Genomic DNA, 57,268 nt, shown 5'->3' with positions numbered 1-57,268 from the left:
GCCGAAGTTGCCGGTCTGGCCACTGACCGAACTGATGTTGATGACCCGGCCGAAGCCACGCGCCTGCATGCCGTCGATGGCGTGGCGCGACAGATTGAATACGCTGCCCAGGTTGACGTCGATCACCGCTTCCCATTGCGACTCGTCCATCTTGCGCAGGGTGGCGTCGCGGGTGATGCCGGCGTTGTTGACCAGGATGTCCAGGGCGCCGTGCGCGTCCTGCACGTTGCGCACGAACGCGCCGCAGGCGGAGAAGTCGCTGACATCCAGCGGCATGAAATGCGCGTCCAGGCCCTGCGTGGCCTGGGCGAAGGCGGCCCGGCGCGTCTCGTCGGCGGGCAGATCGGCCGCGATCACGGTGTGGCCGGCGCCGGCCAGATGCTTGCAGATGGCGGTGCCCAGACCGCCGATGCCGCCGGTGACGACCGCGACGCGCTTGCTCATGGGATATTCCTGGAAAAAGGGGATGACATGAAAAAGCCCGCGCCATGGAGCGCGGGCTTCATCTCGGAAACAAGGATCAGCGGGCGCGGGTCTTCGGCGTCTCGCGGGGCGGATCCTTCGGCTTCGCGGTGGCCGGACGGCCCAGGCCGCCGCCGCTGAGATTGCGCTGGAATTCCTGCCAAAGTTCCAGGTTGCGCTCGGTCAGCTGGTTCATCATGGTCCAGGGCGTCTGCCCCAGCAGATTGCCCATCTGGCTGCGGAACTGCTGCTGCTGCTCCATGAAGATCTGCATGCTGCGCTCCAGGTAGTTGCCCATGAAGCCCTGCAGCGAATCGCCGTAGAAACGGATGATCTGGCTCAGCAACTGGGTGGAGAGCACCGGCTCGCCGTCCTGCTCCTGCTCGCTGATGATCTGCAGCAGGACGGTACGGGTCAGGTCATCGCCGGTCTTGGCGTCGCGGACCTCGAAGTCCTCGCCGTCGACAATCAGCTGGCGGACGTCCTCGATGGTGATGTAACTGGAAATCTCGGTGTCGTAGAGACGGCGGTTCGGGTACTTCTTGATGATGCGGATCGCAGCCATGAAGCAATCACTCTAAAACGCAGTGTGGCGCAGCATGACGCAGCGCAGCAGCCCTTGCAACAGGCCGCAGGTCAGGGGTGCCCTGTTCAGGAACGCGGGCCGGACAAAAAAATGCTGCGGGGCGAACCCGCAGCATTTTTCCATCCGCACCGGTGTGGAACGGACTACCAGCCCATGTGGTGGCCGCCGTTGATGTCCAGGTTGGAACCGGTGATCCAGCCCGCCTCGTCGGCCACCAGGAAGGCCACCGCGTAGGCGATTTCGTCCGGGTTGCCCAGGCGGCCGGTCGGGATGTCGGCGGCGATCTTGGCGCGCACTTCCTCCGGCACCGCCATCACCATGTCGGTGGCGACGTAGCCGGGCGACACCGTGTTGACGGTGATGCCGAGCTTGGCGTTCTCGCGCGCCAGCGAAATGGTGAAGCCGTGCATGCCGGCCTTGGCGGCGGCGTAGTTGGCCTGGCCGTACTGGCCCTTGAGGCCGTTGATCGAACTGATCTGGATGATGCGGCCCCATTTGCGGTCGCGCATGCCCTCGATCACCGGGCGGGTCATGTTGAACACCGAATTGAGGTTGGTGTTGATGACCTCGTTCCACTGCAACGCGCTCATGCGATGGAAGGTGGTGTCGCGGGTGATGCCGGCGTTGTTGATCAGGATCTCGATCGGGCCGAGTTCGGCCTCGACCTTGCGCACGAGGATTTCGGCTTCCTCGGCGGAAGTGACGTCGCCGGGGAAGATGGCGATGTCGTAGCCGGCGGCCTTCATCTGTTCCTGCCAGGCCCTGGCTTTTTCCTCGTTGCGGTAATTGGTGGCTACGCGATGGCCCATGTCGGCCAACTTCTTGCAGATGGCGGTTCCGATGCCGCCGGTGCCGCCGGTGACCAGCGCGACGCGAGAACTCATGTGGGGCTTCTCCTGTGGGGACCGCCCGCAAAAGGCGGTTCCCCCGGATTCTAGACAGCGTCCGCGGCGGGCGTGTTGTGCGCCGCAGCGAACGTCATCCGCGCCAGCCGGGGCAGCCGTTCCGGCGCGAAGCCCGCGGCCGCGGCGCGCAGCAATGCCGGCACCCCGCCAGCGTCCGGAAGACGGTCCGCGGACTGCCCGAGCGCTGCCCAGGCCGCTCGCAGCGGCGGCAGCGGATCATCGGCATCGACCGGCAGCGCAGCCATCGACTTGGACAGCTTGTGGCCTTCGGCGTCCACGATCAGGGGCAGATGCAGGTAGCGGGGCGTGGGCAGGCCCAGCGCGTGCTGCAGATGGATCTGCCGGGGCGTGGAATCCAGCAGGTCCGCGCCGCGGACGATGTCGGTGAAGCCCTGGGCGGCATCGTCGACCACCACCGCCAGCTGATAGGCCCAGTAACCGTCGGCCCGGCGCAGCACCACGTCGCCGGCCTCGGCGTGGACATCCTGCACGAACCGGCCCTGCAGGCCATCCTCGAAACCGATCACCGTGCCGGGGGCCACCCGCAGCCGGACCGCCGGATGCGCGCGCCTTTCGCTGGCGACGCAGCGGTGGTGGATGCCACCGGTGGCGGCGAGTTCGCTGCGGCTGCAATGGCAGAAGAATGCCTGGCCTCGTGCCAGCAGGTCGTCCAGCGCGGCCTGGTAGTGCCCGCCGCGTTCGCTCTGTCGCACCACGGGTCCGTCGGAGACCAGTCCGAACGCGGCCAGCGTGGCCAGTTGCCGGTCGGCGGCGCCGGCGATCTCGCGCGGCGGATCCAGATCTTCCACCCGGATCCACCATTCGCCGCCGGCGTGGCGCGCCAGCAGCCAGCTGCCGAACGCCGCCAGCAGCGATCCGAAATGCAGCGGACCGGTGGGCGAGGGCGCGAAGCGTCCCCGGTAGGCGGGTGCGGCGGCAGCGGTGGCGGAATCGGGGGCGGTGGACATGCGGAGGGAGGCGCCTGCAAAGCTGAATCGTCGGTCAGTTACGCGCTTGAATTCAACCCGGCACGACCGCAGATTCGCTCAACATTTCACATTGAATCCTTGCGGAGTTTCCCGTGTTCAGCCGTATCGCCCTGTTCCTCGCCACCAACCTGGCCGTGCTCGTCCTGGCGGGCATTGTCATGTCGATACTCGGGGTCAATCCGAACCAGATGTCCGGTCTGCTGGTGATGGCGGCCATCTTCGGTTTCGGTGGTTCGCTGATCTCGCTGCTGCTGTCCAAGACCATGGCATTGCGCGCGACCGGCGCGCAGGTGATCGAACAGCCGCGCAATGAAGCCGAGCGGTGGCTGCTGGCGACCGTCCAGCGCCAGGCGCAGGGCGCCGGCATCGGCATGCCGCAGGTGGCGATCTACGACGCGCCGGAAATCAACGCCTTCGCGACCGGCGCCAATCGCAACAACGCGCTGGTGGCGGTATCCACCGGCCTGTTGCGGGCGATGAACCGCGACGAGGCCGAAGCCGTGCTGGGCCACGAGGTCAGCCACGTCGCCAACGGCGACATGGTGACGATGGCGCTGCTGCAGGGTGTGCTGAACACCTTCGTGATCGTGCTGGCGCGCGTGGTCGGGGGCATCGTCGACAGCTTCCTGTCGGGCAATCGCGAAGGCGAGGGCCGCGGTTTTGGTTACTACATCATCGTGATGGTGCTGGAAGTGGTGTTCGGCCTGTTCGCCACGATGATCGCGATGTGGTTCTCGCGCCGCCGCGAGTTCCGCGCCGACGCGGGTGGCGCGAACCTGGTAGGCCGCAACAAGATGATCGCGGCGCTGGAGCGGCTGAACGCGCAGCATGCGCCGAGCACGCTGCCGGCGCAGGTGGAGGCGTTCGGTATCGCCGGTGGCATCGGTCAGGGCATGAAGCGGTTGTTCCTGAGCCATCCGCCGCTGGAGGAGCGGATTGCCGCGCTGCGGGCGGCGCAGGGGACGTTTGCCTGAAGCCCGCTCTGTCGATTTTGAGTCTGGAAACCCGCCGCGAGGCGGGTTTCTTTTTGGAGACACGCGTTGTGTCGGGGGCGGGACTCGCTCTTCTCTGCTTTGGGCGCTGGCGCGGTGGGTTGTTGTCGGTGCCCATCGATGGCGCGTTCGTCGCGGGGCCCTACTTGACCAGCCTCCGGCTGTTGAGGAGCGCCTCTTTGCTTGTGCAAAGAAAGAATCAAAGAAGCACACCCCGGTCCTCGCACCCCAACAGCTGTGCCGTTGGGGTTCGTGTCGCCGATGGGGATTTGGGGACGGCACATCCGTGTGCCGGCCCAAAACGCTGCACATCCCTGTGCAGCGCCCTTCGGGTTTGCCCACCGGCGACACCGCTGTGGGTGGAGGCTGGAAGCAAGAGCAAAGGCCATCGCCTTTTTCTGGCGCTGACGCGCGCTATTACTATCGGTTGTCGCTGATGGTGCGCTTGCCGCGGGGCGTCACTTTTCTTTGCTTGTGCAAAGAAAAGTAACCAAAAGAAACACACCCCGGTCCTCGCGCCCCAGCCGCGTTGCGGCTGGGGTCCGTGTCGCCGGCGGAAATTTTGGGACGGCACATCCGTGTGCCGACCCAAAACGCTGCACATCCCTGTGCAGCGCCCTTCGGGTTTGCCCACCGGCGCCACCGCTGCGGATGGGGCCCCAAGAGCAGAAGCCGACCTCCCGATTGCTGCCTTGGCCTTTGTTGTTGCTCTGGCTTCTCGGGCCCCCGTTAAGGCGTGGCAAGCGGGTCGGGTAAACCCGCAGGGCGGCGCACATGGACGTGCGCCGTTTTCGGCAGGGGCAGGATGCCCCTTCCGAAAATTCCCGGCTCGATTGCGGACCCGGAGCGAAGCGCAGGGCACGCCGCCAGGGGTGTGTTTCTTTGCCTATTTTCTTTGCACAAGCAAAGAAAGTAGGGCCCCGCGGCGAGCGCACCATCAGCGAGAACCGATAACAAACCCACGCGCTAGCGCCCAAGCAGAAACGCCACGGCGGCGGTAGAGTCACTCCCTTCGGCGCCGGCGGACCAGGCTGTCCCGTCCAGTTCAGAAGAAGGAAGAGTTCAGGCCCTTGGCTTCCCAGCCCTCGCTGGTCAGCTTGAGCGCGTGCCGGGATTCGTCTTTCCCGGCACCGTCCAGCGCGCGCTTGATCTGCGGGAAGGCGGCCTGGATTCCCGGAGCCTTGGCCCAGTCGGCGACGTCATTGATCTTGTACGTGTAGGTGACGCCGACTTCCTGGTAGTCGCCCAGTTTCATGGGACCTTCCCATTTGACCACCTTGTCCAACGCCTTCCTGCCCCAGCAAAGGTCAATCTTGGACGGGGACGCCGCCGTATCCGGAGAACTTGGCTTTTCAAACGGTTTGGCGCGCTCGGTGAGCATGTATTGCCTGCGGGCAGCCTTGCCGGCCGTTGGCTTGCCCATGATGTCGGCTTCGGCATGCTTGCTGGTTGCGAGCCCCGCGGCCTCCAGCGCCGCCATCTGCGGCGCGATGCCGTACGCAAGGCTTTCGCCGAGTTTGATGTCCATGTCCGATACCTCCACCGGCCAGCGCCGGGCACCGATACAGAGATCGCCCTTGGCGGCGAGATACTGATTCATCGCGGCGGCGAAATTGCGCCGGCTCGGATCGGTCTTGCCGCCGCAGGCAGTCAGGGAAAGTACGCCCAGCGAGGCGAGCAAGATCGCGGATTTGCGGATGGCCATGTCTGTTTCCAATGGTTGATGGCATCCGGTGGAGAAATCGGGATGTGTGATGTCGGATGCCGCTCGATTCTGGCGCGGCTCATCGACGTGATCGACTAACTTTGACAATCGCCCACGTGGGTGAGCGGAGTCATGGACGGATCAGCGCGTGATGGACGTGCATCGAGGACGGCAGCGCGGATCCAGGAAGGATCCGAATCGCGATGGGAGGAAGTGATGGGCCGATATGGAAACGGCAGATGGTCCGCGATGGGGACCGCGCGCGTGGGATGACAAGAGCAGCAAATGGCAGGGGGCCGTCGCCGCCTCGGCGGACTTCAATGAGCCGGCATGGCGAGGGAGCGAAGCTGCCTCGCCGGACTACGAGAAGTCGTAATTCATCTGCGGCCCCGGCGGCGCCAGGAACTCGCCCTCGACGTAATTCACCATCGCCGTGAACAGGAAACTCATCGTCGCCGCGTCGGCCACGTGATCGGCGATGGTCAGGATGCCCTGCGACTGCGCGCGCTCGGCAATCTCCCGGATCTTCAGCTGGTGCTCCGGTGTCTTCGCCAGGTCCTGGCTGAAGACGCGGTCGATCTTCAGGAATGCCGGCTGGAAATGGGCCAGCAGCTGGAACGAATCCAGGCCGGCGCCGAAATGTTCCAGGCCGACCTTGCAGCCCAGCTTCGACGCCCCGGCCTGGAAGGCCTGGGCCTGGCGCAGATGGGTGAAGACTTTGGCCTCGGAGGCTTCCAGCCACAGGCAGTCGCCCGGCACGTCGTGCGCGGCCAGTTGTTTGGCGATGAGCTGGAGCAGGCGTTCGTCGCCGAACGAGCTGGGGCTGACCTTGACCAGCAGCCGGGTCAGGTAGCCGTTGCGACGGCGTTCGCCCAGCACCTCGATGGCCCGGTTGACCACCCAGCGGTCGATGGCGTCGAGCAGGCCGTGTTCCTCGGCGATGCCCATGAAGGCCGGCGGCAGCACCGTTTCACCGTTGGAATCCAGCCGCAACAGGGCCTCGTAGACTTCGCCGGCCTCGCCTTGCAGGCTGACCACCGGCTGGTAATGCAGCAGGAAGTGATCGTTGGCCAGCGCATCCCGCAGGCGCGCGATCCAGTTCTGCACGCGCTCTTCCTCGGCGCGATCGACCGCGCCCGGATCGAAGATCTCGATGCGGTTGCCGCCCAGGCTGGTGGCGGTCTGCAGACTGTCGGTGGCGCGGGTGAGGACCAGGCCGATGCTGGCGATCTTCTCGCCGATCTGAACGCCGCCGACGCTGGCGGTGACCGAGGTGGAGCGCTCGCCGGCGTTGAACACGTGCGAGGCGAACGCCGCGCGCAGGGTTTCGGCCACGGCCGAGGTGCGCGCGTGGTTGCCCTTGAGCAGCACCGCGAAGGTGCGCTCGCCGAAGCGGGCGGCGGTGGCGCTGCTGTCCAGTTGTTCGGCCAGGCGCTTGGCCATCGCGGCGATCAGCGCGTCGGCGGAATCGATACCGATGTCCTGCAGCAGGCGCTGGTAGTGATCCGGTTCCAGCAGCAACAGCGAGTAATGCTCGCCGCGCGCGACCTGGCTGACCGCCTCCTCCAGCGCCTGCAGGAAGGTCGGGCGGTTGAGCAGGCTGGTGACCACGTCGCGCTGGCGCAGATCCTCGACCTCTCGCGCCAGTTCGGGATCGAACTCCTCGCGGCGGCGGAACACCACCTGCACGCAGGGCTCGCCCTCGTAGGTGGCGGTGGCGAATTCGAGCGTGGCCGGGAACTGATCACCGTCCAGGCTGCGCGCTTCCAGTTCGAAACGCGGCGGCGGCGCCTCGCCCTTGCTGAGGCTCTTGAGCAGTTGCTTGAAATCGTTGACGTACTGGGGCGCGACCAGATCCAGCAGCGACAGGCCTTCGACCTCGTCGAAGGATTCGAAGCCCAGCATCTCCAGGTACGCCTCGTTGGCGCGGATGTGCATGCCTTCGTGGATGTAGGCGATCGGATCGCGCGAGGACGAAATCAGCGCGTCGCAGCGGCGCTCGAACTCGCGCAGCTGCACGTCCAGGCGGCGGACCGCGCGGCGCGTCTCCAGATCCGACCATTCGCTGCGCAGGACGTGGAGCAGGTGTTCGGCGCGTCCGCGCAGGACCACGCCGCGCGCGCCGCTGGCCTGATCGCTCAGCCAGTCGGCCTCGGTGATGGCGTCGGCCAGCACGATGACCGGAATGTCCTTGCCGCTGGCGTCGACCGTGGACAGGACGCCCGACAGCGGAATGCCGCGCGCCGAGCGGGCGGCCAGGACCAAATCCATCGGCTGCGAGGCGACCATCTGCGCCAGTTCGTCGGCGTCCAGCGGCCGCAGCGGCCGCACGGCGATGCCTCCGTTCCGCAGCGTACTGACGATCGCCTCGGCGTCCTCGCCGCTGTCATCGACGATCATCAAACGAAGGGTGGAGTCTTTGCCGATCTGCATGCAGCGGTTCCGCCTTGGGAGGGCGTTTAATACACGAAGGGGCCGGAAGCGTCCAATGCGGGCGTCGCAAAAAGGCGCGCCGAGGCCGCGGCGGCGATGGATTTCAGAGGGGCCGCTTGCCGGTGTCGCCCGGGACCTCGCGGACCAGCCGGGGCACCAGGTAGCCGGACAGCCGCGCGCGCAGTTGGGCGTGCAGGGCCAGCGCCTGCTCGTCGGGCACCTCGAAATGGGCCACGCCGGCCACCCGGTCCAACTGGTGCAGGTAGTACGGCAGCACCCCGGCGGCGAAGCTGCGCTCGCCCAGCGCGGCCAGCGCCTCCACGCTGTCGTTGACGCCCCGCAGCAGCACCGCCTGGTTGAGCAGTTGCGCGCCGGCGCCGCGCAGGCGGCCCAGCGCGGCATCGACCTCGGCGTCGAACTCGTTGGCGTGGTTGGCGTGGATGACGAAGGCCACCGGCCAGGGCAGGCCGGCCAACCAGCGCACCAGTCCATCGTCGACCCGTTCCGGCAGGACCACCGGCAGGCGGCTGTGGATGCGCAGGCGCCGGACATGCGGAATGCCGGCGAGCGCGGCGGTCAGTTCGGCCAGCTTGGGCGTGGCCAGCGACAGCGGGTCGCCGCCGGAAAGCAGGACCTCCTCGACCCCGGCATCGGCCCGGATGGCCTCCAGCGCTTCCCGCCAGCCATCGCGGGCGGCGGTTTCCTCGGCGTAGGGAAAATGCCGGCGGAAGCAGTAGCGGCAGTGCACCGCGCAACTGCCGGTGGCCACCAGCAGGGCGCGGCCACGGTACTTCTGCAGCACGCCGGTGGCGGTGCGGGCGGCCGCGTCGCCGACCGCGTCCAGGCCGAAGCCCGGCACCGGCCGCATTTCATCGTCCAGCGGCAGCACCTGCCGCAGCAGGGGGTCGTCCGCATCGCCCGGGACCATGCGGGCGACGAAGCCGCGCGGGACCCGCAGCGGGAACTGCTCCGCCGCCGCGTCCGAAATCCGCGCCGCGAGGGTTTCCAGCCCGAGCATCGCCAGCAGCTCGCGCGGGTCGCGCACGGCGTCGCGCCAGGCCTCCTGCCAGCGCGGGCGGGCGAGGGGGGCGGGCTGCATGGGGGAGGGGGCTGCGGTTATCATAGGCGGGTCTGAAAACAAAACGCCCGCCGGTCCCGGCGGGTTCCCCATTCTATCCGGCCAGCCGTATCCAGCGGCGGGTTTGTCTTACCCCAAGGAGTACTCCATGGCCAGTTACGGCATGAACGACGTCAAGAACGGGATGAAGATCCTGGTCAACAACGAGCCTTCCATCATCACCGATACCGAGTACGTCAAGCCGGGCAAGGGCCAGGCGTTCACCCGCGTGAAGTACCGCCAGATCCGCACCGGCCGCGTGCAGGAAATCACCATGAAGAGCACCGACTCGGTCGAGGCCGCCGACGTGGTGGATACCGACATGCAGTACCTGTACTCGGATGGCGAGTACTGGCACTTCATGCAGCAGGAAACCTTCGAGCAGGTCCAGGCCGACAAGGCCGGCATGGCCGGCGCGGAGAAGTGGCTGAAGGGCGAGGAAGAGTGCGTGGTGACCCTGTTCAACGGCACCCCGATCCAGGTCACCCCGCCGAACTTCGTCGAACTGAAGATCGTCGAGACCGATCCGGGCGTCCGCGGCGACACCTCGGGCGGCGGCGGCAAGCCGGCCACCCTGGAAACCGGCGCGGTCGTACGCGTGCCGCTGTTCGTCGGCCAGGACGAAACCATCAAGGTCGACACCCGCACCGGCGACTACGTCAGCCGCGTGAAGTGACGCGACGGCGCGCCCGCGCGCGGGCGCCCCTGCCGTTGCATCATCCCGGCGAAGGCCGGGATCCATTTTGCTTTTGCGGTCGTGCCTGCTGTTGAAGCCCGGACCACCCGCAACGTCAAAACGGGTCCTGGCCTGGGCCAGGACGACGAGATACCCCGGCGGCGGCGAGGTGAGCGCACCACGCGAACCGAACCGCCTCCGACCGGAAACCCGAAGCCGGAACGTCCGGTCGGATTCCGGCTCCCAGCGGAATGACGGATACGAGGACGCATGACCCACGACACCCAGCCCGAAGCCTGCGATCTCCTCATCGAAGCCGGTTTCGTCATTCCGGTGGTGCCGCACGGCGTGGTGCTGGAAGACCATGCGGTCGCGGTGAAGGGCGGCGTGATTCTCGCGATCCTGCCGGTTGCCGAGGCCCGCCGGCGTTTCGCTCCCGCCAGGACGGTCGCCCGGCCCGACGCGGCGCTGCTGCCGGGCCTGGTCAACGCGCATACCCACAATCCGATGACGCTGCTGCGCGGCATCGCCGACGATCTGCCGCTGATGGAATGGCTGCAGAACCATATCTGGCCGGTGGAAGCGGCGGTGATCGGTCCGGAGTTCGTGGCCGACGGCACCACCCTGGCGATCGCCGAGATGCTGCGCGGCGGCACCACCTGCGCCAACGAGAACTATTTCTTCCCCGACGTGCAGGCCGCGGTGTACAAGCGCCACGGCTTCCGCGCGCGGGTGGGCCTGCCGGTGATCGACTTCCCGACCGCCTGGGCGAAAACCAGCGATGAGTACTTCGAGCGCGCCGGCGAGGTCCATGACCAGTGGCGCGGCGATCCGCTGGTGGACACCGCGTTCGCGCCGCATGCGCCGTATACGGTGAGCGACGCCAACTTCGAGCGGGTGCGCATGCTGTCGGATCAGCTCGACGTGCCGGTTCACCTGCACACCCACGAGACCGCGCAGGAAATCGCCGACTCGCTGAAGCAGTACGGGCAGCGTCCGCTGGCGCGCCTGGATCGCCTGGGCCTGGTCAACGATCGCCTGATCGCGGTGCACATGACCCAGCTGACCGAGGCGGAAATCCACCTGTGCGCCGAGCGCGGCGTGTCGGTGGTGCATTGCCCGGAATCCAATCTCAAGCTGGCGTCCGGATTCTGTCCGGCCTGCGCACTGCAGCGCGCCGGGGTAAACCTCGCCATCGGCACCGACGGCTGCGCCAGCAACAACGATCTGGACATGTTCAGCGAGACCCGCACCGCCGCGCAGCTGGCCAAGGCGGTGGCGAACGACGCGACCGCGCTGGATGCGGCGACCGCGCTGCATGCCGCCACCCTGGGCGGCGCGCGCGCGCTGGGTTATGGCGATCGCATCGGTTCGATCGAACCGGGCAAGCAGGCCGATCTGATCTGCGTGGACCTGGGCGCGCTGGAAACCCAGCCGCTGCACCACGTGGTCTCCCAGCTCATCTACGCCACCGGCCGCCACCAGGTCAGCGACGTCTGGATCGCCGGCCAGCCGCGGCTGGCGCAGCGTGAACTGGTCGACATGGACACGGCCGCCCTGATCGCCAACGCGCGCCAATGGCGCGAGCGCATCCGCACGCTGCATGGCGGATGATGATTGTTCTCCCGCCGGCGTCCGCATCCGATGCGGCCAACGGCACCTGCCGAGGTGACCCCATGACCTCCACCGCTTCCTCCGCGCCTTCCGGCGACAACTTCGATCAGGCCGAACTCGACAAGTTCGGCGCGCTCGCCAACCGCTGGTGGGACGAGCAGGGACCGCAGAAGGCGCTGCATGCGCTCAATCCGGTCCGCTTGGACTACGTGCGCCAGCGCGTATCGCTGGCCGGCGTGCAGGCGCTGGACGTCGGCTGCGGCGGCGGCCTGCTCAGCGAGGCGCTGGCGAAGGCCGGCGCGCAGGTCACCGCGATCGATCTGGCGCCGGAACTGATCAAGGTGGCGCGCCTGCACAGGCTCGAATCCGGGGCGCAGGTCGATTACCAGCTGCGTTCGGTCGAGTCGCTGGCCGAGGAACGTCCCGGCGGTTTCGATGTGATCACCTGCATGGAAATGCTGGAGCATGTGCCGGATCCCGCTGCGATCATCGAGGCCTGCGCGCGCCTGCTGAAACCCGGCGGCCGGCTGTTCCTGTCCACGCTCAACCGCACCCCGGCCGCGTTCGCGCTGGCGATCGTCGGCGCCGAGTACGTCGCCCGCCTGCTGCCCACCGGCACTCACCACTACCAGGACTTCATCAAGCCGTCCGAACTGGCCGCCTGGCTGCGCCAATCCCATCTCCAACTGGAGGACGTCAGCGGCCTGGCCTATGAGCCCTGGCGGCAGCGCGCCCGGCTGGCGCGCCGCACCGACGTCAACTACCTGGCCTGCGCGGTGAAGGCGGCATGAGCCTCATGAACCCGGATCTCCCCGCGACCGGAGGCGGCTTTCCGCGGGTGGCGCTGTTCGATCTCGACGGCACGCTGCTGGACAGCGCGCCGGATTTCGTCGCCACCGCCAATCGCATGCTCGCCGCGCGCGGGCGCGCGCCGGTGACCCTGGCCGATCTGCGTCCCCATGTGTCCAAGGGATCGCGGGCTATGGTGGGCGCGGCGTTTCCCGATCTGGATGTCGCCGCGCGCGACGCGCTGGTGCCGGAGTTCCTGGTGATCTACCAGGAGGAGCTGGGTCGCCACAGCCGTCCCTTCGACGGCGTGGAGGCGATGCTGGCCGCGCTGGAAGCCGCCGGCACGCGCTGGGGCATCGTCACCAACAAGCCCGAGTACCTGGCCCGCGATGTGCTGCCGGCCGAAGGCTGGCAGACGCGCTGCGCGGTGTTGATCGGGGGCGACACCCTGGCCGAACGCAAGCCGCATCCGCTGCCGTTGCAAGTGGCCGCCGAGCGCCTGGGCGTGAGCTGTGCCGAGTGCGTCTACGTCGGCGACGACGAACGCGACATCGTCGCCGCGCGCGCGGCCGGCATGCCGTCGATCGCCGCGCTGTGGGGCTATCGCCTCGACGGCGACGATCCGGAGAGCTGGCAGGCCGAGCGCATGTGCGACGAGCCCGGGGAACTGGCGACGCCCGACGCCTGGCCGCTGGCCGTCGACGCGGCCTGACCTGATCCGTCTCATCTGAACCGCCTTCCTGATTTCCGGTAGCCGCCCGCCGTGTCCGATTCCTCCGCGCTCGACAGTTTCCTGGACAAATGGCGCCAACGCTGGCCGGAATGGCAGGTGGCCGAGATCTTCGTCGCGCCGGAGCGGCGCGCGCTGGCCGAGGCCTGGTTCTCGCTGCTGCAGGAATTCGACGACATCCTCAACATCGCCGGCGATCCGTTGCCGGCCGACGCCAAGCTGGCGTGGTGGGGCGAGGAACTGCGCGGCTGGTCCCAACGCCGCTCGCGTCATCCGCTCGGTCGTCGATTGGAGCCGTTGCCGGCGCCGTGGGCCGCGCTGGCCGATGCCTTGCCGGAATTGAGCGCGGCCCGCGATGCGTCCGCCGACGGCGAGGCCGCGTTCGCCGGCCTGCGCGCTTACGGCGAGGCGGTCGCGGCGGTGGAAGCGGTCGTCCTGGGACGCGCGCCGGATGCGACGGCGGTGGTCGCGCAGACCCTGGCGACGCGGCTGGCCGAATCCGCGAGCGCGGCCGTGCCGCGCGACGTCCGTGGCGAGGACGACCGCAACCGCCTGCGCGGCTGGGCGCGGACGCTGGCACGGCGTTGGCCGCCGATGTCCGGCGCGGCGCGCGAGCGCCGCATCGTCGACGCGTTCGCCCGCGCGCGCCTGCGCCGGTTCGCCGGGGCGGGCGAGGCCACCGCGCTGCCGTCGCGGCTGCGCCTGCTGTTGACCGCCTGGAGCGCCGCGCGCGGCGGCTGAGCCAGGCCCGGGCGGAGGCGCCGATGGACATGCTCCATCGCTTCGATAGACGCTTCGATCCGCCGTAACGGACTGTTTCATCTGGCGATTCGGGGCAGGGGGTACAATGCCCGCCCGTTGTTTCCCCGTCTCGACTCCCCCGCATCGACATGGCTTCCGTCCCCCCCGTGGCGCCGCGCGCCGATCTCCCCGATGTCGCCCACCAGAGCGTGCCGCTGGCGCGCCCACTGGATTGGGTGGGCATGGAAGGCATCGCCCTGCCGGTGCGCATCACCGATGGCGAGGGCGGGCAACTGCAGGTGCCGGCCACCATCGACGTGTTCGTCAACCTGACCAACCCGGATGCGCGCGGCATCCACATGTCGCGCCTGTACCTGCACCTGCAGGATGGCCTGTCGCGCGAAGCCATCACCCCGGCCGGCCTGCGCCACCTGTTGCAGGAAGGCGTGGCGTCCCAGCAGGGACTGGCGGACCGCGCACGCATCCGCCTGCGCTATGACGCGTTGCTGCGCCGGCGCGCGCTGGAAAGCGAACATGCCGGCTGGAAGCGTTACCCGGTCGAAATCGACGCCACCCTGGTGGACGGTCATCTGCAACTGGCGCTGTCCTTCTCGGTGGAATATTCCAGTACCTGTCCGGCGTCGGCGGCGCTGTCGCGCCAGGCCAACGCGGAACGCTTCGCCGACGATTTCGCCGCCGCGCATCCGCTGTCGGTCGGCGTGGTCCGCGACTGGTTGGCTTCCGAACGCGGGCTGGCGGCCACGCCGCACGCCCAGCGCAGCCGGGCCAGCGTGCGGGTGGAACTGCGTCCGCAGTTCGACGAGCTGCCGCTGGTGGCGTTGATCGATGCGATCGAGGCGGCCCTGGGCACGCCGGTGCAGACCGCGGTCAAGCGCGTCGACGAACAGGCCTTCGCCCGCCTGAACGCGGAAAACCTGATGTTCTGCGAGGACGCCGCGCGCCGGGTCGCCGCCGCGCTGTCCCGGGACGCGCACGTGGCCCGTTTCGACGCCACCGTCGCCCATTTCGAGAGCCTGCATCCGCACGACGCGGTTGCGCGGGTCAGCGGCAGCAACGGCTGAACTCCCTCGGCTTCATCGCCGATTCCCGGGAAAAGCCCGCGACTCGCGTCGCTCTGCAGGTATCCGTCCCTGTCTTGTAGGAACGACGTCAGTCGCGACCGTGCGCCGCGTGGCAACCGTTCACTTCGCCCCGGCCGCCTGCGCGCGCTCCAGCACCAGCAGCGGATCGATGCGCACATCGAACCAGTTCATGCCCCAGTGCAGGTGCGGTCCGGTCGCGCGGCCGGTCGCGCCGACCGCGCCGACGACCTGGCCTTGTTCGACCCGGTCGCCGACCTTCACGTCGATTCGCGACAGGTGCAGGAAATTGGAGCTGACGCCGTAACCGTGATCCAGCAGCAGGGTGCCGCCGGTCAGGTACAGATCCGGCGCGGCGAAGGTCACCACGCCCGCCGCCGGCGCTTTCACCGGCGTGCCGTCGGGCGCGGCGATGTCCATGCCCGAATGGCCGGCGCCGGGCTGGCCGTTGTACACGCGCGCGTTGCCGAAGCGGCCGCTGATGCGGCCCTGCACCGGCCAGATGAACGCCTGCGCGAAGTCGGTGCGATCGTCGTCGCGCACGCGCGCGGCGGTCACCTGCGCCTGCTCGCGCCGGATCCGTTCGGCGATGGCCGGCGGTGGATTGACCGTCTTCGGCGGCACGCCGTTGATCCGTTCCAGCGGCCAGTCGCGCGGAGTCACGAGGATGCGCGCGGTTTCACTGCGTCCGGACGGCGTCGTCACCTCGACCGCCAGCGGCCCGGTCTCGTCGCGGCCCACGCCGAACACGACCGTGCCGTAGCCGCTGGTGCGCAGGACGCGGCCCGCGTAACGCACCTGGCTGCCGGCCGGCACCTTGCCGAACACCAGCGCGCCCTGCGGGACCTGCGCCGGAAACACCACGCGTTCGTCCGTGGTGACCGCGGGCGCGGGGGCGGGAGTGCCATAGGTCCCCTCGGCCAGCACTTGCTGCGCCGACAGCGACCGGGCGGTGGAGAGCAGCGCGAGCAGACCCAACGTGCCGGCCAGGCCGGCCCGCCGCATCACCGATCGAACTCCAGCCGCTGCCCGTTGGGCGTGCCGACCAGGTGTTCGCCGTTCCAGACCAGGCGGCCGTTGACCCAGGTCGCGCCGATGCGCGAACGGAAGGTGGTGCCCTCGAAGGGCGACCAGCCGCATTTGGACAGCACGTCCTCGCGGCGGACGGTGAATTCGGCGTCGTCCACCAACACCAGATCCGCCCAGTAACCCTCGCGCAGGAAGCCGCGTTCGCGCACGTCGAACAACTGCGCCGGCGCATGCGACACCTTCTGCACGATCTCGGTGATCGTGGCGCGGCCTTCGTGGACCAGTTCCAGCGCCGCGACCAGCGCGTACTGCACCAGCGGCAGGCCGGACGGCGCCTGCGCGTAGGGCTTGGACTTCTCTTCCAGCGTATGCGGGGCGTGATCGGTCGCCAGCACGTCGATGACGTCGTCGGCCAGCGCCTTGATCAGGGCCTCGCGATCGCTGGCGTCCTTGATCGACGGGTTGCACTTGATGAAATTGCCCAGGCGCGCGTAGTCGGCGCGATCGAAGCGCAGGAAGTGGATGCAGGTCTCGGCGGTGATGCGCTTGCGCTTGCCGGATGCGTCGATCAGCGGCCCCGGGGTGAACAGGGCCAGCTCGTCGGCGGTGGAGATGTGCAGCACGTGCAGGCGGGTATCGTGCCGGCGCGCCAGTTCCAGCGCCAGCCGGGTCGACTTGATGCACGCCTCGCGGCTGCGGATGTCCGGATGGTGTTCGGGGCCGAGCGCATCGCCGTAACGGGCCTGGAACGCTGCCATGTTCGCATCGATGGTCGGCGTGTCCTCGCAGTGGGTGATGATCGGCGTCGGTGCCTCGCGGAAGATCGCGTCCAGCGTTTCCGGATTGTCCACCAGCATGTTGCCGGTGGACGCGCCCATGAACACCTTGATGCCGGGCGCGGTCTTCGGATCCAGGGCGCGGATGGCTTCCAGGTTGTCGTTGCTGGCGCCCAGATAGAACCCGTAGTTGCCCCAGGCGCGTCCGGCCGCGCGCTGGTACTTGGCTTGCAGCGCGTCCGAATCGAGGGTGGGCGGCACCGTGTTGGGCATGTCCATGAACGAGGTCAGGCCACCGGCCACGGCGGCGGCCGACTCGGTGGCGATGTCGCCCTTGTGCGGCATGCCCGGTTCGCGGAAATGGACCTGATCGTCGATCATGCCCGGCAGCAGCCAGCGGCCGGCGGCGTCGACGACCTTTTCATCCGCGCCGGCGGACAGGCCGCTGCCGATGCGGGCGATACGGCCGTTCTCGATGCGCAGGTCGCCTTCGAATTCGCGGCCTTCGCTGGCCATCCGGGCATTGACGATGAGGGTAGAGGGCATCAGTGCTTTCCTGGACAAGAGGCGGAAGGGGAGGAGCCGGCGCGGGCGGGAGGCACCGGATCGTGGCCGCCGGGGTGGAGGGGATGGCAGCGGCCGATGCGCCGGGCGGCCAGCCAGCCGCCTTTCATCGGACCGAAACGGGCGATGGCTTCCATCGCGTATTCCGAACAGGACGGGACGAAACGGCAGCGCGGACCCAGCAGCGGGCTGATGAAGCGCTTGTACACCCGCAGGACAGCAATGAGTACCTGGCCGATCATGTCCGGATGATAACCGTGTTGGGTTGCCGCTGCCCGCCGGGTAGGCTATAAAGTCGCGCTTTCCCGATGCTCGGGAAGAACAAGGAAGCGCTGTTCGTGGCTGCTAAGAAACCTGCAAAGAAGGCCGCCAAGGCCGCCAAGAAAACCGCCAAGCCCGTCGCCAAGAAGCCTGTCGTGAAGAAGGCTGTCGCCAAGAAACCGGCCGCCAAGCCGGTGGCCAAGAAGGCGGCGCCCAAGCCCGTCGTCAAGAAAGCCGTGGCCAAGAAGCCGGTCGCCAAAACGGCGCCGAAGAAGGCCGCGCCCAAGCCTGCTGCCGCCAAGGCCAAGCCGGCCGTGGCCAAACCCGTCGCCAAGCCGGCGGCGAAGAAGGCCGTGGCCAAGAAGAGCGCTCCCGTCGCAGCACCGAAGACCAAATCCGCACCGAAGCCCGCTCCCAAGCCGGCTCCGGCCAAGACTGCTCCCCCGAAGGCCCCCGCACCGCGCCCGACCGCACCTGCCGCACCCCGGCAGGAGGCCAAGCCCGCGCCGGCTCCGGTGGCCAAGGCTCCATCCCCCGCAAAGCCAGTGCCCGCACCGAAATCGACCAGCAAGACCACCCATCCCGCCCCCGTGACCAGCAAGCCTGCCATCGCTCCCCGTTCCACCGGCAAGGTAGCCGTGGCCGTGGCCGCCAAGCCGCAGGCCCCCGTTGTCCGGGAAAAATTCAAGGTGGTGCCGTACAAGACCGACGACGCCACCGGTCGCCCGATCGTCCCCGAAGGCTACAAGCCGTCGGTGGACGAGGAATACATGAGCCCGCTCCAACTCGAATACTTCCGTCAGCGCCTGCTGCAGTGGCGCGCGGATCTGGTCGAGGAATCCAAGCAGACCATCGAGAACCTGAAGGACGAGGTCCGCGACATCGGCGACGAGGCCGAGCGCGCCACCCGTGAAACCGAGAACTCGCTGGAACTGCGCACCCGCGATCGCTACCGCAAGCTGATCGGCAAGATCGACAGCACCCTCAAGCGCCTGGACGCCGGCGACTACGGCTACTGCGTCGATACCGGCGAGGAAATCGGCCTGGAGCGCCTGGAAGCGCGCCTGACCGCCGAGCGCACCATCGACGCGCAGGAACGCTGGGAGCACATGCAGAAGCAGCAGGGCGACTGAACGGCGTCCGCTGTTGCAATCCAGGCAGACCCCGCCCAGGCGGGGTTTGCTTTTTGTGGAACCCGCACCGGGAGGCGGCATGGACCATGAACATTTCATGCGCGAGGCGCTGGCGCTGGCGCGCGCCAACATCGCCGAGGGCGGGCGCCCGTTCGGCGCCGTGCTGGTGCGCGATGGCGAAGTGATCGCCCGCGCCGGCAACGGCATCCATCGCGATCACGATCCCACCGCGCACGCCGAAATGCTGGCCATCCGCCAGGCCAGCCGGCAGCTGGGCAGTCCGCGTCTGGAGGGCTGCGTGGTCTATGCCAGCGGCCATCCGTGCCCGATGTGCCTGGCGGCCATGCACCTGTGCGGCATCCGCGAGGCCTGGTTCGCCTATTCGAACGAGGACGGCGAGCCCTACGGCCTGTCCACCGCCGCGATCTACCGTGAGATGGCGCTGCCGCCGACCGCGCACGCCAGCCTGCGCCTGGCCGCGCTGCGGCCCGAAGGCGAGGCGGGGTTGTATCGGGAATGGCGGCAGGCATAGCGACGGCGGCGGCCGGTTGAATCCACCCGCGCGACGCCGCACGCCGGCGCGCGGGCCGACGGGGACGGGGTTATTGCGTTGCAACGTGCACCCCCTGCCGGTGTACGCCTAGAGTCTGGCGCACGTACCCGACCGTATGCATGGTTCGCCCTGGTCCGAACGACCCCGGCGCCGGTCGGAATTTCCTTTCGTTGGACGATCGCCAGACAGGGGATTGCCGGTGTCCGATCCTTCGCCTTCGACCCACGGAGCCTCCCGCGCCGACCCGGGCAACGAGGGACGCGACGAACTGCTGAACGCCATCTCGGTGCGCTACCGCGCCCCGCTGAGGGGCTTCTTCGCCAAGCGGGTCCGGGATGCCAGCGAAGTCGACGACTTGACCCAGGAGGTGTTCCTGCACCTGTTGCGGCGCGCGCGCGGGGGCGCCATCGAGCACGTGGAGCAGTACGTGTTCCAGGTGGCGGCCAACGTCCTGCGCGACTGGGCCCGCCGGCGCAAGGTCCGGGCGATGGATGTCCAGGAGTCGTTCGATGAGGATCTTCACCAGCCCGCTACGGATATTTCGCCGGAGCGCGTCTTACTGGGGGAGGAGGCGGTCCGGGTGATGACCGCCGTCCTGCGGAGCCTGCCCGAGCGGACCCGCGACGTTTTCGTGCTGCGGACGATGGAAAAGCGCAAATACACTGAAATCTCGGTCATGCTGGGCATCTCCGTCCGGGCCGCCGAGAAGCACATGGCCAAGGCGCTGGCCCGTCTGGGCGGCGCGCTGGGTTGGGCCACGGAGGGCGAGTGATCTCGCCGGACAGGGAAACAGCAGAGGCTGACGAAACATATCCATGAACCCGCGGACCCCTCCAACGACCTGGGCGATGGACCTGGCGGCGGACAACGCCGACGAGGCGGCGGCGCGCTGGAGCGAAATCCTGCGCGATGCGCCGGAGCAGCCGCGCCTGCGCGAGGAGTTCGAGGCCTGGCAGGCGAGCGCGCCGGAGAACGCGGCGGCCTGGCGGCGCATCCAGGCCGCCAATCACTGGGTGCGGGCATTGTCGGACTCGCCGGAAATGCAGTCGCTGCGACGGGAAACACTGGCGCGCGTGGCCGAGGGCAGGCTGCGCTCCTCGCGGCGCTGGCGGCGGCTGTCGATCGCCGCGTCGGTGTTGCTGCTGATCGGCGTCGGCTTCATCGCGCTGCGCCCCGAGGCCACCCGTCACCTGTTCTCCGGCGCGGGCGATGGCCTGGCGGGGAACGTCTACCAGACCGGCGTCGGCCAGCGCAGCGTGGTGACGATGGACGACGGTTCGGTGGTGACGCTCAACACCGACAGCCGGCTGTCGGTGCACTACCGCGACAACCTGCGCGCGGTGACGCTGGAACAGGGGCAGGCGCTGTTCAAGGTCGCCAAGGATCGGACGCGCCCGTTCGTGGTCACCGCGGGCGGAAGGCAGGTCACCGCGCTGGGTACCGAGTTCGACGTGCGGGTCGGTGAACGCCTGTTCGAAGTGACCCTGATCGAAGGACGGGTCGGCGTGGCGCCCGCGCGGAACGTCGTGCCTTCGCCCACCACCGCCGCGTCCCTGGCGGAACTGCGCCCCGGCCAGCAGTTCGTCGCCGCCGATGGCTCCCGGCCCTTGGTGCGGGTGGCCGATGTCGGCCGCGTGGTCAGTTGGCGCAACGGCCAGATCGTGTTCGAGAACGAGCGCCTGGACGCCGCGATCGCCGAGATGAATCGCTACTCGCGCAGGAAGGTCGTGCTGGGGGATCCGCAGCTCGCTTCGCTGAAGATCAGCGGCGCCTTCAACGCCGGCGACACCCATACGTTCGTCGAAGCGTTGACGAGCTATTTCCCGATCCAGCGCGACCCGCGCGACGACGAACGCGTGGTGCTTGAATCGCGCCTTCGCTGATCGTCCGCATGCGTTCCGGCGCCGTCGCGCGTGCCGGATGAGCTGCATCCGTTCGGGTTCGAACCGCCGTGATTCTTGCTGCGGCGCAAAACAGTCCTCGCGAGTCCAGTATCTCCGCTGATTTTTTTTCCGGATGTGGTTCGGGTTCTTCGAGCATGCGCGTCTGTATGGAAGCGCGTCGCCGTCACACCGGTGCCGCATCACGGAAAAATTCGGGGAGGAAGCATGGGAGTGGTCCGTTCGTCTCGATTCGCGAAGCACGTGCTGCGGCCCTGCGCGCTGGCGCTGGCCCTCTCGCCGATACTGGCGGTGCAGGCACGGGATGGCACGGATCCGCCCGCGCGGTTCGAGATACCGCAGCAGACCCTCAGCGCGGCGCTGTCCGACTACGCGCGGCAGAGCGGCAAGCAGTTGCTGTACTCGCCGGATCTGGCCACCGGCAGGACCGGGCGCGCGGTGGTCGGCAGCAAGGCGCCGACGCGGGCGCTGGAAGAACTGCTCGAAGGCACCGGACTGACCTATACCATCAGTCCTTCGGGCGCGATCCTCATCATGGATCCCGCGCAGGCCGGCCGCGATGCCGCGGCGAAGAAGGACAAGCCGGGCGGACCGCAGGGAAACGGACAGGAGGTCGCCGCCCTGCAGTCGGCGACGACCTCCGGGACCGTGGCCCAGCAGACTGCAAGCGAAGCCGCGACAAGAACTGCTGAGGGACGCCGCGAGACCACGCTGGATACCCTCGTGGTCACCGCGCAGAAGAAGGTGGAAAACATCCAGAAGGTGCCGATCGCCATCAGCGCCTTCAGCGGCGACGACCTGAATGATCGCAAGATCGAGACCGGCGGCGATCTGGTCACCGCCACGCCCAACGTCACCTTCTCCAAGACCAACTTCGCCAGCTACAACTTCCAGATCCGCGGCATCGGCACCCAGGCGCTGTCGGTGACGACCGATCCGGCAGTCGCGGTCAGCTTCAACAGCACGCCGATGATCCGCAACCGCCTGTTCGAGCAGGAGTACCTGGACGTGGAACGCGTCGAGGTGCTGCGCGGGCCGCAGGGCACGCTGTATGGCCGCAACGCCACCGCCGGCGTGGTCAACATGATCCCGAACCTGGCCGACCCGGAGGGCTTCGACGCCAGCGTGAAGGCCGAACTCGGCAACTACGAATCGCGCCGTGTCAATGCGATGGTCAACGTGCCGCTGAGCGAAACCTTCGCCTTCCGCGTGGCTGCGCAGTACACCCGGCGCGACGGTTACGACCACAACACGGTGACCGGCAAGGACGTCAACGATCGCGACCTGCTGACCACGCGGCTTTCGGCGACTTTCCGGCCGAGCGAGCGCTTGAACGCCAGTCTGGTCTGGGAACACTTCCGCGAAGACGACATGCGCGCGCGCACCGGCAAGCAGATCTGCCACAACGATCCCGGACCGGCCACCATCGAGGGTTACGTGCCGGAGTTCGGCAACGCGCGCAACTACCTGAGCCAGTCCTGCGCCGACGGTTCGCTTTATGGAAACGACGCCTTCGGCGTGCCGAACGCGGCGAGCCTGCCCTACATCCTCGGCGCATCGGCCGCGGGACTGGGCCTGCAGGTCGACGAGAACGGGTTTCCGGTGGCCGCGTTGCCGCTGCTGCCGCCGGGTGTCGATCCGTATGCCGGCCTGAAGCAGTCCACCGATCTGCGCAGCATCGCCACCACCTACGATCCGCGCTTCGAGGCGAAGAACGACATCGTCCAGCTGAATTTCGATTTCGACATCAGTGATCGGCTGAAGCTGGTATCGCAGACGCTGTACACCCGGGATCGCTATTACTCCACCCAGGACTACGGGCGCTTCCAGTCCAATCCCATCTTCAACGACAGCAACGACGCCATCCAGTTCCTGCCCGACGGCACCATCGCGCCGGCGTATCCGGCCACGCCGGGCGGGGTCTACTGCGACCCGCAGCTGGGATGCTCGGACCGGCTGTTGAACGTGGATCTCGTCGATTCCTACAGCACGCAGTGGTCGCAGGAGTTCCGCCTGCAATCGGCCTTCGACGGCATGTTCAATTTCAGCCTGGGCGCCAACTACCTCGAGTACGAGATCGACGAAAGCTACTACGTCTTCAACAACGTGTTCAGCGCGCTCTCCCAGTTCTTCTTCAACGGCAACGGCGCCGGCACCGCGCCCGGCGACTGCCCGGCCGGAACGGCGACCCGGATGGATCCCAACCAGGGCATCGAGGTGCCCTGTGTCTATGTCGACCCCAATCCGCTGCGCGCCATCGACGGCCAGGGCCACAACTACTTCCGCAGCCGCAACGTCGCCAAGACGCGTTCGGCGGCGCTGTTCGGCGAAGGCTACTGGCAACTTTCGGACACCCTGCGCCTGACCGCCGGCCTGCGGGTCACCCGGGATCGCAAGGTCACCACGCCGTATCCCAGCCAGACGATGCTGGCCGATTCGACCAACGGGGCGAATCCCCTGTTCGGTGGCTATGTCGGCTATGGCTATCCGGCCGGCGCGGATATCCGCCAGACCTGGACCGAACCGACCGGGCGGCTAGTGCTGGACTGGTCGCCGGATCTGTCGTTCACCGACAGCACGCTGATCTACGCCTCCGTCTCGCGCGGCTACAAGGCCGGCGGCACCAACTCGCCCGGCGTCGGCGCCAACCCGGAAGCGCTCAGCTTCGAGCAGCGCGACCCCCGCTTCCGGCCGGAGTACGTCAACGCCTTCGAGATCGGCACCAAGAACGTGATGGCCGGCGGGCAGCTGATGTTCAACGCCACCGCGTTCTACAACGACTACAAGGATTACCAGGTCTCGCAGATCCAGGACCGCGCCACCCTCAACGAGAACTTCGACGCGCGTACCTGGGGCGCGGAGTTCGAACTGGTGTGGCGGCCGACCGACGCGTTCCAGCTCAGCGGCAATGTCGGCCTGCTGCGCAGCCGCATCGGCTCCAATCAGTACTCCATCGACGTGATGGATCGCACCGCCGGCAATCCGGGCTGGACCACCATCCGTCCCTGGATGCAGCTGGCATCCAATTGCATCGCACCGACGGAACTGGTGGCGACCGCGCTGGAGAACTACTTCGCCGATCCGTTCAACCAGATGTTCAGCAACGCCGGCTTCCTCAACAGCTTCTGCACGCTCAACTACTACACCGCGACCGGTGGCTTCACCGCCGACAAGGGGTTTGGCGGCGGGCCGGGCACCTACGCCTATCTGTTGAACGGCGCGTACTACGACCCGACGACGGACGCACCCAACGGCGGCGCCGGCTTCGCCAAGAACGTCGGTGGCAACGAACTGCCGAACGCGCCGCACATCACGGTCAGCCTGAGTCCGCAGTACACGTTCATGCTGGCGGACAGCGAGCTGACCCTGCGCGCGGATCTCTATTACCAGGGCAAGAGCTGGGCGCGCATCTACCAGGACCGCATTGACCGGCTGCGGGAATGGGGCAACGTCAACCTGTCGCTCACCTGGTACAAGCCCGCCACCGATCTGACCGTGCAGTTGTACGTGAAGAACGCGCTGGACGAGGAAGCCATCACCGGCACCTTCCTCAACAGCGACGACACCGGCCTGACTTCCAACGTATTCATCCAGGACCCCCGGATCATCGGGTTGTCCATCCGCAAGGGATTTTTCTGAGTGACGAAATGGCGTGCGCGAAGCCACGCCTGGCCAGCCAACGGGAACGCATCGTGCACCGGCGAAATACATCGCGTGTGTCGGTGAAAGACGCACTTCGAACATGAAAGAGCCATTTGGGTGCAGCCGCATTCAAATACACCAGCAACCCTCCATCGGAGAAAGGCACCATGTCAAAGTTCAAGACGAGTCTGCTTGCAGCCATGTCCGCTGTTGCCATGTTCGGCGCCGCGTCGGCATCCGCCGCCACGTTCCAGGTCTGGAACGGGAGCACCTGGGGTGATGGCACCACCCACTTCGTGGGCACCACGACCGCTTCTTACTTCGGTAACTCGCTTCCGTGCTCGGTGGCCGACTTCACCGTGGTGGTGAGCGGCGGCGTCGCCAGCATCACCGCGGTCAGCTTCGGCGGCAGCGCCGCCTGTTCGGCGATCGTGCCGCGCGGCCTGCCGTGGAAGGTCAGCATCACCGCCACCAGCGGCAGCGGCGGCACCCTCACCATCGGCGATACCGCCAGCACGACGACGACGGCCGGTGGCGTGAATGTGTTCATTCCGGCACCGCTCAACGCGAACTGCCCGAGCCTCAGCGGACGCGCGCCGTTGCCCAACGTGGCGCTGACCAATGGTTCGTCGTCCAGCGATGCGGTGATCCAGTTCAGCGGAACCCTGGGCGCCTGCGCCGTGGCCTCGACCGCGCCTACCCATCTGCGCACGACCGGCTGGCCGTCGGCGCGGGTGATTCCGTGATCTGAGCCGCGACCGATCCGCTTGTTCCCCGCCAGGGGGCTGCCCAGGGGCGATGCCGTCCGTGGCGACCCCTCCCGCCTTGGTCCACGCATCGAGGCGGCCCCCTGGGCCTTTCCTTCGTTCCCTCGCCGATCCGGACGATCCGGATCACCCATGCCGGAGTTCGCCATGTCGAAAGCCTCGTTGTCCCTCGCGCTTGCCGCGATGCTGGCGGGCCTCGCCGCCGTTCCCGCCGCCCATGCCGGGACGCCCTCGGGCCCGTATGCGATGTTCAAGTACTGTCCGTACACCAATCCCGCGGTGGGATCCTGCGTGATCAACACCACCCACTCGGGCGTGTTCGTCATCGGCAACACCACCTTGCCGATCGACAAGCCCATCGTGCTGCAGGGCGGGGTGGAGAACCTGGGGCCGTCGCCGCTGTACCAGGCGGTCGGCGCGCCCACGCTTTCATCGCCACCGGCCAAGGTGCCGGGCGGTCTGCTCGGCATCATGAATCCCGCGCCGGACTGGCCTGGCCCGTTGTGGACCGCCTTCTGGGCGATCGTGGCCACCGTCAACGACGTGACCGCCACCATGGAGCCGGTGGCGCCGGCGCAGACCAACTTCGGCAACGCGCTGTTCCCGCCGACCGACGGCAGTGATCCCACCGCGGCGCAACTGGCGGTGCGCGTGCGCCTGCAGAATCCGTTCCTGGGCAACAACTGCTACATCGGTTCGCCGCAGAACCCGATCATCATCAAGCTGCAGACCGGCACGACCCAGCCGCCGCCGCCCAACCAGCCGATTGCGGGCAACCCGGGCACGGTCGAGACCATCATCACCGACGAAGAGAACTTCATCGGCTATCTGCAGGTGACCGACGCCACCTTCGTCGACAACGCGTTCGCGGTGCCGGCGGCCACGGGCTGCGGCAACATCGCGCTGGGTCTGCCGGTCCTCACCCCGCTTCTGCAATCGCTGGTCTCCGGCGCGGTCAACCTGAAGGTCGGCCTGCCGTCGGCCGCGGGCAAGAACACCGCGGTGCTCAACAGCGACGCGGCGATCGCCGCATCGGCGTTCGTGCTGGGGAGCGAGCAGTAAACGAATGCACGGCGAGAAACGCCGGCAGGGCAGGATGCCGATACCAGGGACCGGTGGCGGAGGGCGGCCAGGGAGGGCCGCTCTGCGCGTATCCTGCTGAACCATGCGCAAGCGCTATTTCATCGCTCCGTTGATACTGCTGGCGCTGGCGGGCGCCTACTGGCTGGGGCGCGTGCAGCCACGCGCCTCGGCGGATGGCATGGCCGCGGCCGCGCCGGCGGTCGCCGCGAACGCGGACACGGGGCAGGGACCGGCCTCGACGATGCCGTCGACCTCGCGTGCGCGGACGGGAAGCTACTTCGCCGGTTTGCGGGCCGGCGCGGATGCGGGCGACGTGACCGCGTCGACCCGCCTGTACCGTGGCCTGAGCCTGTGCCATCGCCTGCGCGCGATGGACTGGAGCAACGCGATGCTGGCCAGCGAACTGCTGGAAGCGCAGACCCGGGGCATGACGCCCACCCAACTGGAAGGCTATCGCATGCAGCTCGATGGCATCGAGTCACGCCGGCAGAACGCGGCGCGGATGAACGAGCGCTGCGCCGAAGCGGATGCCGCGATGATGGACGCGCTGGTGCCGAGCGTGCGCCGGGCGGCCCAGCTCGGCGAACCCCACGCGCGTGCCTGCTACCTGGCCATGGGACCGAACTTCGACATGCGCGCGCTGGCGCGGCATCCGGAATGGATCGATCAATATCGCGGCAGCGTTCCCGGCATGATCGAGGCCGGCATGGCGGCCGGCGACTGGGCGGTCGTGAACATCCTGCGCGGCGCCTATCAACCGGATGCGGACGGCCTGCTGGCCGGCGTGCTGGGCTCGGATCCCGCGCGTCACTTCCGCTACCTCAAGCTGTATCGCCTCGGCGCCGGACCCGGCGACATCGCCGTGCTGGATCAGCAACTGGCGGTCGCGGCGGCGCGCCTGTCGCCCGAGCAGCGGAACGAGGCCGAGACCTGGGCGGAAACCACGTTCCGCCGGGATTTCCACGGACGCTCCTCGGTCGGCGCGCCCGGCCTGGATCGCGACCCCTGCGTGTTTCCACCCGAATGACGGCGGCGTAGTCGACTTCAGCGAGGATCTGGCGATGGGATGCGGCAAACCATGAAGCGAAAGCACCTGATCATGGCGTTCACCGCGCTGGTGGCGATTGCCGGCGTCTACGCGCTCGGGCGCTGGAGCGCCATGCCGGCGTCGACCGCGGAAGCGAACGCATCGCGCGCCGCGTCGTCCGCAGCCCCGGCGTCCGGCACGGCGGTGGCTTCGACGGAACGGGTCAAAGGCGGCCCGCTGCCGACGCCCACGACGCCCCTGGGCACGAGCTTCGCCGATCTCCAGGCGCGCGCGAACGCGGGCGACGTCGACGCCGCCCGGCGCCTGGTCCACGACCTCGACCGCTGCAGCCGCCTGCGCGCCACCGAATGGAACAACGCCGGCACCACCCGCACGCTGCTCGATCACAAGACCGAGGGCATGAGCGCCGCGCAGCTTCGCACCTACCAGGTGCTGCTGGATGCGATGGACGTGCGGGAGCAGAGCGCCGGCCGCAATCGCGAACTGTGCGCGGGCGTGGACGACAAGATGCTCGATACGCTGGTCGCGAACATCGCTCAGGCCGCCCGGCTCGGCGACGCCGACGCGCGCGCCTGCTATCTCGGCCAGGGACCGCTGTACAACGTCCGCAGCCTGCTGGAGCACCCGGGCGTGCTGCAGAGCTATCGCCGCGATGCCACCGCGATGATCGAAAGCGGCGTCGCCAGCGGCGACTGGCGGGTGGTCGACCTGCTGCAACGGGCCTACGAACCCGGCGCGGAAGGTTTGCTGGCCGGCCTGCTGGGGCCCGATCCGGCGCAGCATTATCGTTATCTGAAGCTGTACCGGCTGGGCGCCGAACCCCATCGCGCCAGCCAGCTCGACCGGCAGATCGCCGCGGTCGCGGCCAACCTCCCGCCGGAGCAGATCTACGACGCCGACCGCTGGGCGCAGACGACCTTCAAGGAAAACTTCAGCGGCCCCTCGACCACCACGACGCCGCCGGGCTGGGACGCCTGCACCTTCTGAGCCGCGCGGAAGGTCTGGCGGTTCAGTGCAGGTCCTTGAGATCCAGGCGACGCAGGCGGGGCGCGCGCCAGGCGGTGGTGGCGACCACCGCGAGGATCGCGCAGCCGCCCAGCAGCACCGCCGGGATCAGTCCCAGCACGCGCGCCATGGTGCCGGCATAGAAAGCTCCCAGTTCGTTGGATGAACTGATGAAGATGCCGTTGATCGACGACACCCGCCCACGCATCTCGTCCGGCGTGGACAACTGCAGGATCGTCGAGCGCACGACCACCGACACACCGTCGCACATGCCATAGGCCAGCAGGATCAGCGCCGACAGCCAGAAGCTGCGCGACAAGCCGAACGCGATCACGCACAGGCCGAAGCCGGCCACCGCGAACAACAGCACGCGGCCGGCGTGTTTCTGCAGCGGATGACGGGCCAGCCACACGCCCACGCAGGCCGAACCCAGCGCCGGTGCGGCGCGCAGGATGCCCAGGGCCTTCGGACCGTAGTGGAGGATGTCGTGGATGAAGGCCGGCAACATCGCGACCACGCCGCCGAGCAGCACCGAGAACATGTCCAGCGCCATCGCGCCCAGCATGATCTGGTTGCTCCAGACGAAACGCGCGCCCTGCGCGATGCTGGCGAAGATCGGCAGGCTGGTTTCCGGTGGGCCGGGTTCCTGCACGCGCAGGCAGGCCAGCACGATACCGGCCAGCACCGCCAGCACCGCGGCGACGCCATAGGAGAGCGCGTTGCCGCCGAATCCCACCAGCAGGCCGCCGATGGCCGGGCCGGTGACCATCGCCGCCTGGAAGATCACCGTGCCCACGCCGGCCCCGCGCACGAAGTCCTCGCGGGCCAGCACCCTGGCGAACAGCGCGTTGTAGATCGGACTGAGGAACGAGCGCGCCATGCCGGTGAGCGCGATGGCGGCATAGATCGGCCAGAGCCGGGCGGTCGGCACCCAGCCGGCGGCCACCAGCACCAGGATCACCGCGGTCAGCGCCAGCACCGCGCAGGCCGCGATGCCCAGCTTGCGGCGCGGCAGGTGATCGACCAGGTAACCGGCGAACGGCGCCACGCAGAAGAACGGCAGCACTTCGGCCAGGCCGATCAGTCCCAGCGAGAACGGATTGCGGGTCAGCTGATAGATGTGCCAGCCGACCGTGACGCCGACGATCTGATACGACAGCAGGGCCAGAATGCGATAGGCCAGGACCGTGGCGAATCCACGGTTGCGCAGCAGCGCCAGGACAGGCGAAGAGGCCGGTTCGCTCACCGGGCCGCCGTGGCGGTCTCGCGGATGAAGGCCAGCAGGGAGGCCAGGCCGTTGCTGCGGGTGGGCGACAGATGCTTGGCCAGGCCGATGTCGGCGATGTAGTCCGCCTCGGTGGCGAGGATTTCCGCGGCCGACCGGCCCGAATACACCCGCAGGGCCAGGAAGATCAGCCCGGACACGATGGCCGAGTCGCTGATCGCGCGGAAATCCAGCCTGGCGGCGTCACCCTGCGGAACGATCCACACCAGCGACTGGCAGCCGAGCAGGCGGTGTTCCTCGGTTTTCCATTCTTCGGGGAACGGCGGCAGCTTGCGGCCCAGGTCGATGAGGTACTGATAGCGCTCGGCCCAGTCGCCGAAGAACGCGAATTCGTCCTTGATGGCCTGCTGGGCCTCGGCGGCGGTGGGTTCGAGCGGGAAGACGGTGTCGGTCATGGCGGTTCGGAATGTGCCCTTCCGGGGAAGAAGCAGGCGACGCGCATCGGCCGCCTGCCCGTGCCGGCGCGATCGCGCGCCGGGCGAGGATCGGGATCAGGCCCGCTTCCAGCGGACGCCCTGCGGGGTATCTTCCAGCAGGATGCCTTCGCTGGCGAGTTGATCGCGGATCGCGTCGGAACGGGCGAAATCGCGCGCCTGCTTGGCCGCGGCGCGTTCCTCGATCAGCGCCTGGATGCGGGCGTCGTCGTCGTCGGACGCGCCACGCGCGAACCACCCGGCGGGATCCTGCTGCAACAGGCCCAGCGCGAATCCCGCGCCGAGCAGTTCCGCCCGCAGCCGCGCACGCTCGTCGGGCGCGGTGGCCTTGCGCGCCTCGGTGGCGATGCGCGCGATTTCGGCCAGCGCCAGCGGCGTATTGAGATCGTCGTCGAGCGCGGCTTCGATCGTGGCCGGGATCACCGTGTTGGCGGGCATCCCGGCGTCCTGCAGATCGCGCAGGGTGCCGTACAGGCGATCCAGGGTGCGCACGGACTGCTCGATCAACGCGTCCGACCAGTCCAGCGGCTGGCGGTAGTGCGCCGACAGCAGGGCATAGCGCAGCGCCTCCGGCGGATGCTGCTCCAGCAGGTCGTGGACGCGTTCGATGTTGCCCAGCGATTTGCTCATCTTGGCGCCGCCGAAGTTGAGCATGCCGTTGTGCAGCCAGAACCGGGCGAAGGTCTGGCCCCCGTGCGCGCATTCGCTCTGCGCGATTTCGTTCTCGTGGTGCGGGAACTGCAGGTCCACGCCGCCGGCATGGATGTCGATGGTCTGGCCCAGGTGGGCGGCGGCCATCGCCGAGCATTCAATGTGCCATCCCGGACGGCCGCGGCCCCAGGGAGACTCCCACCCCGGCAACTCGTCGCTGGAGGGTTTCCACAGCACGAAGTCACCGGGATCCCGCTTGTAGGGCGCCACGTCGACGCGCGCGCCGGCCAGCATCTCCTCCGGATCCCGGCGCGAGAGCTTGCCGTAGCCCGGGAACGAGGCCACCGCGAACAGCACGTGCCCCTCCGCCGCGTAGGCGTGACCGCCGGTGATCAGATCCTGGATCATCGCGATGATCTGGGGAATGTGGGCAGTCGCCTCCGGCTCGATGTCCGGCGGGGCGACGCCCAGGCGGGCCATGTCCTGCCGGTAGGCGGCGGCGAAGCGGTCGGTGATGGCGCTGATCGGCACGCCCTGTTCCAGGGCGGCGGCGTTGATCTTGTCGTCCACGTCGGTGATGTTGCGGGCGTAGCGCAGCGCGCCGTAGCGCCGCCGCAGCAGGGCCGCCAGCACGCCGAACACGACCGGGCCGCGGGCGTTGCCGATGTGGACGTAGTTGTAGACGGTCGGCCCGCACACGTACAGGGTGGGGCAGGCGGGGTCGAGGGGGGCGAAATCCTCGACCCGGCGGGTGAGGTTGTTGTGGAGGCGCAGGCTCATCAGGCTGGGGCGTGGGGAAGCCGGATGATTCTACAGCCTGGCGGGACCCGGTCGGCCGCCGGCCGGGGGTCAGGGGGATGGTTCAGCCCCTCTCCAGCCTGGTCGCCTACACTAGCGGGCACAGATTTCCACCAACGGGTCGCATGGGTCGTTTCCGTCATTGCTTGCTGCCATTGCTGATGTTGCCGATCGCCATGGGCGCGATGGCGCAGGAGCGTGTGGTCCAGGCGGAGAACGTGCGGCTGGACTACGCGCAGGTGCTCAATGTCGAGCCGGTCTACCAGACCCTGCGGGCGAGCCGGACCGAGGAGGTCTGCGACGAACTGCCCACGCTGCCGACCACCACGGTCCACCCGAGCAAGGAACAGAGCCGCTGGGCGCGGTTTCTGGAATCCATCAAGGGCGTGTTCTCCGGCGACGACGAGGCCAGGGCCCAGGATGCCGAGGCGCAGGCCGGCCAGTCGACCGAGCCGGCCCGGCTCAACTGCCGCAGCGTGCCGGTCGAGCGCGAGTTCCGCCGCCCCATCGCCTACGACGTGGACTACGTCTACAAGGGCACCAAGTACCGTTCCCGCCTGGCCGAGGATCCCGGCAACCGTCTCCGGATCCGGATTTCGGTGATGCCCTACGTGCCGACCGTGCCCCCGGTCGAAGCGCCCGCGCCCTGAGCCTTGCGCTGCGCCGCAGCACATGCGACGATGCGCCCCCTATGAAGATGAACGCACACGCTCATGCTGACAGCGCGGCCCGCCAGGCCTCGGGCATGACCTCGCGTGCGCGTCGACCGGAATCCTGCTCCTAGCTGGGTCGCCCGGACGTTTTCGCCTGTCTTACCGGAACCCAGCCAGAGGCTGGGTTTTTTCGTTTCCGTCCCCCGAATTTCCGCAACATTCCCGAACCAGGATGCCTTGATGAAGCACTTCTTGAACACGCAGGACTGGAGCCGCGCCGAGCTGGATGCCTTGCTGGCGCAGGCGGCGCGATACAAGCAGGACAAGCTGGGCGATGCGCTGAAGGGCAAATCGATCGCGCTGGTGTTCTTCAATCCGTCCATGCGCACCCGCACCAGCTTCGAGCTGGGCGCCTTCCAGCTGGGGGGGCACGCGGTGGTCCTGCAACCGGGCAAGGACGCGTGGCCGATCGAGTTCAACCTGGGCACGGTGATGGACGGCGACACCGAGGAGCATATCGCCGAGGTGGCGAAGGTGCTGGGGCGCTATGTCGACCTGATCGGCGTGCGCGCGTTCCCGAAGTTCGTCGACTGGGCCTATGACCGCGAGGACATCGTGCTGAAGTCCTTCGCCAAGTACTCGCCGGTGCCGGTGATCAACATGGAGACGATCACCCATCCCTGCCAGGAACTGGCCCACGCGCTGGCGCTGCAGGAACATTTCGGCACCACCGACCTGCGCGGCAAGAAATACGTGCTGACCTGGACCTACCACCCCAAGCCGCTCAACACCGCGGTGGCCAATTCGGCGCTGACCATCGCCACCCGCCTGGGCATGGACGTGACCCTGCTGTGCCCGACGCCGGATTACGTGCTCGACGAACGCTACATGGGCTGGGCCGAGCAGAACGTGGCCGAGAGCGGCGGTTCGCTGGTGGTCAGCCATGACATCGAGAGCGCCTATCGCGGTGCCGACGTGGTCTACGCCAAGAGCTGGGGCGCGCTGCCGTTCTTCGGCAACTGGGAACCGGAAAAACCCATCCGCGACCAGTACAAGCACTTCATCGTCGACGAGGCCAAGATGGCCCTGACCAACAACGGCGTGTTCTCGCATTGTCTGCCGCTGCGCCGCAACGTCAAGGCCACCGACGCGGTGATGGATTCGCCGCGGTGCATCGCCATCGACGAGGCCGAGAACCGCCTGCACGTGCAGAAGGCGATCATGGCCGCCCTGGTTCGATAGACATCCACGAAACGCCCCTTCCCCCGCATGCGGGGGAAGGCCGGGATGGGGGCAGGCCGCCACCGTTCCGCGCCCCCACCCCATCCCTCCCCCGCAAGCAGGGGAGGGGGTACATCACGAGAGACTCCTGAAATGACCGCTTCGACCAGCAAAGACATCGTTCTCGCTTTCTCCGGTGGCCTCGACACCAGCTTCTGCATTCCCTACCTGCAGGAACGCGGCTGGGCCGTGCACACCGTGTTCGCCGACACCGGCGGCGTGGATGCCGAGGAGCGCGCCTACATCGAACAGCGCGCCGCCGAACTGGGTGCGGCCAGCCATGTCACCGTCGATGGCGGCCCGGCGATCTGGAACGGCTTCGTCAAACCGTTCGTGTGGGCGGGCGAGGGCTACCAGGGCCAGTACCCGCTGCTGGTGTCGGATCGCTACCTGATCGTCGACGCCGCCCTCAAGCGCGCCGCCGAACTCGGCACCAATGCCATCGCACACGGCTGCACCGGCATGGGCAACGATCAGGTCCGCTTCGATCTGGCGGTCAAGGCGTCGGGCGATTACCGCATCGTCGCGCCGATCCGCGAAATCCAGAAGGAACACACCCAGACCCGTGCCTACGAGCAGCAGTACCTGGAAGAGCGCGGCTTCGGCGTGCGCGCCAAGCAGAAGAGCTACACCATCAACGAGAACCTGCTGGGCGTGACCCTGTCCGGCGGCGAGATCGACAAGTGGGAAGCTCCCGGCGAAGGCGCGCGCGGCTGGTGCGCGCCGCGCAGCGAGTGGCCGGAACAGGCCCTGCGCGTGACCGTCGGTTTCAGGCAGGGCGAAGCGGTGAGCCTCGACGGCCAGGCGCTGGACGGCGCCCCGCTGCTGGCGAAGTTGAACGCGCTGTTCGCACCCTACGGCGTGGGCCGCGGCATGTACACCGGCGACACCACCATCGGCCTGAAGGGCCGCATCGTGTACGAAGCGCCGGGCCTGATCGCGCTGCTCGCCGCGCACCGCGCGCTGGAGGAGGCGGTGCTGACCAAGCAGCAGAACCGCTTCAAGCCGGAGGTGGCGCGCAAATGGGTGGAGGTGGTCTACGAAGGCTTCTTCCACGATCCGATCAAGACCGACCTGGAAGCCTTCCTGGCCTCCTCGCAGGCGACCGTCAATGGCGAAGTGGTGCTGGAAACCCGTGGCGCCCGCGTCGACGCGGTGGCGGTGAAGTCGCCGCACCTGCTCAACGCCAAGGGCGCGACCTACGCGCAGTCGGCCGACTGGGGCGTGGAGGAGGCGGAGGGTTTCATCAAGCTGTTCGGCATGAGCAGCACGCTGTGGGCGGAGATCAACCGCTGAGCCACCGACCACCGGAGCTCCCCAAACCGTCACGACGCTGCTGAAAATCCGTTCCGTCATTCCGGCGCAAGCTGGAATCCACCGGCTTCCCGCCGCCGGGCGAAGAAGCAACCGCGCATGGATCCCGGCTTTCGCCGGGATGACGATTGGGAACATCGGCGCGTCGGCGGGGGCGGGGATGTCCCACCCGAATCCAGAACCATGACCATGATCCGTTGCAGGGCGCTCTCCCATGCTTGACCAGGTTCTCCAACATCTCGAGCAGCTGGTGTCCCACGACACCCGCAATCCACCGCGCGCCATCACCACGGGGGGCATCTTCGACTACATCCGCGCGCAGCTGCCCGACTTCAACATCGAGGTGATCGATCACGGCGCCGGCGCGGTGTCGCTGTTCGCCGTGCGCGGGCAACCGAAGCGGGTGTTCAACGTCCACCTGGACACGGTGCCGTCGTCGCCGGCGTGGACCGCCGATCCGCTGAGGCTGCGGGTCGAGGGCGATCGCGCGATCGGCCTGGGCGCCTGCGACATCAAGGGCGCCGCGGCCGGCCTGCTCGCGGTGGCCCAGGTGACCTCCGGCGACGCCGCGTTCCTGTTCTCCAGCGACGAGGAAGCCAACGATCCGCGCTGCATCGCAGCGTTCCTCGCCCGTGACCACGGTTTCAACGAGGCCATCATCGCCGAGCCGACCCAGGGCCAGGCGGTGCTGGCGCACCGGGGCATCAGCGCGGTGCGGATGGCGTTCAAGGGCCAGGCCGGCCACGCCTCGGCCGAGAACGCGCTGTCGCTGAGCGCGCTGCACAACGCGATGCGCTGGGGCACCCGCGCGCTCGATCACGTGCAGGCCCAGCATCACCTGCGTTTTGGCGGCCTGACCGGCCTGCGCTTCAACATCGGTCGGGTCGAGGGCGGCATCAAGGCCAACATGATCGCGCCCAGCGCGGAAGTCCGCTTCGGTTTCCGGCCGTTGCCCTCGCAGGACATGGACGCGCTGCACGCGCAGTTCCGCGCGTTCGCCAATCCCGACGCGCTGGCCGAGTACGAGGAGACCTTCCGCGGTCCCTCGCTGCCGTCCGGCGACGTCGCCCGCGCCGAGGAACGCCGCCTCGCCGCGCGCGACCTGGCCGACGAACTCGGCCTGCCGGTCGGCAACGCGGTGGACTTCTGGACCGAAGCCTCGCTGTTCTCGCAGGCCGGGCTGACCGCGCTGGTGTACGGCCCGGGCGACATCGCCCAGGCGCACACCGCCGACGAGTGGGTCGCACTCGAACAACTCCAACACTACGCCGCCACCGTGCAGCGGATTTTCACCGCATAACCGAGACCCGCAGAACCGATGGAATCGAACAAGCAAACCCGGCAGACCATCATCCGGCTGCTGTCCAGCATGGCCAGCGCGAAGGAGATTTCGCAGTACGTCAAGCGATTCTCGCAGCTGGACGCCAAGCGCTTCGCCGTGGTCAAGGTGGGCGGCGCGGTGCTGCGCGACGATCTGGAGGCGCTGACGTCCTCGCTGACCTTCCTGCAGGAGGTCGGTCTGACGCCGATCGTCGTGCACGGCGCCGGTCCGCAGCTGGATGAGGAGATGAACGCCGCCGGCATCGTCAAGCAGACCGTCAATGGCCTGCGCGTGACCACGCCGGAAGTGCTGGCGATCGTGCGCAAGGTGTTCCTGCAGCAGAACCTGGCGCTGGTGGAAGCCCTTCAGCAGGGCGGCGCGAGGGCCACTTCGATCGTCTCGGGCGTGTTCGAGGCCGAGTACAAGGACCAGGCTACCTACGGCCTGGTCGGCGACGTCACCCGCATCAACCTGGCGCCGATCGAAGCCAGCCTGCATGCCGGCTCCATCCCGGTCATCGCCAGCATGGGCGAGACCATGGGCGGGCAGATCCTCAACATCAACGCCGATTTCGCCGCCAACGAGCTGGTGCAGGTGCTGCAGCCGTACAAGATCATCTTCCTGACTGGCACCGGTGGCCTGCTGGACGCCGATGGGCGGGTCATCGACTCGATCAACCTGTCCACCGAGTACGACGATCTGATGGCGCAGCCGTGGATCAACGGCGGCATGCGGGTGAAGATCGAGCAGATCAAGGATCTGCTGGACAGGTTGCCGCTGACCTCGTCGGTGTCGATCACCAAACCGGCGGAACTGGCCAAGGAATTGTTCACCCACCGGGGATCGGGCACGCTGGTGCGGCGCGGCGAACGGGTGCTGCGCTTCGATTCCTGGCAGGGCGTGGACCTGCCGCGCATGCGCGCGCTGATCGAATCGAGCTTCGGTCGCCGGCTGCTGCCGGATTATTTCGAACGGACCACGCCGCATCGGGTGTACGTCAGTGAAAACTACCGCACGGCGCTGATCCTGACCCACGAGGATGGCTTCGCCTACCTGGACAAGTTCGCGGTGCTGGACGAAGCGCAGGGCGAGGGCCTGGGGCGCGCGGTCTGGCACGTGATGCGGGAGGAGAACCCGCGGTTGTTCTGGCGTTCGCGCCACAACAATCCGGTCAACATCTTCTACTACGCCGAGTCCGACGGCTGCTACAAGCAGGAGAAGTGGAAGGTGTTCTGGTACGGCATCGAGAGTTTCGACGACATCGAGCGTTGCGTGGCCCATTGCCGCACGCGCCAGCCGACCCTGGTGGACTGAGATGGCGACCGAGCTTCCCCGGGACTGGCAATCGCCGCCGCGGCTGGAAGGGCGCCATGCCCGGCTGGAACCGCTGCTGCGCGAACATGCCGACGGCCTGCGCGCGGCGCTGGACGGCGACGCCCTGGCCGGCCTGTGGTACACCAACGTGCCGCGCGCGGCCGAGGTCGATGCCTATCTCGATGGCGTGTTCGCGAGCCAGGCGCAGGGCCGGATCCTGCCGTTCGCGATCCGCGATGCGGTCGGCGACATCGTCGGCAGCACCCGCTTCTACGACCTCGAACCGACCGTCCCGAGGGTCAGCATCGGCTACACCTGGTACGCACCGCGCGTGCAGCGCACCGGCGTCAACACCGAAACCAAGCTGATGCTGCTGACCCATGCCTTCGAGACCCTGGGTTGCATCAGCGTGGTGTTCGAGACCAGCTGGTTCAACCAGCGTTCGCGCGCGGCCATCGCCCGGCTGGGCGCGAAACAGGACGGCGTGCTGCGCAACCATCGGCGTCACGCCGACGGCAGCCCACGCGACACCGTCATCTTCTCCATCCTCGACAACGAATGGCCGGCGGTGAAGCGCAATCTGCTTTCCCGCCTGGCCCAGCATGAGTCTTCCCCATGAAAACCGTCGGCATCGTCGGCGCGCGCGGGCATACCGGCGCCGAACTGATCAAACTGATTGCCCGCCATCCGCGGCTGGAATTGGCGTTCGTATCCTCGCGCGAACTGGATGGGCAGAAGGTCAGCGACCACATCGCCGGCTTCAGCGGCGAGCTGCGCTACGAGAACCTCAGCCATGAACAGGTAGGTGCCAAGGGCGCCGACGCGGTGATCCTGGCGCTGCCCAACGGCAAGGCGGTCGAGCTGGTCGCGGCCATCGACGTGCAGGCGCCGGAGACCGTGGTGGTGGACCTGTCGGCCGACTACCGCTTCAACCAGGACTGGTACTACGGCCTGCCGGAATTGACCCGTGGCGACTACGCCGGGCAGAAGCGCATCAGCAACCCCGGCTGCTACGCCACCGCCATGCAACTGGTGATCGCGCCGCTGCTGGATCAACTGGCGGGACCGCCGCAGTGCTTCGGCGTCTCCGGTTACTCCGGCGCGGGCACCACCCCGTCGGACAAAAACAACGTCGGGCTGCTGCGCGACAATCTGATGCCGTACGCGCTCACCGATCACATGCACGAGCGCGAAGTCAGCCGGCACCTGGGCGTGCCGGTGGAGTTCATGCCGCATGTGGCCCCGCATTTCCGCGGCATCACCATGACCGTCAACCTGTACCTGCAGCAGGCGGTCGGGCTGGACGACATGCGCGCGCGCTACCGGCAGCGCTACGCCGGCGAACCACTGATCCGGGTGCGCGACGACGCGCCGTGGGTGAGCCGCATCGCCGGCCGGCATGGCGTGGAGATCGGCGGCTTCACCGTGGCGCCGGGCGGCAAGCGGCTGGTGGTGGTGGCGACCCTGGACAATCTGCTCAAGGGCGCAGCCACCCAAGCGATGCAGAACCTCAACACCGCCTTCGGTTTCGACGAACTGGAGAGCATTCCGATGGACGCGATTCACTCCGAGGAGAAACCGGCATGAGCGATCTGTTGTGGCAGAAACCCGGCGTCGCCGTCGATGCCGAAATCCAGCGGTTCCTGGCCGGCGACGACGTCGTGCTGGATCGCGAGTTCTTCCTGCACGACATCCAGGCCAGCGCCGCGCACGCCGAAGGTCTGGAGCGTATCGGCATCCTGTCGGCGGATGAACTGGCGGGCCTGAAGCGCGAGCTGGCGATGCTGGCGGAGGATTTCCGCGCCGGCCGCTTCGTGCTGGACGAGCGCTATGAAGATGGCCACTCCGCCATCGAGGCGCGCCTGACCGAGAGGCTGGGCGACGCCGGCCGCAAGATCCATACCGGCCGCAGCCGCAATGACCAGATCCTGGTCGCCACCCGGTTATGGCTGAAGGAGAAGCTGGCGCGCGTCGCCACCTTGTCGCACGAGACCGCCACGATCGCGCTGCAACGGGCGGAGGCCGAAAAGTCCCTGCCGTTGCCGGGCTATACCCACATCCAGCGGGCGGTGGTGTCGTCGGCGGGCATGTGGTGGGCCGGCTGGACCGAGGCGTTCATTGACAACGCCATCCGCGCGCGCGACACGCTCGCGCTGATCGACGCCAATCCGCTGGGCACTGCCGCCGGCTACGGCGTCAACCTGAAGCTGGACCGCGAACACACCACGGCCGCGCTGGGCTTCGCGCGGATGCAGGTCAGCCCGATCTACGCCCAGCTCTCGCGTGGCAAGTTCGAGATGGCCGCACTGGAAGCGTTGGGCGCGGCCACCCTGGACCTGCGCCGGATCGCCTGGGATCTGTCGCTGTTCACCAGCGCCGAGTTCGGTTTCGTCGCCCTGCCGGCGCAGTACACCACCGGCAGTTCGATCATGCCGAACAAGCGCAATCCCGACGTGATCGAACTGATGCGCGCCACCCACGCCAGCGTGGCGGCCGGACGCGCGGAGATCGAACACCTGCTGTCGCTGCCGTCCGGCTATCACCGGGATCTGCAGGCCAGCAAGGGCGCGATCTTCCACGGTTTCAGCCGTGGCTTGCCGGCGCTGGAACTGCTGCCGGCGCTGCTGGCCAACCTGGAATGGCGCGAGGATCGCCTGCGCGCCGCCATCGATTCGGGCATGTATGCGACCGACGTGGCGGTGGAAGCCGCGGTCGCAGGCATTCCATTCCGCGAAGCCTACAAGGCCGCCGCCGCCGCCGCCGATACGGCCGGGCAGGGGCGCACCCCCGAAGGCAGCCTGGCCGCGCGGGTGTCGCCGGGCGCCGGCGCGGACCTGCGGCTGGACGCGCTGCGCCAGCGTCTGCAGGCGCTGGAAGGCTGAGCCATGTCGCCGGTCAGTCGCGCCAATGCCGAACACTACGCGTGGGGCCAGGGCTGCGACGGCTGGCATCTGCTCAAGCACGACGGCCTGAGCGTGATCGAGGAGCGAATGCCATCGGGCACTGCGGAAGTGCGCCACTATCACCTCCAGGCACGCCAGTTCTTCTACGTGCTGGCCGGACAGGCCGAACTCGAGGTGGAAGGCGTCACGTCCGTGCTCGACGCGGGCGAGGGCCTGCATGTCGCGCCGGGCCAGGCGCACCGGATGCGCAACCATTCGAACACCGACACCCGCTTTCTGGTGATCTCCTCGCCGCGCGCGCATGGCGATCGCGTGCCTGCGCCGTTGACTGATCCGGAGACCGACCGATGAAGACGCGTTACCTGGTGATGGCGATGCGGACACCTCGATTCCACGATGATGTCATCGCCCCGCATCACGCCTTTCTTGAGGGGCTGCGCGAAGCCGGCCTGCTGGAAATGACCGGCGGTTTCAGCGATCGCACCGGCGGCGCTTATCTGCTGGCCGGCGTGGCGTCGCTGGAAGAGGCGCGCGGCATCGCCGCCCGCGACCCCTTGGCCGTCACCGGCAGTTCGATCCTCACCGTGCACGAATGGAACATCCGCTGAGTCCGCCATGAACCAGGCCACGTCCCCCTTCTCCGAACAGGTCCTGCCGGCGTGGAAGCGCGCGGTGCTCAAGGTGGGCAGCAGCCTGCTGGCCGCCGACGGAGAAGGACTGAGCCCGCGCCATGCGCTCAACCTGGCCCAGTTCGTTTCCTCCAGCCTGCAGGCCGGGCGCGAAGTGGTCATCGTCTCCTCCGGCGCGGTCGCGGCCGGGCGCGGGCTGCTGCATCGCAAGCCCGCGACGGGCGTGGCGATGGCCGAGCGGCAGGCGCTCGCCGCGCTCGGCCAGGCGCAGCTGATTGGCCTGTGGCAACGCTTCTTCGAGAGGCCGGTCGCGCAGGTACTGCTGACCCACGACGACCTGCGCAACCGGCGGCGCTATCTCAACGCGCGCGCCACCCTGCAGGAACTGCTGGCGCTGGGCGCCTTGCCGGTGGTCAACGAGAACGACACCGTCTCGGTGGACGAACTGAAACTGGGCGACAACGACAATCTCGCCGCGGTGGTCGCGGCGCTGGTCGATGCCGATGCGCTGTTCATCGCCACCGACATCGACGGCTTCTATTCGGCCAACCCGCGCATCCACCCCGAAGCGCGGCCCATCCTCGACGTGGAGGCGCTGACGCCGGCGTTCTTCGCCATGGCAGGCGGCGCCGGCAGCGGCGTCGGCACGGGCGGCATGCACACCAAGCTGGAAGCGGCGGCGAAGGCCGCGGCCGCCGGCATCGAGACCTTCCTGTTCAACGGCACCCGTGCCGCGACCCTGTCCGCGCTCGCGACCGGCCGCCTGCACGGAACCCGCTTCCGGCCGGCGCAGAACCGCCTGGCCGCGCGCAAGTACTGGCTGCGCAACGTGCCGGTGGATGCCGGCGCGATCCTGGTCGACGCCGGTGCCGCCGGCGCGGTGCGCGAGCGCGGCGCATCGCTGCTGCCGGGCGGGGTGGTGGGCGCCGAAGGCGACTTCAGGCGCGGCGACATGGTCGAGGTCCATCTGCGCGACGGTGGCGATCACTGCATCGCGCGCGGCGTGAGCCAGTATTCGGCGCTGGATATCCGCCGCATCGCCCGCCGGCACTCGCGCGAGATCGAAGGCATACTCGGCTACAGCTACGGCGAGAACATCGTGCACCGCGATGATCTGGTCGTGCTGTGAGGCGGACACAAGAACCCACGCGACGGAACCGGAACCGATGAGCGACATCCAGCAACAGGCCCTGCAATGCCGCGACGCCGCGCAGGCCATCGCCCAGCTTTCCACCACATCCAAGAACGCCCTGCTGCGGGCGATGGCCGATGCACTGGAAGCGGGGCGCGGGACGATCCTGGCCGCCAACGCGCGCGACATGGAGGCGGCGGCCGCCAAGGGCATCACCGGTGCGATGCTGGACCGGCTGAAGCTGGATGAAAAACGCCTGGCCGGGATCGCCGCGGCGGTGCGCGAGGTCGCCGAGCTGCCGGATCCCGTCGGTCTGGTCACACGTGAGGAGACCCGACCCAACGGCATCCACATCCAGCGCGTGCGGGTGCCGCTGGGCGTGGTGGCGATGATCTACGAGGCGCGGCCCAACGTCACCGCCGATGCCGCCGCGCTGTGCCTGAAGGCCGGCAACGGCGTGATCCTGCGCGGGGGCTCCGAGGCCATCCACTCCAACACCGCCATCGCCGGCGCGCTCCGCGGCGCCCTGCGCGCACAGGGCTTGCCGGAAGCGGCGCTGACCCTGGTCGAGGATCTACGCCGGGAAACCATGGTGGAACTGCTGCAACTCAGCGACATCATCGATCTGGCGATTCCGCGCGGCGGGGAAGGCCTGATCCGGTTCGTCGCCGAGCATGCGCGGGTGCCGGTGATCAAGCACTACAAGGGCGTGTGCCACCTGTTCGTCGACGCCAGCGCGGATCCGCAACTGGCCCTGCGCCTGCTGCTCGACGGCAAGGCCTCGCGCCCCGGCGTTTGCAACGCGCTGGAGACGTTGCTGGTGCATCGCGACATCGCGCCGGGCTTCCTGCCGCTGGCAGCGCAGGCATTGCGCGCGCGCGGCGTGCAGCTGCGCGCGGACGAAGCGGCGCGCGTGTCGGTGCCGGACGCCGCGCCGGCCACCGAAGACGATTACGCCGCCGAATTCCTGGATCTGATCCTCGCGGTGAAGGTGGTGGACGACCTGGAGCAGGCGATCGCGCACATCCGCCGTTTCGGTTCCGATCACACCGAGGTCATCGCGACCCGCGATGCCGGCCACGCGGAGCGCTTCGTGCAGGCGCTGCGCTCGGCGGTGGTGATGGTCAACGCGTCATCGCGTTTCAGCGATGGCGGCGAACTGGGCCTGGGCGCGGAAATCGGCATCTCCACCACGCGCCTGCATGCCTATGGCCCGATGGGCGCCGAGTCATTGACCGTCGAACGCTTCGTCGTCCGGGGCGAAGGCCAGGTCCGCCATCCGGATCTGCTCGGGTAACTGCGGGAAGGCCTCGGTCCCGAAGGACGGCGCCCCAATCTCCATTTGCTACCAGGTGTCTTCCAGGAAGCGCGGCTTGCAGGCCAGATAGCCGCCGACCAGCAGCACGCCGATGCACAGCACTAGGAAGCCGAACGGCCAGGTCCAGCCGTGGGTGTGTTCGTGCAGCAGGCCGAACATCAGCGGTCCCAGACAGGACAGCGAATAACCCACGCCCTGCATGAAGCCCGACAGCGAGGCCGAGCCGGCCGGTGTGCGCGTGCGCAGGTTGATCATCGTCAGCGCCAGCGGAAACGTGCTCGGTCCCATGCCCAGCAGCGCGACCCACAGGGCAGGCGCGGCCATCGGCGCCCACAGCAGGCCGGCGAAGGCCACCGCGTAGAACGCCGCGCAGGCCAGCACCACCGAATACGGATTGCGCATGCGCACCGCCAGCGCGGGCATGGTCAACGACGCGACCAGCCCGAGCGCGGAGAACAGGCCGACCATGGTGCCGCCCAGCGCCGCGCTGCCGCCGGCCTCGATCAGCAGCTTGGGCAGCCAGGTGAACATCGAGTACGTCACCAGCGAGGTCATGCCGAACATCAGCGCCATGCCCCAGGCCACCGGCGAACGCCAGACCCGGCCACGCGCCGGCGGCGAGGACAGCTCCGGCGCCTCGTCGGCGGAAGTGACCGCCTGATCGTGGGCCTGCGCCATCGGCGTATCGTGGCGCCGCTCGATCCACAGCACGCCGATCCACGGCACCGCCGCGGCGACCGCGAACAGCGACCACAGGCCTAGCGACACCTGCCAGTTGCTGGCCGCCATCACCGGCACCGCCAGCAGCGCCGGCAGGATGGTGCCGGCCTGCAACACGGTGATGTAGAGGGTGCTGACGGTGCCGACCCGATCGGCGAAGTAGCGCTTCACCAGCGGAGGCAGCACGATGTTGCCGATGCCCATGCCGGCCAGTGCGACGGCCGATGCCATCAGCAATGCGCCGCTGCCGCCGGCCAGGCTGCGCAGCAGCAGGCCGATCGCGGCCAGCGACATCGCCAGCAGCGCGGTGCGTTCCAGGCCGATGCGGTGGGCGATGCCGGGGGTGAGCACGCCGAACAGGGCGAAGGCGGCGGTCGGCAGCATGCCGAACACACCGGTCATGGTGGCGCCGAATCCAAATACCTGACCCAGCTGATCCAGCAGGGGCGTCAGCGAGGTCACCGCCGTGCGCAGGTTGAACGCCGACAGCACGATGCCGGCCAGGATCAGGCCGCGGCCGGACCAGAGCGAAGCGGGAGAAGCCGGGGAGACGGAACGGGGGAGGGGGTGTTGCGGGGATTTCATCGCGCGCATTATCGCCGATCGCGCGGGCGGGGCGGCATGCCGCCGTGGCGACACACCGTCCTGAAACGTGCCTTCGCGCGCGGAATCAGCGTTCGGCGGCCAGCGCCGGGCTGCTCATCGATTCCGGAATCGCGTCCTCGTTCATGTGCAGCAGGGTGATTTTCGACTGTCCGAGCTGCTGCGCCAGCGTCTGGCTCGCGCCCAGCCGCCGGGCCACCTCGTCCACGTCGACATCTTCCTGCGGGCTGCGGCGATCCTGCCTGGCGAAACGCCAGCGGTTGTATTCGGCCCAGCCGATCAGGGCCAGCGCGCACAGCACGGCCATGGTGGGAATGGCGACGAGCAGGAACGGCTCGACCTGGTGCTTGCGCGTGTACAGCTCGAAGAACGCCGTGCGCACGCCCAGCAGCCACAGGACCAGGGTGACCAGCGGCAGCCACAGGTAGATGTAGAGGCCCCAGAAGGCGGCGGTGACGAAGCCCCAGGCCGCGCGCTTCAGGCGCGGCTGGGCGTACGGTTTGCGGATCAGGCGGGAATCGTATTTCATCGGATACCTCGATCAGGACTGACCCACGTGGCGCGCTTGCCGCGCCGTTTCAACAGGGTCTTGGGGAGTGCGACCACGGTGGTGAACAGGCTCAGCAGCCAGTACGCCATCGGGTACCAGATCATCCAGAAGTAGTTGCGGCCGACCTGGGTTTCATAGCGGCGGTCGATGATGATGCTGCTGGCGAACTGCGCCATGCAGACCATCGCCAGGATCACGCCGTGCCACGAGGGCAGGATGGTGTGCACGTACAGCGCCGGCGGCAGGGCGATGAACTTGCCCAGCGCCCACAGCACGATGATCAACAGCATGGTGTAGGCCCACAGCACGCTGAGCAGGTACTCGAGCAGCACGCCCCACATGCGACGCTTGCGCCAGCTGAGGAAGTCGCGGCCATGGCGCAGCAGCACTTCCACGCCGCCCTGCGCCCAGCGCAGGCGTTGCCGCCACAGGCCCCGCAGGGTTTCCGGCATCAGGATGAAGCACAGCGCGTTGGGCTCGTAGCGGATGTCCCAATGATCCAGCTGCAGGCGCCAGCTGATGTCGATGTCCTCGGTCACCATGTCGTCGGCCCAATAGCCGATGCGATGCAGGGCGGTGCGGCGGAACGCGCTGATCACGCCCGACACGGTGAAGATGCGCCCGTACACGCGCTGGGCGCGCTTGATCATGCCGATGATCGAGGAGAACTCGCCGACCTGCAGGCGGCCCAGCAGAGTGGACCGGTTGCGGATGCGCGGATTGCCGGTCACCGCGCCCACGCGCGGGCCGGAAGTCAGGTGCCAGACCATCCAGTGCGCGGCGTATTCGTCCAGCAGCGCGTCGCCGTCGATGCAGACCAGGTACTCCGACTGGGCGGCGAGAGCGCCCATGCGCAGCGCGTTAGCCTTGCCCAGGTTGCGATCCAGGTGGATCACCCGCAGCTTGTCATGGCGCGCGGCCATGGCGTTGAGCACCTCGGCGGTGTTGTCGCGGCTGCCGTCGTTGATGGCGATGACTTCGAAGTCCGGGTACTTCTGCAGCAGTGCGCTGCCAATGGTCTCCTCCGCGTTGTCGCCCTCGTTGTGGCAGGGGATGAGGATCGAGACCTTCGGATAGCTGGCCAGCGGCGGCGGGTCCGTGCGCTGGCGTTCATGGCGTTCGCGCCGGAAGTAGTAGTACAGCCCGCCCGACATCCAGAAGAACGACATGATGATCGGGTACAGGAAGGCGAATTCGAACAGGACGGCGAGGATCTTTTCCATGATCAGCGCTCCTCGTAGGGGAAGCCGCGGGCGGAGATGCCGGCGCGGGCCTCGGGCATGCGCGGCAGGTCGGCGATGAAATCGTCCGGATACCAGCCCAGGTGGCGCACGCCCTGCGCCTGCAGGCGCCGGATCAGCGCATTGATGCGCTGGCCGGGAATGGGCTTGCGGGTGTTCCAGTCGACCGTCTGCAGTTCGAACAGCGTCTGCGACAGCTGCGGGTCCTGCTTGCGCACCGCGCTCACCAGTTGATCCAGCCATTTCTCCGGATGACGGCTGCCTTCCATCCACGGCATCGCCATCAACGCGGTGTGATCGTAGGCGCGGTTGAACAGATCCAGCCGCTGCGCGAACCAGGCCTGGCTCTGCGGTTCAAGCACCGGGCGCGCATACAGGTTGCGCACGGTGCGCAGCTTGGGACGCCAGCGCTCGGCGGCGTTCTTCAGTTCCAGGGTGAAGTCGATCAGCGCCTGGGTGCGCGCCTCGGTGTTGCCCGGAGCGAGCGAGGTCAGTTCGGTGTCGCGCAGGTAGGCGTCGTCATGGAACAGCAGGCCCTCCATGTAGGAGGCGACCGCCAGGTCTTCGTAGATGCCGGCGATGATCCGGCGCACGTCCGGACGGGTGAAGTCCAGGCGCGGGATGCCGTCGGCCTCGCGGCTGGCGATGGCCATGTCCGGCGTCTGCTGCGGGAGCTTGTAGGCCATCACCGGCAGCCACGCGAATACCTTGACGTGGGCGCGGGTGTACAGCTGCCAGGCGACCCGGTTGTACAGATCCGCGCGCACCGGCATGAAGCGGTTGGGGAAGTACAGCGCATCCGCGGCGCCGTCGCCATCGGGATCGGCGAACGCCTGCAGGAACACATGGCTGGGGCGGATGCGATTGACCCGCTCGATCAGCAGATCCAGGTTGCGCGCCTGCTGCTGCGGATCCGCGTCGTACACGGCGTCCAGATCGATCTGCAGGGCGCGCATGCCTTCGGCTTCGGGATCGTGGCGAAGCTCGTAGGCGAGCTCGGTCACGGTCGGATTGTCCATCACCAGCAGGCGCGCCAGGCCGTGCAGATCACGGGTCACCGGCGTGCTTGGGCCTTCCAGGTCGAACGACACCGGCATGCCCAGCGCTTCGGCGATGTCGTTGCTCACGCTACTGTAGGCGGCGTAGGGCCAGACGATGGCGCGCGGCGACTTGCCCAGGTGCCGGCGGATCAGATCGCTGCTGGTGGCCAGATCCGAACGCACGCGTTCGCGGTAGCCGGCTTCGGTTTCATACTGGCCGGCGGCCGGGTCGTAGATGCGGGTGATCGCCGCCGGGGTCTGGTTGCCCTGCGGATTGGACTGCACGCCCTTGTGCATGGCGTTGGTATGGCTGGCGACTTCGACCAGGCCGCTGGCCTGCATCTCGCGCAGCTGATCCCAGGTGACGAAGTCGTCCCGGTTGAACATGCGCGGACCGTAGTCGATCTGCTGGCCGGCCGGCATGTCGACCCAGCCGGTGATGACGGCGGCCAGGGCCGGATAGTTGTAGGCGCGCAGCAACGGGAACGCATGCGTGTAGAGGCTGCGCAGGCCGTCGTCGAAAGTCAGCAGCACCGGCTTGGCCGGCAGCGGCGTGCCGCCGCGCGAGGCTTCCACCACCTGCGACAGCGAGACCGGGTGATAGCCATGGCCGGCCAGCCAGTCCAGATGCGCGGCGAAGTTCTGGGTGCTGACCGCATAGGCATCGGCATCGCCTTTGCGGGCGACATCGTCGCGGATGTCGTGATAGCTCAGGACCAGCAGCGGCTCGGCCGCGCGGGCGGGCAACAGCGGCGCCAGCAGCGCCAGCGCGAACAGGCCCAGCAGCAGCCAGGTCGGACGTAAGGACTTCATCATCATTCTCCCCACCGCAGTTCGGCATCGAAGCCGAAGCGTTCTTCACGGACGCCGTCATAGACCGGACGCGACCAGTTGATGCCATAGGTCAGGACCCGGCCCAGGCCGAACTGCCATTCGTGCTCGTAGCGCAGCGACGGTACCCAGGCGGTGCCGAAGCCTTCCTGCCAGTAGCGTCCGGCGGTCGCGGTGAAGCGGTGGCGGAAATGGCGCTCGTATTCGCGCCACACCAGTTGGTCCGCGCGCAGGCCCAGTTCCAGCGTGCCGTCGCGCGAGGGATTGAAGTAGGGCGTGTTCTCGCGGCTGGCGCGGCTGGCGGACAGGCCGGCCAGGCCATCGAGCAGGAAATGCGGGCGGGTGAACAGGCGTTGCTGTGCGTCCAGGTTCAGCGCGGTGCGGCGGTTGCCGTCCTCGTAGCGCCAATGGGTCAGTCCGCCGTGGAACCGGGTGCGCTCGTTGCGCGCGTAGGTCAGGCTGATCGCCGCGCTGTCGGCGGTGATGCCGGCGTCACGCGCCTGCAGCGACGCGTCTGCGTCCTTGCGGCGCAGCGACAGGCGTCCGTCCAGGGTATCGCTGAAGCGCCAGCCCACGTCCAGGCCGATGCCGGTCCCGCCGACGCGATCGCTGGAGTGATAGACGCCCAGATGGGTATCCAGGCGGTCGTAGGCGTAACGCACGCCCACGCCCTGGCGGCGCTGGTGGATGCGATCGCGGTCGAAGTCGGCCCAGCGATCATCGACCGCGGCGGTCAGGCGCCAACGATCGTCAATCAACGGCGACTGCACTTCGACGCCGTATTCGCCGTCGCGGTTGCCGAACGGCGTGTTGCCGGTGCCGCCGCGGCTGCGCGCGCCGGCCACGTAGGCGCGCCACTGCCAGCCCCGATGGTTGCGCCAGAGTTCGTCCATGCGCTGTACGTTCGGCTGGTCGCCGTACTCCTTCACCAGCTGATCGTGCAGATCGCGGGCCTCGTCGTCGCGGCGCAGGGTGACCAGCGCCTCGACCTGGCCGACGCGCGCGTTGACGTCGCGTTCGTCCAGCGTGGAGGCCATGCGGAAGCGTTCCAGGGCGCGTTCGGGCCAGCCGCGCATCATGTAGATCTGCCCGAGCGAGGTCTGCAGGCCGGCGTTGTTGGGGCCGATGCCGAGCATGCCGGTGATCTCGCGTTCGGCGGTCGGCAGGTCCTCGGAAAAGGCGCGCAGCATCGCCAGGGTGCTGTCGGCATCGGCGCGACGCCAGTTCTGGCTGCCCTGGCGGGCGCCGGGCGCGTACAGCCAGGCCGGCTGGGTTTCGCGGTAGGCCTCGAGCTGGCGGATCGCGGTGGTCGGCTGTTCGGCCTCCAGATGGGCGTAGGCCAACTGCATGCGCACGTCGCTGTTCTCGGGGTCGGCCTTCAATGCGGCCTCCAGCACCGGCGCGGCTTCCACCGGGCGCTTTAGCGCCATCAGCGAGTCGCCGACCGCGGGGAGGGCATAGGCCGGAACCGTGTCGCCGAGGGCGCGGTACTCGTCGACGACCTGCTGATGGCGTCCCATCTTCGACAACAGCAGCAGGCGGTCGAAACGAATGCGCGTCGGCAGTGCCGGATCGTTGGCGGGCGACAGGCGCAGGTATTCCTCGATGGCCGCATCGGCCACGCGTGCTTCGGCGAGGCGATTGCGCTCGTTCTCCGGATACGCCTGCGACCACAGGATCAGGCGCGCCAGGTAGTTGGCTTCGAACCGTTCGCGCTGGGCGGCGTCGAACAGGTCCGGCCGGGCGCGGTACATCGCCCACGCCTGGTAGCTGTTGCCGATATCGCCCAGGGTCAGGGCGCGCAGGCGATACAGGTTGGCGTCGTCGGGACGCTGCGCCTGCAGGCGTTCGAAAATGGCCAACGCGTCCAGCCAGCGCGACTCGTCGCGCAGGCGGGCGGCCTGTGCGAGCGAGGCGTCATGGTCGGGAAGGCTGGATGACGAATCAGGAGTTCCGGTGGGTGCCGCTGCCAGTGCCGGCAGACCGGTCGCACCCATGGCGCATGCAAGCGCCCAAGACAAAGTGGTTCTTTTCAAAGCGTTCCGCCCCTGTAGCTAACAGAAAGGCCTCCGGGGGAGACCTGCTGGTGGTCCATGGTTTGTGATGAGAAGCACAAATCCTGCCAAGTTTAGAAAGGGGTCCTGGAAGGGAGCCCAAATGAGGGGATTTCGTTAATAATCCATAAATTTATGTGATGTAAATCTCAGAAAATCACCCAATCTGGGGCGGCGGCGTTCGCTGCCAACAGGGAAGAACGCCAGTACGGGCCTTCGCTGAAGCGTCTGGCCGCAGCCATCCGTGAAGGGCCCATCCTGGCGGCGGAGCGAGGGTGGCCCCCCCTTCCCGGTCAGGAAACGTCGCGTGCGAAGGACAGGGGGCGGGGCCAAAAGTGACCTTTTGTGTCACAAAAAAGTGATTTTCATCACGAAATTTTGACGAAGGCTGGGAGAGCCACCGAGAGACGGGGCTTGCCGGCCGCGGCGGTTGGCACGCGAATTGCTGCATCCGGGGCACATTCCGAGCTTGCGTGCCGCCGCCATGTATGACGCCCATTCGCCTTCCAACGCCCCGCCATGGGATGGCGCGCGCGCGCTGCCGCCGGAACCTCCCGCGCCCGCGCCGGTCCCCGCGCCGGGGTACCGGCGTTTCTATGTGTCGGTGCGGATCAAGTACGTCCTGGTACTGACCATCGCCCTGGCCTGGGCGGCGCTGAGCGTCCAGCTCTCGCAGCCGTGGCTGCATGAACTTTCCACCCATGTGGGATTCGCGCTGGCGTTGCTGATCATCACCTTCATCGCCTACGTGCCGGGCTTCATGAATGCGTTCCTGATCGGCTCCATCCTGGCCGACCGTCGTCCGCGCCTGCGCAGGTTCGAGCGCCTGCCGGACGTATGCGTGCTGGTGGCCTGCTACAACGAAGCCGACAACATCGCCGACACGCTCGCCAGCCTGGCGCGCCAGGACTACCCGGGCACCATCGAAGTGGTGGTGATCGACGACGGCTCCACCGACGACAGCCTGGCCATCGCCCGCGCGGCGGCGATCGAACAGGCCCGGCCGGGCCTGCAGGTGCGGGTGCTGGCGCAGCCGAAGAATGGCGGCAAATCCAAGGCGCTGAATCGCGGGCTGGCGGAAACCCGGCAGGATCTGGTCGTCACCGTCGATGGCGACTCGTACCTGCGCCCGGATGCGCTGCGCAAACTGGTCGAGCGTTTCCTGTGCGATCCCGCCGGCACCGTGGCGGTGGCCGGCGCGGTGCTGGTGCGCAACTCCCGCGAGAACTGGCTGACCCGCAGCCAGGAGTGGGATTACTTCCACGGCATCGCCGCGGTCAAGCGCATGCAGAGCATGTATCACGGCACCCTGGTCGCCCAGGGCGCGTTCTCGCTGTATACCCGCGAAGCGCTCGAACAGGCCGGCGGCTGGCCAGAGTGCGTCGGCGAGGACATCGTCTTGTCCTGGGCGCTGCTCAAGACCGGCGCGCGCATCGGCTATTGCGAGGAAGCCTGCCTGTTCACCCGCGTGCCGGAAAAGCTGGGCCAGTTCTCCAAGCAGCGCCAACGCTGGTCGCGTGGACTGATGGAAGCGTTCGCGCGCCACGGCAGCCTGCTGTTCAAGCCCCGCATGACCACGCTCTTCATCTGGTGGAACCTGCTGTTCCTGCCGCTGGATCTGGTCTACACGCTGGCCTTCATCCCCGGCCTGATCCTGGCGCTGTTCGGCTATTACTGGATCGCCGGTATCATGACGCTGCTGGTGTTGCCGCTGGCGGCGCTATGGAACCTGATCATCTTCCGCGTGCAGTCGAAGATGTTCAAAAGCCAGGACCTGCGCGTGCGCCGCAACGTCAGCGGATTCCTGTTCTACACGCTGGCCTACACCATGATCCTGCAGCCGGTCTGCGTCATGGGATACGCCGCCGAAATCCTGCGCCTGCGCAAGACCTGGGGGACCAAATGAGCAAGTGTGTCATCGCCGCCGCCCTCGGATGGGCGCTGGCGGTACCCGCGATTCCGGCCTTTGCCGCCGAAGACGCGCCCGCCGCGCGTCCGGCGATACGGACCGACGTCTGGATCGGTTCGGATGCCGACGACAACGAGACCCGCAAGGTCGCGTTGGGTTGGGACATCCAGCATCGCGACATCGAACATTGGTGGGGCGTGAAGGTCGAGCGCGCGCGCTTCGCCGGACGCGGCTGGTCCGAGTCCGAGAACCGCGCCTACCTGAGCGGCGCCGGCAGCCTGGGCAAGGCCTGGCGCTGGGACGGCGACATCGGCAGCAACGGCGACGATCTGCTGGGCCGCGCTTCGATCCACAGCACCGATCCCTGGCGCAAGGAGCTCTTCATCGAGCGCGAAGTGCTGGAAACCCGGCGCGGCGCGCGCGAAGGCTGGGTGCAGACTTTCGCCGGCGCGGCGATCGACATGCCGTTCAGCGATCGCTGGTCCGCCAGCGTGGTCGCCGGCGTGCAGGACTTCGGCACCGGCGACAACCTGCGCACGCACCTGCGCGGCAACCTGGTCTACGCATTCGCGCCGGAGCAGGGCCTGAGCGCCCAGCTGCGCGCCCGCTACTACCGCAACAGCGAAGCCTTCGAGGCCGATTACTACTCGCCGCCGTGGTACGGCGAAGCGCTCGGCGTGCTCGCCTGGCGCCGCCACATCGGCGGTTACCAGTGGAGCGCTCGCGCCGGCTGGGGCCGCCAGCGCAGCTCCGAGGAAGGCTGGAAGCGCGCGCGCCTGGCCGAATTCGGCGTCGAGACCCCGCGCTGGAAGGATGCCTGGCTGCGCCTGGACGCCGGTTACACCGACACCCCGGTGCTGACCGACACCGGCACCGGCAGCTATGCCTTCCGCTACGTGCGCCTGCAGGCGTTCGTGGTGTTCTGAGCCGGGGGCCGGCGGGACCGCGAGTCACCGGGATGTAGACGCGGGCAACCACTGCGGGGCCGCGGCCGTAAACAATGGTCCTGCGAAACAGGTGATCGGATGGCTGACCGATTGCCTGGAATCGCCCGCTGATCGGCCGGGGACGGACAGGTGCGATGGAGGAGCGGGGCGCCGCATGGGGCCGCCGCCGGGCACAAAAAAACCCGAGAAACTTCGTTTCCCAGGCTTGCTTGTGACCATTTCCCAATTGGTCGGGGAGACAGGATTCGAACCTGCGACCTCTACGTCCCGAACGTAGCGCTCTACCAGACTGAGCTACACCCCGTGTGAGCCGGCTATTCTATTCAGAGAGCCGGCGGTCGGCAACACTTTTTTGTGCGCCTGCCGGGTCGGGCCGTTCAGTCTTAGAATGACGGGCCTTCGTTTTCGCGTCCCCCCGGAGTTTTCAGCTTGATCAAGCCACGCACCCCGCCCGGAGTCATGGAACTGCTGCCGCGGGAGCAGATCGCCTTCCAGCGCATGCTGGACACCATCCGCCGCAACTACGAGCGCTTCGGCTTCCTGCCGGTGGAAACGCCGGTGTTCGAGTTGTCGGAAACCCTGCTGACCAAATCCGGTGGCGAGACCGAACGCCAGGTCTATTTCGTGCAGTCCACCGGCGCGCTGGCCAAGACCGAGGCGGGCTCCGCGGAAGGCTTGCCGGAACTGGCTTTGCGCTTCGACCTGACCGTGCCGCTGGCCCGCTACGTGGCCGAGCACGAGCACGAACTGACCTTCCCGTTCCGGCGTTACCAGATCCAGCGGGTCTATCGCGGCGAGCGGGCCCAGCGCGGCCGTTTCCGCGAGTTCTACCAGTGCGACATCGACGTGATCGGCAAGGATGCGCTGAGCATCCGCTTCGATGCCGAGATCCTGGCGGTGATCCACGCGGTCTTCAGCGACCTGGGTATCGGCAAGTTCACCATCCAGCTCAACAACCGCAAGCTGATGCGCGGCTTCTTCGAGGCGCAGGGCATCGCCGACGGCGAACGGCAGGCGCTGGTGCTGCGCGAAGTCGACAAGCTCGACAAGCGCGGCGCGGACTATGTCCGCGAGACGCTGGAAGGTCCGGAGTTCAACGTCCCGGCCGACGCGGTGGCGCGGATCCTGGACTTCGTCGCCATGCGTTCGACCAGCCACGCGGACGCGCTGGCCAAACTGGGAGCGCTGGGGCAGGGCAACGAGACGCTGGCCCAGGGCGTGGCCGAACTGCGCGAAGTACTGGAACTGGTGCATGCGCTGGGCGTTCCCGAAGCCGATTACTGCCTTAACTTCTCCATCGCCCGCGGCCTGGACTACTACACCGGCACCGTCTACGAGACCCAACTGGACGACTATCCGCAGATCGGCTCGATCTGCTCGGGTGGCCGCTACGAGGATCTGGCCAGCCACTACACCAAGTCCAAGCTCCCCGGCGTGGGCATCTCCATCGGCCTGACCCGTCTGTTCTGGCAGTTGCGCGAGGCCGGCCTGATCGCCGGCAGCGACGAGAGCAGCGTGCAGGCGATGGTGGCCCTGATGGATGACGGCGCGCTGGCCGATTCACTCGACATCGCCCGCCGCCTGCGGGCCGCCGGCATCAACACCGAAGTGCAGATGGAAGCGCGCAAACTGGCCAAGCAGTTCCAGTACGCCTCGCGTGCCGGCATCCGTTTCGTGGTGCTGGCGGGCGAGGACGAGCGCGCGCGCGGCGCGGTAACCGTGAAGGATCTGGTCCGCGAACAGCAGTTCGAGGTCAAGCGCGAGGAACTGGCCAGCAGCCTGAAAGTGGAGCTGGAACAGGCCCGCGCGCTGGCCGGGCGATAAAGCCGGCAGAGCGGAGCCTGCTCCGCCGCTTGGCCGGAATGTGGCAGGCTCCGGGCCGGGCAAGCTCGGCCCTGCCCCGTGCAGGTGGGCCTGCCGTGATGTTTGCCGGAAGGCGTGGGTAGCGGAAGCCAAGGGGCTTGCCCCGCGATTCGTTTCCCATCATCACTTGCCGTCATCCCGGCGAAAGCCGGGATCCACTTCCGCCGAAGAATGAACCCGCCGATTCGCCTCGCGCCTGGGTGGCGGGCAAGTCCGTGTGACGGTGCGAAAAGCGTCCCCATCCACCCTTTGGGCAGCTTCCCCCGCATCGGGGGAAGGTTCTGGCTTACAGCGTGCGGACGCAGTCGCGTCCTTCCGCCTTGGCGGTGTAGAGCGCCTGATCGGCGACCTGCAGCGCGGAGTCGATGCTGTTCTTGTGCGTGTCCACGCAATGGACGCCGATGCTGGCCGAGATCGGGATGTCCAGTTCGCCGCTGCGGCAGGGACGCTGGCGCAGGCGCTGGCGCAGTTCCTCCGCCACCGCGCTGGCTTCTTCCAGATTCATGTCGGGCAGGGCGGCGATGAATTCCTCGCCGCCGAAGCGCGCGACCAGCGCGCCATAGGGGCGCAGCGTCTCCGCCATCGTGTTCGAGGTCCAGCGCAGGCAATCATCGCCGACCAGGTGGCCGTAGGTGTCGTTGATGCGCTTGAAGTGATCCAGATCGATCATCAGCAGCGAGATCGGCTGCGCCGCGTTGCGCGCCTGCGAAAGCAGGTGTTCGAAGGCCTCGCGGAAATGGGCGCGGTTGTACAGCTCGGTGAGGCCGTCCAGCCGGCTGAACTCGCGCAGTCGCAGGTGCGCGGCCTCCAGCTGGTCAAGCGCGCTGCGCAGTTCGCCGGTGCGCTGTTCGACCTTGATTTCCAGCTGGTCGCGCGATTCGCGCACGATTCGTTCGTTTTCGTTGCGCAACGAGGCGTAGCGATAACCCAGCGCGACCGACAGCAGCAGCATTTCCAGGGCCGATCCGATCTGCACGCTGTACTCGGTGACGAAATTCTTGGGCAACGCGCCGAAGGCGACCATCGCCACCATCGCGATGCCGGCCAGGAACATCGACCAGGCCAGCAGGAACAGTTTGGCCGGCTTGTAGCCGCTGCGCATCGCCACCACCGCCTCGACCGCAATCCAGGCCACGCTCAGGATCACCGCGATCACCGCCAGCTGGGTGGACAGCCGGATCGGAATCCAGGTGGTGGCGATTCCCAGGATCACGAACAGCCCGATCATGGCCAGGCCGATGCGATCACCCAGCGGCCAGCGCCGGCTCAGGCCCAGGAAATTGCGCGCGAACTGCTGCATGCCGATCTGCGCGAGGCAGATGGACAGCGGCACGGATTTGTCCGCCAGCCATGGTGAATGCGGCCACAGGTATTCGAAGCCCAGCCCGTACAGGGTGAACAGCACCAGGCCGAACGCGCTGATGTGGAACAGATACCAGAAGTAGCTGGCATCACGCAGGGTCAGCCAGAGCACCAGGTTGTAGGTGAACAGCGCCAGCAGGATGCCGTAGTAGATGCCCATCGCGAACTGCGCATCGCGCGAGAGCTCGGCGAACGCGGTGGGCGAATACAGCGCCAGCGGCACCTGCATCGAACTCTGGCTCTCCACCCGCACGAACAGATCGGCGGGCTGCCCGGGTGGCAGGTCCAGTTGGAAATTCGGATGGCGATAGCGGACGCTGCGCCGCTCGAACGGCTGATGATCGCCTCCTACCTGATGGAACAGCCGACCATCGGGATGGCGCACATACACATCCAGCCGGTCGCTCAGCGCGTACTGTTGGACCAGCAGCCAGCGCGGCTCCTGCAGGTTGCGGTTGAGCAGGCGCACATGGAACCAGTAGGCGCCGGGCTGGAAACCGAACGAGGCATCGTC

General features: G+C 67.8%; 50 protein-coding genes and 1 tRNA gene (2 of these 51 cut by a window edge). 31 read left to right on the top strand and 20 right to left on the bottom strand.

Annotation, left to right across the window (positions count from 1 at the left end):
- The 4 genes from phbB to gluQRS form a co-directional block, all read right to left on the bottom strand.
- Positions 1-444 carry the 5' portion of an acetoacetyl-CoA reductase gene (phbB, locus tag ACTHN1_RS16520; protein ID WP_440472029.1) on the bottom strand. 297 nt of this gene lie to the left of the window's left edge, so only the first 444 of its 741 coding nucleotides appear in the window; the start codon lies at positions 442-444; the stop codon falls past the left edge of the window.
- Positions 445-520: 76 nt separating this feature from the next.
- The gene (gene phaR, locus ACTHN1_RS16515) at positions 521-1,027 is read right to left on the bottom strand and encodes a polyhydroxyalkanoate synthesis repressor PhaR (RefSeq protein WP_440472028.1); all 507 of its coding nucleotides are present in this window, start codon (positions 1,025-1,027) and stop codon (positions 521-523) included.
- 164 nt (positions 1,028-1,191) lie between these two features.
- Complete coding sequence (locus ACTHN1_RS16510; protein ID WP_440472027.1) at positions 1,192-1,932, bottom strand: beta-ketoacyl-ACP reductase; 741 nt, start codon at positions 1,930-1,932, stop codon at positions 1,192-1,194.
- A gap of 50 nt (positions 1,933-1,982) precedes the next feature.
- Positions 1,983-2,921 (bottom strand): tRNA glutamyl-Q(34) synthetase GluQRS, encoded by a 939-nt coding sequence (gluQRS, locus tag ACTHN1_RS16505; RefSeq protein ID WP_440472026.1) that lies wholly within the window; start codon positions 2,919-2,921, stop codon positions 1,983-1,985.
- A 113-nt stretch (positions 2,922-3,034) separates the two neighbouring features.
- Between gluQRS and htpX the strand changes: the two genes are divergently transcribed.
- Entirely contained in the window at positions 3,035-3,916 is an 882-nt protein-coding gene (htpX, locus tag ACTHN1_RS16500) for a protease HtpX (protein WP_440472025.1), read from the top strand.
- Positions 3,917-4,979: 1,063 nt separating this feature from the next.
- On the opposite strand, the gene ACTHN1_RS16495 is transcribed toward htpX, so the two are convergent.
- From ACTHN1_RS16495 to epmB, 3 genes are all read right to left on the bottom strand, one after another.
- On the bottom strand, positions 4,980-5,639 hold the full coding sequence (locus ACTHN1_RS16495; RefSeq protein ID WP_440472024.1) for a hypothetical protein: 660 nt from the start codon (positions 5,637-5,639) through the stop codon (positions 4,980-4,982).
- Between the two features lie 360 nt (positions 5,640-5,999).
- Complete coding sequence (locus ACTHN1_RS16490) at positions 6,000-8,072, bottom strand: EAL domain-containing protein (RefSeq protein ID WP_440472023.1); 2,073 nt, start codon at positions 8,070-8,072, stop codon at positions 6,000-6,002.
- Between the two features lie 103 nt (positions 8,073-8,175).
- Positions 8,176-9,195 carry an EF-P beta-lysylation protein EpmB gene (gene epmB / locus ACTHN1_RS16485; protein WP_440472022.1) on the bottom strand — a complete coding sequence of 340 codons (1,020 nt, stop codon included), beginning with the start codon at positions 9,193-9,195 and terminating at the stop codon, positions 8,176-8,178.
- A gap of 103 nt (positions 9,196-9,298) precedes the next feature.
- On the opposite strand from epmB, the gene efp reads away from it, so the two are divergent.
- The 6 genes from efp (at position 9,299) to folE2 (ending at position 14,821) form a co-directional block, all read left to right on the top strand.
- Positions 9,299-9,865, top strand: coding sequence for an elongation factor P (gene efp / locus ACTHN1_RS16480; RefSeq protein ID WP_440472021.1), 567 nt, complete (start codon positions 9,299-9,301; stop codon positions 9,863-9,865).
- Positions 9,866-10,135: 270 nt separating this feature from the next.
- A complete protein-coding gene (locus ACTHN1_RS16475) occupies positions 10,136-11,479 on the top strand; it encodes a TRZ/ATZ family hydrolase (RefSeq protein ID WP_440472020.1) in 1,344 nt (447 codons plus the stop codon).
- Positions 11,480-11,541: 62 nt separating this feature from the next.
- Positions 11,542-12,270 carry a bifunctional 2-polyprenyl-6-hydroxyphenol methylase/3-demethylubiquinol 3-O-methyltransferase UbiG gene (gene ubiG / locus ACTHN1_RS16470; protein WP_440472019.1) on the top strand — a complete coding sequence of 243 codons (729 nt, stop codon included), beginning with the start codon at positions 11,542-11,544 and terminating at the stop codon, positions 12,268-12,270.
- A 5-nt stretch (positions 12,271-12,275) separates the two neighbouring features.
- Positions 12,276-12,980: a phosphoglycolate phosphatase gene (locus tag ACTHN1_RS16465; protein ID WP_440472032.1), complete on the top strand. Its 705-nt coding sequence runs from the start codon at positions 12,276-12,278 to the stop codon at positions 12,978-12,980.
- Between the two features lie 51 nt (positions 12,981-13,031).
- Positions 13,032-13,739, top strand: a complete 708-nt coding sequence (locus tag ACTHN1_RS16460; RefSeq protein WP_440472018.1) for a phytoene/squalene synthase family protein — start codon at positions 13,032-13,034, stop codon at positions 13,737-13,739.
- A 149-nt stretch (positions 13,740-13,888) separates the two neighbouring features.
- A complete protein-coding gene (gene folE2 / locus ACTHN1_RS16455) occupies positions 13,889-14,821 on the top strand; it encodes a GTP cyclohydrolase FolE2 (protein WP_440472017.1) in 933 nt (310 codons plus the stop codon).
- Positions 14,822-14,941: 120 nt separating this feature from the next.
- Here the strand turns inward: folE2 and ACTHN1_RS16450 are convergent, their stop codons facing one another.
- The 3 genes from ACTHN1_RS16450 to yidD are packed head-to-tail and all read right to left on the bottom strand — an operon-like array spanning position 14,942 to position 17,450.
- Positions 14,942-15,844, bottom strand: coding sequence for a M23 family metallopeptidase (locus tag ACTHN1_RS16450; RefSeq protein ID WP_440472016.1), 903 nt, complete (start codon positions 15,842-15,844; stop codon positions 14,942-14,944).
- A complete protein-coding gene (locus ACTHN1_RS16445; RefSeq protein WP_440472015.1) occupies positions 15,844-17,190 on the bottom strand; it encodes a dihydroorotase in 1,347 nt (448 codons plus the stop codon). Before ACTHN1_RS16445 ends, ACTHN1_RS16450 begins: the two co-directional genes overlap by 1 nt.
- The gene (gene yidD / locus ACTHN1_RS16440) at positions 17,190-17,450 is read right to left on the bottom strand and encodes a membrane protein insertion efficiency factor YidD (RefSeq protein ID WP_440472014.1); all 261 of its coding nucleotides are present in this window, start codon (positions 17,448-17,450) and stop codon (positions 17,190-17,192) included. Before yidD ends, ACTHN1_RS16445 begins: the two co-directional genes overlap by 1 nt.
- A gap of 96 nt (positions 17,451-17,546) precedes the next feature.
- Here yidD and dksA point away from each other — a divergent pair, with 96 nt between their 5' ends.
- The 9 genes from dksA to ACTHN1_RS16395 all read left to right on the top strand — a co-directional run bounded on the left by dksA (position 17,547) and on the right by ACTHN1_RS16395 (position 28,583).
- Positions 17,547-18,602, top strand: a complete 1,056-nt coding sequence (gene dksA, locus ACTHN1_RS16435) for an RNA polymerase-binding protein DksA (RefSeq protein ID WP_440472031.1) — start codon at positions 17,547-17,549, stop codon at positions 18,600-18,602.
- 79 nt (positions 18,603-18,681) lie between these two features.
- Positions 18,682-19,134, top strand: coding sequence for a nucleoside deaminase (locus tag ACTHN1_RS16430; protein WP_440472013.1), 453 nt, complete (start codon positions 18,682-18,684; stop codon positions 19,132-19,134).
- Between the two features lie 220 nt (positions 19,135-19,354).
- Entirely contained in the window at positions 19,355-19,927 is a 573-nt protein-coding gene (locus ACTHN1_RS16425; protein ID WP_440472012.1) for an RNA polymerase sigma factor, read from the top strand.
- Between the two features lie 43 nt (positions 19,928-19,970).
- Positions 19,971-21,038: a FecR family protein gene (locus tag ACTHN1_RS16420; RefSeq protein WP_440472011.1), complete on the top strand. Its 1,068-nt coding sequence runs from the start codon at positions 19,971-19,973 to the stop codon at positions 21,036-21,038.
- A 225-nt stretch (positions 21,039-21,263) separates the two neighbouring features.
- Positions 21,264-24,695, top strand: coding sequence for a TonB-dependent receptor domain-containing protein (locus ACTHN1_RS16415; RefSeq protein WP_440472010.1), 3,432 nt, complete (start codon positions 21,264-21,266; stop codon positions 24,693-24,695).
- Between the two features lie 203 nt (positions 24,696-24,898).
- Positions 24,899-25,444, top strand: coding sequence for a hypothetical protein (locus ACTHN1_RS16410; RefSeq protein ID WP_440472009.1), 546 nt, complete (start codon positions 24,899-24,901; stop codon positions 25,442-25,444).
- A gap of 168 nt (positions 25,445-25,612) precedes the next feature.
- A complete protein-coding gene (locus ACTHN1_RS16405; RefSeq protein ID WP_440472008.1) occupies positions 25,613-26,527 on the top strand; it encodes a hypothetical protein in 915 nt (304 codons plus the stop codon).
- 103 nt (positions 26,528-26,630) lie between these two features.
- The gene (locus tag ACTHN1_RS16400; RefSeq protein WP_440472007.1) at positions 26,631-27,575 is read left to right on the top strand and encodes a hypothetical protein; all 945 of its coding nucleotides are present in this window, start codon (positions 26,631-26,633) and stop codon (positions 27,573-27,575) included.
- 51 nt (positions 27,576-27,626) lie between these two features.
- The gene (locus ACTHN1_RS16395) at positions 27,627-28,583 is read left to right on the top strand and encodes a hypothetical protein (protein ID WP_440472006.1); all 957 of its coding nucleotides are present in this window, start codon (positions 27,627-27,629) and stop codon (positions 28,581-28,583) included.
- A 22-nt stretch (positions 28,584-28,605) separates the two neighbouring features.
- Here the strand turns inward: ACTHN1_RS16395 and ACTHN1_RS16390 are convergent, their stop codons facing one another.
- The 3 genes from ACTHN1_RS16390 to cysS form a co-directional block, all read right to left on the bottom strand.
- Positions 28,606-29,847 (bottom strand): MFS transporter, encoded by a 1,242-nt coding sequence (locus tag ACTHN1_RS16390; RefSeq protein ID WP_440472005.1) that lies wholly within the window; start codon positions 29,845-29,847, stop codon positions 28,606-28,608.
- A complete protein-coding gene (locus ACTHN1_RS16385) occupies positions 29,844-30,281 on the bottom strand; it encodes a SufE family protein (RefSeq protein WP_440472004.1) in 438 nt (145 codons plus the stop codon). Before ACTHN1_RS16385 ends, ACTHN1_RS16390 begins: the two co-directional genes overlap by 4 nt.
- A 96-nt stretch (positions 30,282-30,377) precedes the next feature.
- Positions 30,378-31,751, bottom strand: a complete 1,374-nt coding sequence (cysS, locus tag ACTHN1_RS16380) for a cysteine--tRNA ligase (protein ID WP_440472003.1) — start codon at positions 31,749-31,751, stop codon at positions 30,378-30,380.
- A gap of 179 nt (positions 31,752-31,930) precedes the next feature.
- Here cysS and ACTHN1_RS16375 point away from each other — a divergent pair, with 179 nt between their 5' ends.
- The 12 genes from ACTHN1_RS16375 (at position 31,931) to ACTHN1_RS16320 (ending at position 43,613) form a co-directional block, all read left to right on the top strand.
- On the top strand, positions 31,931-32,419 hold the full coding sequence (locus ACTHN1_RS16375; protein ID WP_440472002.1) for a hypothetical protein: 489 nt from the start codon (positions 31,931-31,933) through the stop codon (positions 32,417-32,419).
- A 243-nt stretch (positions 32,420-32,662) separates the two neighbouring features.
- A complete protein-coding gene (locus ACTHN1_RS16370; protein WP_440472001.1) occupies positions 32,663-33,664 on the top strand; it encodes an N-acetylornithine carbamoyltransferase in 1,002 nt (333 codons plus the stop codon).
- A gap of 132 nt (positions 33,665-33,796) precedes the next feature.
- Positions 33,797-34,999: an argininosuccinate synthase gene (locus ACTHN1_RS16365; RefSeq protein WP_440472000.1), complete on the top strand. Its 1,203-nt coding sequence runs from the start codon at positions 33,797-33,799 to the stop codon at positions 34,997-34,999.
- Positions 35,000-35,231: 232 nt separating this feature from the next.
- Positions 35,232-36,317 carry an acetylornithine deacetylase gene (locus tag ACTHN1_RS16360; protein ID WP_440471999.1) on the top strand — a complete coding sequence of 362 codons (1,086 nt, stop codon included), beginning with the start codon at positions 35,232-35,234 and terminating at the stop codon, positions 36,315-36,317.
- An 18-nt stretch (positions 36,318-36,335) separates the two neighbouring features.
- A complete protein-coding gene (locus ACTHN1_RS16355) occupies positions 36,336-37,652 on the top strand; it encodes an acetylglutamate kinase (protein WP_440471998.1) in 1,317 nt (438 codons plus the stop codon).
- A 1-nt stretch (position 37,653) separates the two neighbouring features.
- On the top strand, positions 37,654-38,271 hold the full coding sequence (locus ACTHN1_RS16350) for a GNAT family N-acetyltransferase (protein WP_440471997.1): 618 nt from the start codon (positions 37,654-37,656) through the stop codon (positions 38,269-38,271).
- Positions 38,268-39,239, top strand: a complete 972-nt coding sequence (argC, locus tag ACTHN1_RS16345) for an N-acetyl-gamma-glutamyl-phosphate reductase (RefSeq protein ID WP_440471996.1) — start codon at positions 38,268-38,270, stop codon at positions 39,237-39,239. The genes ACTHN1_RS16350 and argC overlap by 4 nt, the downstream gene beginning before the upstream one ends.
- Positions 39,236-40,534 (top strand): argininosuccinate lyase, encoded by a 1,299-nt coding sequence (argH, locus tag ACTHN1_RS16340; RefSeq protein WP_440471995.1) that lies wholly within the window; start codon positions 39,236-39,238, stop codon positions 40,532-40,534. Before argC ends, argH begins: the two co-directional genes overlap by 4 nt.
- A gap of 3 nt (positions 40,535-40,537) precedes the next feature.
- The gene (locus ACTHN1_RS16335; RefSeq protein ID WP_440471994.1) at positions 40,538-40,906 is read left to right on the top strand and encodes a cupin domain-containing protein; all 369 of its coding nucleotides are present in this window, start codon (positions 40,538-40,540) and stop codon (positions 40,904-40,906) included.
- Positions 40,903-41,163: a YciI family protein gene (locus tag ACTHN1_RS16330; protein ID WP_440471993.1), complete on the top strand. Its 261-nt coding sequence runs from the start codon at positions 40,903-40,905 to the stop codon at positions 41,161-41,163. The genes ACTHN1_RS16335 and ACTHN1_RS16330 overlap by 4 nt, the downstream gene beginning before the upstream one ends.
- Positions 41,164-41,170: 7 nt before the next feature.
- The gene (gene proB / locus ACTHN1_RS16325) at positions 41,171-42,313 is read left to right on the top strand and encodes a glutamate 5-kinase (protein ID WP_440471992.1); all 1,143 of its coding nucleotides are present in this window, start codon (positions 41,171-41,173) and stop codon (positions 42,311-42,313) included.
- Positions 42,314-42,350: 37 nt separating this feature from the next.
- On the top strand, positions 42,351-43,613 hold the full coding sequence (locus tag ACTHN1_RS16320; RefSeq protein WP_440471991.1) for a glutamate-5-semialdehyde dehydrogenase: 1,263 nt from the start codon (positions 42,351-42,353) through the stop codon (positions 43,611-43,613).
- 48 nt (positions 43,614-43,661) lie between these two features.
- On the opposite strand, the gene ACTHN1_RS16315 is transcribed toward ACTHN1_RS16320, so the two are convergent.
- The 5 genes from ACTHN1_RS16315 to pgaA form a co-directional block, all read right to left on the bottom strand.
- Complete coding sequence (locus ACTHN1_RS16315; protein ID WP_440471990.1) at positions 43,662-44,939, bottom strand: CynX/NimT family MFS transporter; 1,278 nt, start codon at positions 44,937-44,939, stop codon at positions 43,662-43,664.
- 85 nt (positions 44,940-45,024) lie between these two features.
- A complete protein-coding gene (gene pgaD / locus ACTHN1_RS16310) occupies positions 45,025-45,486 on the bottom strand; it encodes a poly-beta-1,6-N-acetyl-D-glucosamine biosynthesis protein PgaD (RefSeq protein ID WP_440471989.1) in 462 nt (153 codons plus the stop codon).
- Entirely contained in the window at positions 45,483-46,730 is a 1,248-nt protein-coding gene (gene pgaC / locus ACTHN1_RS16305; protein WP_440471988.1) for a poly-beta-1,6-N-acetyl-D-glucosamine synthase, read from the bottom strand. The genes pgaD and pgaC overlap by 4 nt, the downstream gene beginning before the upstream one ends.
- Before the next feature lie 2 nt (positions 46,731-46,732).
- The gene (pgaB, locus tag ACTHN1_RS16300; RefSeq protein WP_440471987.1) at positions 46,733-48,601 is read right to left on the bottom strand and encodes a poly-beta-1,6-N-acetyl-D-glucosamine N-deacetylase PgaB; all 1,869 of its coding nucleotides are present in this window, start codon (positions 48,599-48,601) and stop codon (positions 46,733-46,735) included.
- Positions 48,602-48,603: 2 nt separating this feature from the next.
- Positions 48,604-50,616, bottom strand: coding sequence for a poly-beta-1,6 N-acetyl-D-glucosamine export porin PgaA (gene pgaA / locus ACTHN1_RS16295; RefSeq protein WP_440471986.1), 2,013 nt, complete (start codon positions 50,614-50,616; stop codon positions 48,604-48,606).
- Positions 50,617-51,157: 541 nt separating this feature from the next.
- Between pgaA and ACTHN1_RS16290 the strand changes: the two genes are divergently transcribed.
- Positions 51,158-52,579 carry a glycosyltransferase family 2 protein gene (locus ACTHN1_RS16290; RefSeq protein WP_440471985.1) on the top strand — a complete coding sequence of 474 codons (1,422 nt, stop codon included), beginning with the start codon at positions 51,158-51,160 and terminating at the stop codon, positions 52,577-52,579.
- Entirely contained in the window at positions 52,576-53,508 is a 933-nt protein-coding gene (locus tag ACTHN1_RS16285; RefSeq protein ID WP_440471984.1) for a hypothetical protein, read from the top strand. Before ACTHN1_RS16290 ends, ACTHN1_RS16285 begins: the two co-directional genes overlap by 4 nt.
- 248 nt (positions 53,509-53,756) lie before the next feature.
- Here the strand turns inward: ACTHN1_RS16285 and ACTHN1_RS16280 are convergent.
- Positions 53,757-53,833: transfer RNA gene (locus tag ACTHN1_RS16280), tRNA-Pro, on the bottom strand.
- A gap of 125 nt (positions 53,834-53,958) precedes the next feature.
- On the opposite strand from ACTHN1_RS16280, the gene hisS reads away from it, so the two are divergent.
- Positions 53,959-55,353, top strand: coding sequence for a histidine--tRNA ligase (gene hisS / locus ACTHN1_RS16275; RefSeq protein WP_440471983.1), 1,395 nt, complete (start codon positions 53,959-53,961; stop codon positions 55,351-55,353).
- A 325-nt stretch (positions 55,354-55,678) separates the two neighbouring features.
- Here hisS and ACTHN1_RS16270 read toward each other — a convergent pair whose 3' ends face one another.
- Positions 55,679-57,268: the 3' portion of a sensor domain-containing diguanylate cyclase gene (locus ACTHN1_RS16270; RefSeq protein WP_440471982.1), read on the bottom strand. The gene runs 222 nt beyond the window's last position; 1,590 of the gene's 1,812 nt are visible here — the last part of the coding sequence; its start codon lies off the right edge, out of view; it ends in the stop codon at positions 55,679-55,681.

Origin of the sequence: Pseudoxanthomonas sp. (genome assembly GCF_051953815.1) — a bacterium.
GTDB lineage: Bacteria > Pseudomonadota > Gammaproteobacteria > Xanthomonadales > Xanthomonadaceae > Pseudoxanthomonas_A.
The sequence above is the reverse complement of the archived record's forward strand: the minus strand, read 5'-3'. Positions and strand labels throughout refer to the sequence as shown.

Bases quoted from the DNA above. Each gene is read 5' to 3' on its own strand.
- efp (WP_440472021.1), top strand. From the start codon at position 9,299: ATGGCCAGTTACGGCATGAACGACGTCAAGAACGGGATGAAGATCCTG.
- ACTHN1_RS16415 (WP_440472010.1), top strand. From the start codon at position 21,264: ATGGGAGTGGTCCGTTCGTCTCGATTCGCGAAGCACGTGCTGCGGCCC.
- epmB (WP_440472022.1), bottom strand. From the start codon at position 9,195: ATGATAACCGCAGCCCCCTCCCCCATGCAGCCCGCCCCCCTCGCCCGC.
- ACTHN1_RS16430 (WP_440472013.1), top strand. From the start codon at position 18,682: ATGGACCATGAACATTTCATGCGCGAGGCGCTGGCGCTGGCGCGCGCC.
- ACTHN1_RS16315 (WP_440471990.1), bottom strand. From the start codon at position 44,939: ATGAAATCCCCGCAACACCCCCTCCCCCGTTCCGTCTCCCCGGCTTCT.
- ACTHN1_RS16320 (WP_440471991.1), top strand. From the start codon at position 42,351: ATGAGCGACATCCAGCAACAGGCCCTGCAATGCCGCGACGCCGCGCAG.
- pgaB (WP_440471987.1), bottom strand. From the start codon at position 48,601: ATGAAGTCCTTACGTCCGACCTGGCTGCTGCTGGGCCTGTTCGCGCTG.
- ACTHN1_RS16410 (WP_440472009.1), top strand. From the start codon at position 24,899: ATGTCCGCTGTTGCCATGTTCGGCGCCGCGTCGGCATCCGCCGCCACG.
- phaR (WP_440472028.1), bottom strand. From the start codon at position 1,027: ATGGCTGCGATCCGCATCATCAAGAAGTACCCGAACCGCCGTCTCTAC.
- ACTHN1_RS16405 (WP_440472008.1), top strand. From the start codon at position 25,613: ATGTCGAAAGCCTCGTTGTCCCTCGCGCTTGCCGCGATGCTGGCGGGC.
- gluQRS (WP_440472026.1), bottom strand. From the start codon at position 2,921: ATGTCCACCGCCCCCGATTCCGCCACCGCTGCCGCCGCACCCGCCTAC.
- ACTHN1_RS16365 (WP_440472000.1), top strand. From the start codon at position 33,797: ATGACCGCTTCGACCAGCAAAGACATCGTTCTCGCTTTCTCCGGTGGC.
- ACTHN1_RS16395 (WP_440472006.1), top strand. From the start codon at position 27,627: ATGAAGCGAAAGCACCTGATCATGGCGTTCACCGCGCTGGTGGCGATT.
- ACTHN1_RS16375 (WP_440472002.1), top strand. From the start codon at position 31,931: ATGTTGCCGATCGCCATGGGCGCGATGGCGCAGGAGCGTGTGGTCCAG.
- ACTHN1_RS16285 (WP_440471984.1), top strand. From the start codon at position 52,576: ATGAGCAAGTGTGTCATCGCCGCCGCCCTCGGATGGGCGCTGGCGGTA.
- ACTHN1_RS16385 (WP_440472004.1), bottom strand. From the start codon at position 30,281: ATGACCGACACCGTCTTCCCGCTCGAACCCACCGCCGCCGAGGCCCAG.
- pgaC (WP_440471988.1), bottom strand. From the start codon at position 46,730: ATGGAAAAGATCCTCGCCGTCCTGTTCGAATTCGCCTTCCTGTACCCG.
- ACTHN1_RS16510 (WP_440472027.1), bottom strand. From the start codon at position 1,932: ATGAGTTCTCGCGTCGCGCTGGTCACCGGCGGCACCGGCGGCATCGGA.
- ACTHN1_RS16370 (WP_440472001.1), top strand. From the start codon at position 32,663: ATGAAGCACTTCTTGAACACGCAGGACTGGAGCCGCGCCGAGCTGGAT.
- ACTHN1_RS16355 (WP_440471998.1), top strand. From the start codon at position 36,336: ATGGAATCGAACAAGCAAACCCGGCAGACCATCATCCGGCTGCTGTCC.
- ubiG (WP_440472019.1), top strand. From the start codon at position 11,542: ATGACCTCCACCGCTTCCTCCGCGCCTTCCGGCGACAACTTCGATCAG.
- ACTHN1_RS16350 (WP_440471997.1), top strand. From the start codon at position 37,654: ATGGCGACCGAGCTTCCCCGGGACTGGCAATCGCCGCCGCGGCTGGAA.
- ACTHN1_RS16450 (WP_440472016.1), bottom strand. From the start codon at position 15,844: ATGCGGCGGGCCGGCCTGGCCGGCACGTTGGGTCTGCTCGCGCTGCTC.
- ACTHN1_RS16495 (WP_440472024.1), bottom strand. From the start codon at position 5,639: ATGGCCATCCGCAAATCCGCGATCTTGCTCGCCTCGCTGGGCGTACTT.
- pgaD (WP_440471989.1), bottom strand. From the start codon at position 45,486: ATGAAATACGATTCCCGCCTGATCCGCAAACCGTACGCCCAGCCGCGC.
- yidD (WP_440472014.1), bottom strand. From the start codon at position 17,450: ATGATCGGCCAGGTACTCATTGCTGTCCTGCGGGTGTACAAGCGCTTC.
- ACTHN1_RS16445 (WP_440472015.1), bottom strand. From the start codon at position 17,190: ATGCCCTCTACCCTCATCGTCAATGCCCGGATGGCCAGCGAAGGCCGC.
- ACTHN1_RS16465 (WP_440472032.1), top strand. From the start codon at position 12,276: ATGAACCCGGATCTCCCCGCGACCGGAGGCGGCTTTCCGCGGGTGGCG.
- ACTHN1_RS16490 (WP_440472023.1), bottom strand. From the start codon at position 8,072: ATGCAGATCGGCAAAGACTCCACCCTTCGTTTGATGATCGTCGATGAC.
- argC (WP_440471996.1), top strand. From the start codon at position 38,268: ATGAAAACCGTCGGCATCGTCGGCGCGCGCGGGCATACCGGCGCCGAA.
- argH (WP_440471995.1), top strand. From the start codon at position 39,236: ATGAGCGATCTGTTGTGGCAGAAACCCGGCGTCGCCGTCGATGCCGAA.
- ACTHN1_RS16330 (WP_440471993.1), top strand. From the start codon at position 40,903: ATGAAGACGCGTTACCTGGTGATGGCGATGCGGACACCTCGATTCCAC.
- ACTHN1_RS16335 (WP_440471994.1), top strand. From the start codon at position 40,538: ATGTCGCCGGTCAGTCGCGCCAATGCCGAACACTACGCGTGGGGCCAG.
- pgaA (WP_440471986.1), bottom strand. From the start codon at position 50,616: ATGGGTGCGACCGGTCTGCCGGCACTGGCAGCGGCACCCACCGGAACT.
- ACTHN1_RS16290 (WP_440471985.1), top strand. From the start codon at position 51,158: ATGTATGACGCCCATTCGCCTTCCAACGCCCCGCCATGGGATGGCGCG.
- ACTHN1_RS16420 (WP_440472011.1), top strand. From the start codon at position 19,971: ATGAACCCGCGGACCCCTCCAACGACCTGGGCGATGGACCTGGCGGCG.
- cysS (WP_440472003.1), bottom strand. From the start codon at position 31,751: ATGAGCCTGCGCCTCCACAACAACCTCACCCGCCGGGTCGAGGATTTC.
- ACTHN1_RS16400 (WP_440472007.1), top strand. From the start codon at position 26,631: ATGCGCAAGCGCTATTTCATCGCTCCGTTGATACTGCTGGCGCTGGCG.
- proB (WP_440471992.1), top strand. From the start codon at position 41,171: ATGAACCAGGCCACGTCCCCCTTCTCCGAACAGGTCCTGCCGGCGTGG.
- folE2 (WP_440472017.1), top strand. From the start codon at position 13,889: ATGGCTTCCGTCCCCCCCGTGGCGCCGCGCGCCGATCTCCCCGATGTC.
- ACTHN1_RS16475 (WP_440472020.1), top strand. From the start codon at position 10,136: ATGACCCACGACACCCAGCCCGAAGCCTGCGATCTCCTCATCGAAGCC.
- ACTHN1_RS16360 (WP_440471999.1), top strand. From the start codon at position 35,232: ATGCTTGACCAGGTTCTCCAACATCTCGAGCAGCTGGTGTCCCACGAC.